This is a genomic window from Streptomyces sp. V1I1 (assembly GCF_030817355.1).
In the GTDB taxonomy this organism is placed as follows: domain Bacteria; phylum Actinomycetota; class Actinomycetes; order Streptomycetales; family Streptomycetaceae; genus Streptomyces.
In genome coordinates this window covers 7,034,915-7,091,145 of sequence record NZ_JAUSZH010000001.1, presented here as the reverse complement: position 1 = coordinate 7,091,145, position 56,231 = coordinate 7,034,915, and the positions used below count along the sequence as shown (strand labels likewise).

Genomic DNA, 56,231 nt, shown 5'->3' with positions numbered 1-56,231 from the left:
GCGCTCCACGCCCGCCGGCGTATGGCCCTGCACGGCGAATCCGCCGAGGACTTCGCGCTGGTCAAGGTGAAGAACGCGGCGGCCGGGGCGCTCAACCCCAACGCCCGCTACCGCAAGGCCGTCTCGGCCGAGGAGGTGGCCGCCTCCGCGGTGGTCGCCGATCCGCTGCGGCTGCTCGACATCTGTGCGACGTCCGACGGCGCGGCCGCGCTGGTGCTCTCCAGCATGGACTTCGCGCGCCGGCACGGGGCCGGCGAGCCGGTCCGTATCCGCGCGGTCTCCACCGTCTCGCCGACCTATCCGAAGGCCGTACTCGACCTCCCGGACATCGCGACCGACTCGGCCGCCGCCGTGGACCCGCTCCCGCAGTCGTTCCGGGCTTCGATCGCCGGGGCCGCGTACGAGGAGGCGGGCATCGGGCCCGAGGATCTCTCGCTCGCCGAGGTGTACGACCTCTCCACCGCCCTGGAGCTGGAGTGGTACGAGGACATCGGGCTGTGCGGGGCCGGCGAGGGCGCCAAGCTGGTGCGCGAGGGTGCAACCGCGCTCGGCGGGCGGATTCCCGTCAATGTCAGCGGCGGTCTCGCGTCATTCGGCGAGGCGGTGCCCGCTCAGGCCATCGCCCAGGTCTGCGAGCTGACCTGGCAGTTGCGCGGCACTGCCGGGGCGCGCCAGGTGCCGGGGGCGCGCACCGGGATCACCGCGAACCAGGGGCTGTTCGGCCATGGCTCGGCGGTCGTCGCCGTCCGCTGAGCCGACCCTGAAGGCGAACCTCCCGCCGCCTTACGTTCCCCGGTACCGTGTCAAACACACAAGCCGTGAACTGCGCTTGCTGTCAACGACCTTGACGCCCCATCACGGCCGGTGAACACTGCCTCTTCGTCGGCATCGCCGCACTTCGGCACGCTCACCACGCTCGTCACGGACGCCGGCGGGGTGCGGGAGACTCCCCTGCCTCCGGCTCCGTAGCCATGGAACGCCATGGAGCACGCATCCTGCACGGAGGACCGGGGCCCAGGCCCCGGCCGAGGGCATAGGAGCCGCCATGAGCAATGGAGACATATTCACCGGTGAGGTCATCGGCACCGCGATACTCATCCTCTTCGGCGCGGGCGTCTGCGCCGCCGTCACGCTCCACCACTCCAAGGCAAGGGCCTCGGGGTGGGTCGTCATCGCCTTCGGCTGGGGTTTCGGCGTGCTGGCGGGCGCGTACACAGCCGCGCCGCTGTCGGGTGGGCATCTCAATCCGGCCGTGACGCTGGGCGTCGCCGTCGACACCGGGGAGTGGAGCAAGGTGCCGCTCTACATCCTGGCGCAGATGGTCGGCGCGATCCTCGGCGCCGTACTCGCCTATCTCGTCTACTTCGCGCAGTTCCAGGCCAACGCGGACAAGAAGAACGCACAGCCCACGCTCGGAATCTTCTCCACCGGTCCGGAGATCCGCAATCCCGTCGCCAACGTGATGACCGAGATCATCGCGACGATCGGCCTGGTGCTGCCGATACTCGCCTTCGGCAAGAACGACGGCATCGGCATCGGGCAGATACCCGGGCAGGACGCCGGGATCTACGGCTCCGGCATCTCCATCCTGCTGGTGTCGCTGCTGGTCGTCGGCATCGGTCTCTCACTCGGCGGGCCGACCGGTTATGCCATCAACCCGGCGCGTGACCTCGGACCACGCATTACCCACGCACTGCTGCCGATCCCCAACAAGGGCACCTCCGACTGGGGTTACGCCTGGGTGCCGGTGGCCGGGCCCGTGATCGGCGGGCTGCTGGCCGGCCTCATATTCAACGCAGCCTTCTAGGCCTTCCGGCCACTTCGACAAGAGGACGTCATGACGGACAAATTCGTCGCCGCAATTGACCAGGGCACCACGTCCAGCCGCTGCATCATCTTCAACCAGGACGGCGCGATCGTCGCCGTCGACCAGCGCGAGCACCGTCAGATCTTCCCCAAGCCGGGCTGGGTGGAGCACGACGCCACCGAGATCTGGTCCAAGGTGCAGGCGGTGGTGGCGGGGGCCATCGCCAAGGCTGGCCTGCGGGCCGACCAGCTCAGTGCCCTCGGCATCACCAACCAGCGGGAGACGACGGTTCTTTGGGACCGGGCGACCGGCAAGCCCGTACACAACGCGATCGTCTGGCAGGACACGCGTACCTCCGCACTCTGCAACGAACTCGGCGGCACGGACGGGCAGGACCGTTTCCGCGACGCGACCGGACTGCCGCTCGCGAGCTACTTCTCCGGGCCCAAGGCGGCCTGGCTGCTGGACAATGTGCCCGGGCTGCGCGGCCGGGCCGAACGCGGTGAGATCGCCTTCGGGACCATCGACTCCTGGCTGATCTGGAACCTCACCGGCGGCACCGAGGGTGGTGTCCATGTCACCGATGTGACCAACGCGTCGCGCACGATGCTGATGAATCTGCAGACCCTGCAGTGGGATCCGGCGATCCTGGCGGCAATGAATGTGCCGCAGGCGGTGCTTCCGGAGATCAGATCGTCGGCGGAGGTGTACGGGACGGCCGTCGGCCAGCTCGCGGGTGTACCGGTGGCCTCGGCGCTCGGCGACCAGCAGGCCGCGATCTTCGGGCAGGCCTGCTACGACACGGGCACGGCCAAGAACACGTACGGCACCGGCAGCTTCCTGCTGCTCAACACCGGCAACCGGCCCGTGGCGTCGAAGAGCGGGCTGATCACCACGATGGGGTACAAGATCGGCGAAGAGGCGCCGGTGTACTGCCTGGAGGGGTCGATCGCGATCACCGGCGCGCTGGTGCAGTGGTTCCGGGACCAGCTGGGCATCATCCGCAGCGCCGACGAGATCGAGACGCTGGCGGCGAGCGTGGACGACAACGGCGGGGCGTACATCGTGCCGGCCTTCTCCGGGCTCTTCGCCCCGTACTGGCGCTCCGACGCACGCGGTGTCATCACCGGACTGACCCGGTACGTCACCAAGGCGCATCTGGCGCGGGCGGTGCTGGAGGCGACCAGCTGGCAGACCCGAGAAGTAGTCGACGCGATGTACCAGGACTCCGGGGTGCAGATCACCACACTCAAGGTGGACGGCGGCATGACCTCCAACAATCTGCTGATGCAGCATCAGGCGGATGTGCTGGGGGTGCCGGTGATCCGGCCGAAGGTCTCCGAGACGACGTGTCTGGGGGCCGCGTACGCGGCGGGGCTCGCGACCGGCGTCTGGTCGGACCTCGACGAGCTCAAGGCGCACTGGAAGCGCGATGTGGAGTGGTCGCCGCGGATGGAGGCGCAGACCCGCGAGCGCGAGTACCACAACTGGCGCAAGGCGGTGGAGCGTAGCTTCGGCTGGCACGAGGAAGGCGACGAGTGACCCCATGTTGACTCACGGCCCGTACCCCAGTCGGTGGGGGTACGGGCCGTGGCTCGCCTGTCGGTCGGCTGACGGCGTGCTCGCGCCGACGGCCGACGGGGCGGCCAGGCGTCGTGCTCGCGCTGCCTGTCGGCGCGGGTTTCAGGCGTCCGCGTGTTCGCGCTGCCTGTCGGCGCGGGCCAGCGCGTGCTCAACGACCGCCACCAGCACCTCCTTGGCCGACTCGCGCTGGCGCGCGTCGCACATCAGCAGCGGCACCTCGGGGTCGAGGTCGAGTGCGGCCCGTACGCTCTCGCCGGGAAAACGACCCGCCCCCTCGAAGCAGTTGACGGCGACGGTGAAGGGAATGGATCGGCGTTCGAAGTAGTCGATGGCCCCGAAGGAGTCCTCAAGGCGGCGGGTATCGGCGAGCACAACCGCACCCAGCGCCCCCTGCGCCAGCTCGTCCCAGAGGAACCAGAAGCGGTCCTGGCCCGGCGTGCCGAAGAGATAGAGCACCAGGTCCTGGCGGAGCGTGATACGCCCGAAGTCCATGGCGACAGTGGTGGTCGTCTTCTGCTCGACGCCAGCGGTGTCGTCGACGGGACGACCCGCCTCACTCAGCGTCTCCTCCGTACGCAGCGGTCTGATCTCGCTGACCGCGCCCACCAGAGTCGTCTTGCCCACGCCGAATCCGCCCGCGACCAGGATCTTCAGAGTCACCGGCTCGACGGGCGGCGTTCGGCGGCTAGAGCGCCCGAAGACCATTGATCACCTCGCGGAGAATGCTCACATCCGGCAGTTCGGCCGGCGGAACGGGACGGGTTACATGCACCAGTGCGTCCTCGACGAGATCGCCGACCAGGACCCGGACCACTCCGACAGGGAGGTCCAGGGTGGCAGCGAGTTCGGCGATCGACTGGGGGGTGTCGCCGCACCGCTCTACGATCTCAACATGCTCCGGCGAGAGCAACTGGTCGCGGCCGGGATCGTCGGCTGCGGCCTCCGGCACGACGAGGGCGATCAGATCGAGGCCGTGACGGGTGGCGCTGCTCGTCCGGCCGCGGGTCATCGCGTACGGACGGACGACCGGGCCGGCTTCGGCGTCGAAGAAGTGGTGCGGGTTCCGAGCGTACTGAGCGGAGTCACTCATGCCGGCCACTCACCCCCCGGGTTGGCCGGTCCGTGGAGCGGTGGCCAGGTGCGCTCCGACCCGCTTGACCATGAGCGTCATCTCGTACGCCACCAGCCCGACGTCGGAGTCCGCGTCGGCGAGGACGGCCAGACAGCTGCCGTCGCCCGCCGCCGTGACGAAGAGGAAGGCCTCGTCCAGTTCCACGACGGTCTGGCGGACCTTGCCCGCCTCGAAGTGGCGGCCGACGCCCTTGGCGAGGCTGTGGAAGCCGGAGGCGACGGCGGCGAGGTGCTCGCCGTCCTCGCGGGTCAGCTCCCGGGAGGTGCCGGTGGCGAGGCCGTCACCGGAGAGCACCAGTGCCTTGCGGATGCTGGCGACGCGGTCCACCAGTTCGTCAAGGAGCCAGTTGAGTTCGCCGGACCGCCTTGTGGTTGTGGTCAGGCCGTCGCCGGTGGCGTTGGGTGCTGCGGCGTGTGGTGCGGTCATCGACCGTCCCCCTCCGATGTCGTTCCTGGTGCGGTCTCGCCGGGGCCGGTGGCCTGGTCGGTGGCCTCTTCGTACTCGGCCTCTTCGGCATTCTGGCGGCGGCCGCGCTGCCAGCCTCGTTGCATGGAAGCCATCCGGTTGCGTACTTGTTCCGCATCGCGTTCGACGTCCTGCCCCGCGGCCGGGGCTGTGGTCAGTTCGGCGGCGGCGCCCTCCCTGAGCTGGGGGGCGAGGCTTGCCTGACGGACTCGGCGGGGCAGGCCGTCTACCGTGGCGGGTCGGGGTGCGGATGCCGGGTCGGGGTCGCGTTTGGGGGTGCGCGCGTTGTCCGGCGACGGGGCGGGCGATGCCGGGGCGGGCGCGGGCCAGGGCGCGCGGCGTGGCTCCGGGGCGGGTGCGGGTCCCGGCCAGGGCGCGGGGCGCGGCTCCGGCGCGGATGGAGACCATGGGCCGGTGCGCGGCTCCGGCGCGGGCGTGGGCTCTGCGGAACGCTCGGGCTCGGGTGCCGGGGCCGGGTGCGTGCGGCCACGATCGTCCACCCTGCGGCCGTGGTCGGCGACCAGGGTCGGCGGCTTGCGGCGGGGCAGCGGCACGGGCCCGGAGTTCCGCTCGGGCGTCTGGTCCAGCGCCTGGTGGTGCTGCTCGTCCGGGGTCGGGCGGCGGCGGTCGCGGGCCCGGGCGCGGAAGATCCCGCCGCGCTCGCTCTCCGTGTCCTCGATGTCGGCGCGGGAGTCGACCCCCCCGAGGCCCGGGCGCTCACCGCCGAGCCCGGGGCGGTCACCGCCGAGCCCGGACCGGTCACCGCCGAGCCCGGACCGGTCACCGCCGAGGCCGGACCGGTCCTCGAAGCCCAACGCGCCGACGGGTGCCTCCAGTTCGACGGGTCCGTCGAGCAGCGCCGCGCCGCCCAGCTGGGTGGGGACCTTGGAGAGCGCCGTGAGCTTGCCGTCGCTGCCGCGTCGCCCCGCCGCGCTCTCGCTCTTGCGGTCGAGGCGGAAGCCGGTGCCCTGGGTCTCCGGGGCTTCGGTGAGCAGGGCCGCGGGGATGAAGACGATCGCGGTGGTCCCGCCGTACGGCGAAGGCTGCAGCGAGACCCGGACGTTCTGCCGCTGGGCGAGCCGGCTGACGACGAACAGGCCGAGCCGGTCGGTGTCGGAGAGCTCGAACTCGGGGGTCTCCGCGAGCCGCAGATTGGCGTCGAGCAGCACTTCCGGTGCCATGCCGAGCCCGCGGTCGTGGATTTCGAGGGTGAAGCCGTTGGCGACCCGCTCGCCGTGCACCTGGACGCCGGTGTGCGGGGGCGAGAACACCGTGGCGTTCTCGAGAAGTTCGGCGATGAGGTGGGTGAGGTCGGCGACCGCGGGGCCGCCGACGCCGATGCGCGGCAGCCGGCGCACCTCGATGCGCTCGTAGTCCTCGACCTCGGCGACCGCGGCCCGTACGACGTCCATCAGCTGGATCGGCTTGCGCCACTGCCGGGAGGGCGCGGCGCCGGAGAGGATCACCAGGCCCTCGGCGTGCCGTCGCATACGGGTCGTGAGGTGGTCCAGGCGGAACAGGTCCGCGAGTTCCTCGGTGTCCTCGGTGCGGCGCTCCATGGTGTCGAGGAGCGTGAGCTGGCGGTGCAGCAGAACCTGGTTGCGGCGGGCGAGGTTGACGAAGACATCGGAGACTCCGCGGCGCATGTCGGCCTGCCGGACGGCGGCCTCGACAGCGGCCCGCTGAAGCGTGTTGAGCGCCTGGCCGGCCTGCCCGATCTCGTCCTTGTCGTAGTCGAGGCGCGGCGCTTCGGTCTCGATGTCCACATGCTCACCCGCGGCGAGCCGGCGCATCACGCTGGGCAGACGTACGCCGGAGACCTCGTGGGCCTCCTTGCGCAGCCGGGAGAGGTCGCGGACGAGGTCGCGCCCGATGCGTACGGACACGATGACCGAGACCAGCAGGGCGAGGAAGCCCAGTACGCCCGCGACTCCGGCCTTGACGAAGACGCTGTACGCGGCGGGCTCGACGCGGTCCTGGTAGCGGACGCCCGCCTCCTTGGCCTCGCGGGCGAGGTCGTCCAGGACGGGGGTGGCGACCGCCTTCCAGCGGACTCCCTCGGACGCGCCGGTGTTCTTGACGGGGCCCGCGGTGATGAGGCGTTCCTCGGCGTCGCGCAGGGGCGCGGTCTTGGGGCTGCGCCAGTACTGCTCGTAGACCTCGCGCTCCTTGGCGGGCAGGACTTCGAGGTTGGTCTCGTAGTACAGCTCGCGCTTCGCTACGAAGTCGGAGAGCGCGCGGATCTCATCTGCCGTGATTTTGCGGGTTGTCAGCGAGGAGGCGATGAGAGCGTCCTCGCGGGAGAGCATCTCCATGGCGCGGACGAGTCCGACGAGGGCGCGGCCCTGCCGCTCCATCTCTACGTCGTTGAAGGCGTGGAGTGTCAGCAGGAGGCTGTAGCAGGGGTCGACGACCCGGTTGTAGAAATCCAGGGCCTGGTTGCGGGAGACGGTCCCTGTCTCCACGGAGCGGCGCAGAGCGCCCAGTCCGTCGAGTGCTTCGAGGAGCGAGTCCAGTTTCTGCGCGGTGTCCGGCCGCATGTCGTCGAGGACTCCGGACTTCGCCATATTCGCCTTGATCTTGGCGACGGCCCCGTCGGTGGCCTCGCGCTGGCGGCGCAGGGTGGGCAGAGCCTCCGAAGCCCTGCGGTCCGCAAGGTAGATGAGCGTCTGGCGGCGTTCCTTCTGAATGACGTTGACGGCGTCCGCGACCGGATAGCCGACTTTCTCGACGACTGAGCTGACGTCCAGAAGCTGATCGGCCTCCCGACCGGTCAGTACGGTGGCGAAGCCCCAGAGGGCGGTGAGGGAGACGAGCGGCACCAGCAACAACGCCACGATCTTCCGGCGGATGGACTTCCCGCGAAAGCGCATGGCCTCCCCCTGATCAACCCCCGCCCGGTGCGGGTGGTGTTCCGTCAACAAACGGCGTGAGCCTACTACTGTCACACAGACAACTCGAAGGCACGTCCGGACGATTTTCGGCCGAGGACGGACGTCTTGATCACGGGTTGTCCTGGTATTCGGGGAGATGGCATTCCCCGCGGCGTGGGACCGCACCTGGCGGCACATCATTTTTCGGACCGCCGCAGATGGCTGGAATTTTTCGATCCGCGGGAATCATCCGGCCTGGTCAATCGTCATTCTGTGCGGGGGGCACGGGTGTTCGCACTACGCCGCGCGCATCGCTTCGGTTTCGGCTTCGGTTCGCTCGCTGCGGGTGCCGGAGTAAAGCAGCGGAACCGGGGCAGCCACCCTGATGTCGGACAGAGGTGGGGAGTGACAGGTCCATGGATACGGACGAGCGTCGCGGCACAGCGCGGGCGACGAGTTATGCGAATGTCCCGCGGGAACTCTGGGTGGAGGAACCGGCGGTGCGACGGCGCATGGCTGATCCGGTCCGTACTGCGGCGGTGCGCGCGGTGATCATAGCGTCGCTGACGATGATTCAGGGGATGATCGCGTTTCTGTGCACGCTTACCGGGTCCTGGCTGGCGTTTCCCATGGTGCTCAGCAGTGTGGGCAGCACGGTGGTGGCGACGTGGGCGGTGCTCGACGTGTGGGTGACCCGCCAGGTGTGGAACCAGCGCAATGGCGTGGTGTCCATGCCGAGCAGCACAGCGCGTCAGCTGCGCCGTGAACGCCGCCGGGCACGACGCACGGCGCGGGCGGCGGCGCGCGAGAGTGCACGGATACGGCGACGGGAACGGAGCCGGGGCGGCCGACTGTCGGAGGCGTGACGGGGGTGGAGGAGGTCTCGGGGCTCCTCAGAGGCCGGAAGGGCTGACATTCTCCGGTGGGACCGGGGTTCGCTTGAACATGCGGGTCGCCGTGATCTCGCCGTGCACCGTCTCGCCCGACGGGTCCTGCTGCGGCAGGCCGGGGCGCAGATGCTCCTCCACGCTGATGTACTTCAGGCCCGCACGCAGATCCGCGTCATTGCGCAGCCGGATGACCAACGGGAATTCGGCGAGTGCCGTGGTGTCGAAGAGCCCTGTCGTATAGAGCAGCTGAACGCCCAGCGCATCGGAGACGGCCCGCTGGAGCTCCAGCAGATACGTCGCGTTGGCCCGGCCGATCGGGTTGTCGAGGAACAGCGTGCCGGCATGCCGGTGCTTGTCCCGGCCGCGGTCGTTGCTGCGCAGAGCCGCCATCGTGCAGTACAGCGCGATGGCCGCGGTGAGCAGCTGGCCGCCGGAGAAGACGTCGCCCATCTGCCCGACCGGGACCCGCTCGGCGCGCAGCACCGCGTCGGGCTTGAGGATCTCCACGGCGATGCCCCTCGGCTGGAGTGCGGCCTGAACTCCGCGCAGCAGCAAGGACATTCCGTCCCGGCGGCCCTCCCCGTACGCCGCCGTGGAGTTCTTCTTCACGGCCGCGCGGGTCGCCTCGTCGATGACCTCGCCGAGCCGCTCGGCGAGCGTCGCCTGGTCCGGCTCATCGAAGCGGATCCGCAGGAACTCCTGCCCTGACCACTCGCCGAGCCCCTCCGGAAGACGGGAGAGCCGCTGCGCCGAACGGAGCGTCGTCAGCGCGGACTCCACCAGACCGCGCAGCCGGTCGACGATGGTGTCGCGGTTGCGCTCCAGCTGCTCGAGCTCGTCGGTCAGCACGCGCAGCCGGGGCGCGAAGGCCTCCGCCCACTTCGCGGCGTGCTCGGGCAGCGCGGCGGCGGGCAGCTCCCGGATCTGCTGGCGCGCGGGGGTGCGCACCTGCTCGTACCGGGTGGAGTTGGCGTGCCGTACGAGGATGTCGCCGGCTTCCCGCACTGCTGCCTCAGCCGCCGACAGGTCGGTGGCGCAGCCGCGCAGTGACCGGCGGGCCTCGGCGGCGGAGTGCCGCGCCTCCTCCAGGCTGCCGGGGTACGGCTCGGGCGCTTCCTGCCCGTCGTCCTCGTGGTGCTCCCGCAGCAGGTCGCGCAGGAGCGCGGCGGTGTCGTCGAAGCCGCCCGCCGCGTCCTCGGCTGCGCGATGCGCCTGGAGCAGGCCGGCGTGGGCGGCACGGGCCGTCTCCAACGCGTCGGTGCGCGCCGCCAGTTCGGCGGTGGCGGTACGCAGCAGGGCCTGGGCCTGTTCGGCGTCGGCTGGGACCAGCTCCTCGGGAAGGTCTGTGTGCGACTCGCCGTGGGGTCCCCCATGCCGAAGTCCGGGGGACGGAGCCAGCCGCTCGGCCTCGCCTCGGAGGCGGCCCAGCTTCTCGCTGGCCTCCGACGCGCGCGACTCCAGCATCTGTACGAGCGACTCGGCGCGGGCGGCCGCGGCCTGGCGGGAGGGACCGTCGGCGCCGTCCGTGCCCTCCAGGAGCTGGGCGGCGCGGGTGCGGACCTTGTTGGTGAGCCTGTCGAGCTCGGCGAGGGCGGCGCTCTCGTCGCTCTCGGCACGGGCCTGTTCGGCGCGCAGGTCGGCGCCGACGCCCACCTTCTCGTACAGCTGGGATGCGGCCCGGTACGCCTCACGCAGGGCGGGCAGCGCGGTGCGCGGAGTGTCCGTCTCCGCCTCCGGCAGGTTCTCCGGGGCACCGGCGATCTCGGCGCGCTCGGCGCGCAGCGCGCGTGCCGTACGACGGGCGTCGTCACCGGCACGCTGGGCGGCGCGGCGATCCTCGTCGGCGGCCTTCGCGCGCTCCAGGAAGGTCGTGGCGCGGGCCTCGGACTCGGCGGCGTCGTCCGCCAGTTCACGCAGTTTCACCTGCCAGCCGGCGCGCTCACGGAGCCGGAAGGCGAGCCCCGCGAGTGCGTCGGCGGCACGGCGGGCACGCTGGGCCGCGTCCTGGCGCTCGTCGCGCACCCGGGCTGCGTCGGCCGCGGCCTCGTCCGCCTCGGCGCGTACGGTACGGGCTTCGGCGAGCGCCTCCTGCGCCTCCTCGGCGGCTTCGCGTGCGCTCTGGGCGCCCTGCGCGAGCTCGGCGAGCATCCCGGGCGGGCAGTCCGCGCGCCACGAGCCGAGCCGCGCGGCGATCGAACGGTCTCCGGCCAGCCGGGCCGCGAGTGCACGGATCTCCTCGTCCCGCGCGGTCGCCCGGGCTCGCAGCGCCTGCCGCTCCTCGTCGGCCGCGTGTTCGTCGTGCATGGCCGGGTTCGGTGGTACGAGGAACACATCCCCGTCACCGGCGCCGCCCGGGCCGGGTCCTGGCACCGGCGCGAGCAGCGCGGCGGCCGTGCCGACGGCCACGGCGGACCGGGGCAACAGCGCGGCTGCGCCGAGCACTTCGCGCGCGCGGGCGTGCGAGGCGGGATCGGTGATCACCACGCCGTCGACGAGCTCGGGCCGAGCGGCCAGCACGGCGGCGTGGTCGGCCGGGTCGACGGCCTGCGCGAGGTAACGCCAGCCGGGCAGGGCGGGGATACCGTGCTCGCCGAGGTACTCGACGGTCGCGAGGACGTCGGGCCCGGGGGGCAGCAGCCCGCCGTCGCCGAGCGCACCGAGGATGCGGGCGTCGTCGGCGGCGGCGGTGCGCAGGTCGAAGAGCTGACGCTCGGCGGAGGCGATGCCCTGGTCGAGCAGCTCCCGCAGCTCGTCGGCGTATCGGTCCAACTCCTCGGCGGTGAGGGGCCCTTCGGCGGTGCGGAGGGCGGTGCCGATGCCGGGCGCGTTGTCGGCGTGGGGTTCCTGTCCGCTGCCGGGCATCGCGGTGGAGTCGGCACGGGAACCACCGTGGGCGGGGTCGGCCGCGTCGCCGGAGGCCGCCTCGGCAGCGGCGTCGCTTCTCGCCTGCGACGGGTCGGGCACATCGCCCGTACCACCGCCGGCAGCAGACCTCGCCGCGTCCCCCGCGCGCACTCCCCCGGGCTCCTGGCCGGCCGCGACCACCCTCCCCTGCCGCGGTGACGGCACCGCCGCATGCAGCGTCGGTGGCAGACTCAGCAGCTCCGCCAGGCGATCGTCACCGGCGATCGAGTCCGCCGCGCGGCGCTCCGCCTCGTATGCGTTGTCCGCGGCCACCGCCGCGTCCGATGCGCGGGCCGCCGCCAGTTCCGCGCGGGCCTCCGCCGCGGCCGCGTCGCGCGCGTGGTCCGCCGTCGTTCGGGCGGCCTCGCGGGCCGCGTCCCACGCCGCGACCGCCGTCTTCTCCGCGTCGCTCGCCGCCAGCGCCGCCCGCGCCGGGTCGGCGTCGGGCGCGGTGTCGTCGAGCCAGCCTGCCCGTACCGCCTCGGCCGTCTCCTGTTCGACCTCGGTCAGCCGCTGCCGCAGGTGACCGATCTCGCTACGGGCGCGCTGCGCCTCCGTGGCGGCGGCCGTCGCGTCGCGGTGGGCGGCCTCCCCCGCCTCCTGGAGCGCCGCGGAGCGCTCCTCCTCCTCGTTGGCCACCCGCTCGCCTGCCTCCGCTGCGGAGTGCAGTGCGCGGACGAGGTCGGCGGCGGCCTTGGCACGGGCTGCGAGCGCCGGGGCGGCGTCCCGTTCGGCCTCGCGGATCGCCGCGGCGACGCGTGCGGAGCGGTCGGCGGCGGCGCGGTGGCGCAGTACGGCTTCCGCGGCCTGCCAGGCGGAGTGCAGCGTACGCGCGTCGGCCAGCTCACGCCGCTGCGCCGCGGCGCCCTTCTCCGCGACGGCCAAGGCCAACGAGGCGTGCCGGTAGGCCAGTTCCGCGGCGATCAGCGAGCTGCGGCTGCGGGCCTGCTCGGCCTCGGTCACCGTGTGCGCGGCGGCGGTGACCTGCTGGGCGAGGTCTGCCGTACGGCCCCGTTCCTGAGCGGCGCGGGCGGAGAGCCGGCGGGCCAGCGTGCGTGTACGACGCTCGGCGCCCGCGTGGATGTCGCGGGCCCGGGTCCGGGCCTCGGCCGCCTCCACGATCCGGCCGAGCAGATCGACCGAGCCGGCCGTGAAGTCGCGTTCCTCGGTGAGTTCGGCGCGGCGGCCGAGCTTGTTGCCGAAGCTGCTGACGAGGTCGGCGAGACCGTCCGTGTCGCGGGTGTCGGTGACGGCCCGCAGCAGCAGATCGGTGAAGTCGGAGTCCTTCTTGACGGCGAAGAGCCCGGCCGCCTCGCCCTCGTCCGCGTTCATCTCCCGCTGGTAGCGGAACAGTTCGGGATCGAGACCCACATCGCCGAGGTGTTCGTTCCAGCGGTCGTGGATCTCCTCCCAGTACACCTCGAGGTGCGGATACGCCTTGCCCGCCTCGGTGATGGCGTCCCGGAAGCCCTTCATCGTGCGGCGGCGGCCCTGCGCGCCCGACGCGCCCTCGACGGTCGGACGGACAGCGGTCGACTCGGCCACCGGCAGCGAGTCGAGGCTGAGCCCCGGTCCCGGCCGGAAGGAGTACCAGGCTTCCGCGAACTTCCGCGGGTCGCCCGAGACCTGACGGCCCCGCCACTCGCTGACCTTGCCGACCACCACCAGCTCGCCGGTGAGCGTGTGCTGCCACTCCAGGGCGACATGTCCGCAGTCGTCGGCGAGCAGGAACTTGCGCAGTACGCCGGAGCTGGCGCCGCCGAGGGTGTTGCGGTGGCCGGGCAGCATCACAGAGAAGATCAGCTTCAGCAGTACGGACTTGCCGCCGCCGTTCTCCAGGAAGAGCACGCCGGCGGGCGCGGGGCGGCGCGGCGGGCCGACCGGATCCTCCTCGAAGAACTCCGCCTGTGTGGGGGCGGGGTGGGGCACGGGCTCGCCGACTCCGCGCAGGTCCAGCACGGTGTCGGCATAGCGCGCACCGGCAGGCCCGATGGAGTAGAGGCGGACCCGGGACAGCTCGTACATGGCGGCGGACTCTCGTAGTTGGCAGGGAGGTACGGGATCAGGCGTGGAAGGGCAGGCCGGCGTCGGCCGCCAGCTCCAGGTCGTCCGCGTCGGGCGGCGGCACGAGGGTGGCGGTGCCGTCGCTGACCGGTACGACGCCGAGCTCGATGAGCTCGGCCATGGCCGAGCTGCCCGCCATGTCTCGCACCTGCAGCTGGTAGCGGGCGGTGGTGCGGTACGCGCCTCCGGCGTCGTCACCGGTCCGCTGGAGGAAGCCGGAGTCGGTGAGGAAGGCGACCGCCTTGCCGACGATGCCGGTGGTGGATCCGGCGAGGCGTCGCGCGTCCTTGGTGGCGCCGGTGGCGCTGCGCCGTGCGTAGATCCGCCAGGCGGCTTCCAGGCCGGGGGCGTCGGTGGCGGGGTCGGTGTTCTCGCCCTGCGCGTCGGCGCGCTCCTCCAGGCGGCGGCAGGCCTGGCGGACGAATGCGTCGACGCCGTTGACCGTGATGCGGCCGATGTAGCCGTCGTCGGCGAGGTCCTCGGGGCGGGGGAACGCCATGGCGGCGACGGCGAGATGGGCCAGGCCGTGCAGGAAGCGGTCGGCGGAGTCGGCGGACGCGCGGCGGGCGTAGTCGCCCATGCGGACGGCGAAGACGGAGTCCTCACCGGCGGTGACGGCCATGCCGGCGCGGGGGGAGACTTCGAGCACGACGAGCCCTAGGCCGGTGGCGACGGCGTCGGCGAGCCGGGCGAAGGCGGTCTCTTCGCGGTAGCGGCGGAGCAGTTCGGCGTATTCGGCGTCGCGCGCGGGCAGCAGCTTGGGCTGCAGCCCGAAGGAGACGAGCCGCGCGGCGTCGGCGGCGTCGGCGGGCGTGACGGCGGCGGGGGTGGCGGCCGGGGTGGCTGGAGCCGACGCGTCATGGGCGTCGGCCTCACGCCAGGCGTGGTGGTCGGTCACGGATGCTCCTGCGGAAGGTCTGGGCTGAGGGGGTGGGGTTCGGGACGGGACGGGAGGCCTGCGGCGAGCCTCTCCCCCACCCCGCCCCTTCCCGTAACCGGGGGCAAGCCCCCAGACCCCCCGCACGCCCTTCTGGGGCCCCCACGCCCTCCGGACGTAGGGGGCAGTGTCCTCAATCTCTCCCAGACTTCGTCCGGGGGACCCCCAACGGGCTTGATTTCCGCTGGTCGGCCTGAATCTTCAGGCCGACCAGCGGAAAATTCAGCCCCGCCGGCGATCGAGGCGCGAGGTCCGGGGCGGAGCCCCGGCAGGATGCTCACGCCGCCTCCGTGCGGGCCGCCGCCATGCCCGCCGCGTCCAGCAGTGCCGTGCCCACGATCAGGTCCGCCCCGCCGAATTCCGGGTCGTCCAGTTCGGTGCCGTCGTCGACGGCGAACAGCAGCCGCTCCTCGCCCTGGCGGTAGGCCGTGCCGACCGGTGGGCTCGCCGCGTGGATGGCCAGCAGGGCGACCAGATACGGCAGTTCGGGATCGCGACGGCGGGCCTCGGCGAGCAGTCCCGAGAGGCGGCGCGGCGCGTCGTGCTCCAGGTCGAGCAGTTCCATCGCGCTCGCCAGCTGCCCTTCGCTGAAGCGGCTGTCGTCGGGCGTGGCGATCAGATCCGGCTCGGGCATCTCCGCGCCCAGATACTCGCGCTCCATCGGCGGGGTGAGCAGCATGTCGACCAGGTCGCCGACCCGTACGGACGACGGCGTACGCAAACCGGTCCCGCGGGCGAAGAACGCGTCCGTGACGCGGATCGCCGCCTTCACCGGGAGCGGCAGGATCGGGGCGACCAGCTGCCCGTACAGATCGAGCCCGGTCCGGGCGGTGGGGCGGGCAAAGGCCTGGCGGTCCTGTTCGGCGCGGAACAGCGGGCCGGCCTCGAGCAGCCGGGACTGGAGCTGGGTGTGGCGGCGGATGCAGTCCTTGACGATGTCGACGAGCTCGGCGGCGCGCCGCTTGTGCTCGGGGTCTTCGGCCTCGTCCCTGGCCTTGCGGATGTTCGTCAGGATCGCGTTCTCATGGCGGTAGCGGTCGGCGACATGGTCGAGCGCCTCGGCGATCATGTCAGGCACCGCGTTGAGCCAGTCGACGGCCCGCACATTGCGCCGGGTCGCCTCCAGCGTTCTGCGCAGGGTCCCGGCGTACTGCACGGTGCGGTATCTGGCCTGCTCGGCCGCGAGCTGGGCGTCGGCGAGGCGGCCCCTGCTGATCAGGACCTCCAGCTTCACCTCGGCCGCGATCTGCGCGCTGGTGACGTCCGTGTCGAGCGCACCGACCAGGACGTTGACCGCTTCGTCGGTCGTACGGAGATAGACGCTGCCGCCGTACCCCGGTACTTCCTCGATGAGCTTGAAGTCGTAGTCACGCCGCGTGTAGACGCCGTCGGGGCCGAAGGTGCCGTACACCGCGCGGAATCCGCGGTCCACGCTGCCGACGTTGATCAGGTTCTCCAGGACCCAGCGGGCGACGCGCTCGTGCTCGGCGACCGGGCGCCGCGGGGCCTGGGCGGCGACGCGCGGGAGCAGCCTCGCCACTATCTGGTCATGATCGGCGCCGGTGTCGAAGTCCATGTTCAGCGTGACGAGGTCGATCGCCGCGAGGGCGACCTCCGCCATCGCGTACACCGTGTACTCCCCCGCGAGATTCGCCTTGCGGGTGTCGAGGTCGTGCAGCGGCGCGGTGCACGCGAGCGCGCGCAGCCGCCGCGCGAGCCCTTCGTCGGCGGCCGGGCCCTGCGCGGGCCGCGGCCCCGCGCTGAGCTGGGGCGGAACGAAGTCCGTCGAGGCAGGCGAAGTCACGCTGCACAGATTAGGTCCTCGCACTGACAACGGCCGCAACGGCGCAGAAGCGACCGGCCCCGCTACGCTCCGTCCGCGTCCTCCTCCGCGACGAGATGCGCGTACGTCTCGACCAGTTGCAGGCGCGAGTCGTCGAGGTAGTCCGCCAGGAGCCGCTCAGCGCCCGACCGGTCCCCCGCTCTCAGGGATTCCAGAATCGCCCGGTTGCGTACGAGATAAGGCTGGTGCAGCCGCCGCGGGTCGTCCACCACATGGAACGCCAGCCGCAGCTCGGCCAGCACGCTGCGCATCAGCTCATCCGTGCGCGCGCTGCCTGCGAGGGCGACGAGTTCGCGATGGAAGTGGATGTTGGCCGTGGAGACGCCCTTCCAGTCGCGCTCACGCTCCGACCGCTCGCCGCCCGCCACGGCCGCGTCCAGCTGGTCCAGCGCGTACGGCGGCTCTCCGAGCCCGTGCACGACGGCGCACTCCACCAACTGCCGGGTGCGGTAGATGTCCACGACGTCCTGAACGGCGAGCATCCGCACGAACACCCCGCGGTTGAGCTCATGTGTCAGCAGCCGCTCGTGTGTCAGCAGCCGGAACGCCTCGCGCAGTGTGTTGCGCGAGATGCCGAGCGCCTTGCCGATGCTTTCCTCCGAAAGGCGTTCTCCAGGCGGGAAGTAGCCCTCCGCGATGCGGGTGCGCAGGATGTCCGCGACCCGTTCCGCCGTGCTGGTGCGGCCCAACAGCGGGCGGTCGTCCGCCAGTCCGCCGATCTCGGACTCCGTCGTCCCCACGACGCCCCCTCTCCCTCGCCGGCCGCTCTCGCCGACGCGCGAGCTCCATCGTAGAAGCGTAGAAGCAAGAACGAACCGACATAACCCTTGTCTGATCGTTCAACAATCCCCTACCTTGGCGTCACCGCACGGTCTCGGCAGCGCCCTCCTCCCCCTCTGCGAGGTGCAGATGAGTACGACCCAGTCACAGCCGAAGCAGGGCGAACTCCCCGAGGACACCGGCGCGTTCGCATGGCTGAAGGCGCTCGGTCCACGCGGCCGCCGCGCCTTCGGCGGTGCGTTCGGCGGCTACGCCCTCGACTCCTACGACTACTTCACGCTGCCGCTCAGCATGGTGGCGATCGCCGCGTACTTCAGTCTCGACAACGGACAGACCGGACTTCTCACCACCGTCACCCTGGTCGTCTCCGCCGTGGGCGGCGCCGGCGCCGGCATCCTCGCCGACCGGATCGGCCGGGTGAAGGCACTGATGCTCACGGTGATCACTTATGCGGTGTTCACCGTTCTGTGCGGTTTTGCCCCCAACTACGAGACGCTGCTTGTCTTCCGGGCCCTTCAGGGTCTCGGCTTCGGCGGCGAGTGGGCCGTCGGCGCGATCCTGGTCGCGGAGTACGCCGACGCCAAGCACCGCGGCCGCACCCTCGGCGCCGTGCAGAGCGCGTGGGCGGCCGGCTGGGCGCTCGCGGTCATCGTCTACACGCTGGTCTTCCAGTTCCTCGACGCCGACACCGCCTGGCGTGTGATGTTCTGGACGGGCGCGCTGCCCGCCCTGCTGGTGATCTACGTACGGCGGAATGTCAGCGACGCACCCGAGGCGGCCGCGCGTCGCACCGCCAGCGCCGAGCGCGGCTCCTTCTCCACGATCTTCAAGAAGGACCTGCTGCGGACGACGTTCTTCGCGACGCTGCTCTCCACCGGCGTCCAGGGCGGCTACTACACGCTGGCGACCTGGGTGCCGACGTACCTCAAGACCGAGCGGGGGCTCACCGTCGTCGGCACCGGCGGCTATCTGACCTTCCTGATATCCGGTGCCTTCATCGGCTATCTCACCGGCGGCTATCTCTCGGACCGGATCGGCCGGAAGAAGAACATCATCCTCTTCGCCGTGCTGTCCGCGATCGGGATCCTCGCCTACACCAACATCCCCTCGGGGGCGAACGGTCTGCTGCTCGTCCTCGGGTTCCCGCTCGGCTTCTGCATGTCCGCGATCTTCAGTGGCTTCGGATCGTTCCTCAGCGAGCTCTATCCGACCGCCGTACGCGGCACCGGCCAGGGCTTCACGTACAACTGCGGCCGCGGCGTGGGGGCGTTCCTGCCCACCCTCGTCGGTTTTCTCTCCGACAGCTGGGGAGTCGGCGGCGCGCTCGTCCTCGGCGCCGTCGGCTACGGGCTCGCGGTGGTGGCGCTGCTCGGCCTGCCCGAGACGCGTGGCAAGGAGCTGCTGTGAACGGGACGACTGACCGGGCCACGGACGGGACGAAGAACCGGCCCGGGGGCCCCGCCGTGGAGCGGGTCGGCGGGCACGCCTGGACGCCTGACGCGGCTCGCAAGCAGTTCCCGGTGTTCTGGGCGTGCGGGGTCACGCCGCAGGCGGCGGAGACGGCCTCGCGGCAGCCGTTCGCGGTCACGCACGCGCCGGGCCAGATGTTCATCATGGACGCCCGCGACGAGCAGTACCGCGTGGCCTGAGAAGAAGTGGGAAAGAGGAGCACATGACCTGGGCGTCCATCGATCTCAACGCCGACCTCGGCGAAGGCTTCGGCCGCTGGCGGCTGACCGACGACGAACAGCTGATGTCCGTCGTCACCAGCGCCAATGTCGCCTGCGGCTTCCACGCCGGGGACGCGGCCACCATGCGCCGGGTCTGCGAGCTGGCGGCGGACCGCTCGGTGCGGATCGGCGCCCAGGTCTCGTACCGCGATCTGGCCGGCTTCGGACGGCGCTCCATGGACGTCCCGCCCGACGAGCTGGCCGCCGAGATCGCCTATCAGATAGGGGCGTTGGAGATCTTCGCCCGGGCGGCCGGGTCACGTGTCTCGTACGTCAAACCGCACGGCGCTCTGTACAACCGCGTCGTCCACGACGACGAGCAGGCGGCGGCCGTCGTCGAAGGCGTACTGCTGTCGGGCGAGCGGCTGCCACTGCTCGGGCTGCCCGGATCGAAGCTGCACACCATGGCGGAGAAGGCCGGACTGCCCGTCGTCACCGAGGCGTTCGCGGACCGCGCGTACACCGCGGAGGGCACGCTGGTGCCGCGCGAGCAGGACGGCGCGGTGCTCAGCGACCCGGCCGCCGTCGTCGAACGGTCTGTCAGCATGGCGCGGTTCGGGGTGGTCACCTCGCGCTGCGGACGGTCGGTCGCGGTGCGTGCCCGCTCGCTCTGCCTGCACGGCGACACCCAGGGGGCCGTCACGCTCGCCCGCCGGGTGCGACGGGAGCTGGAAACCGTCGGCGTCCGTGTGGAAGCCTTCGTCTGAGGGCACTTCCGGTCGGCGACCGGGCCCTCCTCGTCGAGCTGGCCGACGGTGATGAGGCCGGTCCGCTCCATGCCGAACTGCTGCGCCGGCGCGCCGCGGGCGTTCTTCCCGCGATCCGGGAGATCGCCCCCGCCGCGCGGACGGTCCTCCTCGACGGGCTCGACGGGCCGGAGCACTTCGCTCGGAAGCTCGTTCACTGGGAGATTCCGGCGCTCCACGCGCACGTGGAGAACGCGATTGAGGTTCCAGTGCGTTACGACGGGCCCGATCTGGCGGATGTCGCAGAGCTGCGGCGGGTGCCGGAGGAGGAGGTCGTACGGATCCATTCGGCGGCCGAATTCCGGGTCGCCTTCTGTGGGTTCTCACCGGGCTTCGGCTATCTGACGGGGCTGCCGCAGCAGTACGCGGTTCCGCACAGGGCCACCCCGCGCACCTCCGTCCCGGCCCGGGCCGGGGCGCTGACCACCGTGCAGGACCTGGGGCGGCCCGGGCATGCCCATCTGGGGTGCCGCGCTCCGGGGCGCTCGACCCGCACTCGGCAGCTCTCGTCAACCGTCTCGTCGGCAACCCCACGGCGGCGGCGGTCCTGGAGACCACGCTCAACGGGGGCGTCTGCCCACCACGTCGGTGAAGGTGCCGCCACGGTCGATCCAGAACTCCCGGCGCCCGCTCATTCCCCCATTCCGGCAACGGGACCGTCCAGCGACACGGCGGCCAGAGCGGACGAGAGGGCATGCTCGGCGCTCAGGTCCAGGCGTGCGCTGGTGCCGCGCGCCCAGTGGCGTACCTCCGCGCCCGCCAGCCGCATCAGCTGCGGCAGCAGGTCGGTGCAGCGGCGCGCCACCCACGCGGTGCCGGCCGTGGCGAGCCACACCACGGAAGCGGACCGGCTCGGCGGCGGCTGCTCGGGCTCGCAGCCGGGCGCCGTCCCGTGGGCGAGCCCGCGTTCGACCAGCAGCTCGTGGAAGCGCCGGGCGATCATCCGGTGCCCACGCTCGCCCGGATGCAGCCGGTCGGCGCTCCACATGGACCGGTCGGCGACCCAGGCAGCGTCCGCGGTGTGCAGATGTACGGCGCCGTAGCGGTCGGACAGGGCGTGGACGACCGCGTTGACCGCCCGCTGACGCCTGGCCAGCGGGCGGGCCAGCGGCAGGGGCAGCCCGAGCATGCTGCCGGGGTCGGGCAGACAGGCGGTCAGCAGCACGGTGCCGCGGGCCACGAGCTGCTTGCACACGGCGTCGAGCTGCCGGGCCATGTCCTCGATGTCGAAGGTGCGGCGCAGGGTGTCGTTGACCCCGACGAGTACGGCGGCGATGTCGGGCTCGAACGCCAGCGCCTCGGGGGCCTGCCGCTCGACGACGTCCCGGGTGAGCGCCCCGCTGACTGCGAAGTTCCGGAACTCGGCGGGCGCGTCGCCACCCCCGATCCCTGAGGCGAGCAGAGCGGCCCACCCCCGCCAGTGGTCACCGACGCGATCGCCGACGCCTTCGGTGAGGGAGTCGCCGAGAGCGGCGAAACGGGGCGCGCGCGAGGGGCGTTGCGGGACGGGCCCGGCGCCGGGCGCGCGGTGGCTGACGGTCGGGGGTACGGCGGCGGCCTTGGCGGCATACGCGCCCACCGGGGCGCCGTCGCCGACCGCCGGGGCCAGGACGGCAGCCTGGGAGACGTACTCGCCCACGCGGGCGCCGTCCCCGACCGCCGGGGCCACGACGGCAGCCATGGAGACGCACGCGCCAACCGGGGCGCCGACCCCGACCGCCGGGGCGCTCCCGGTGGCGCGTTGACGTTCCGCGTCAAGCCCGTCGACGCGCACCATCGCCTCGTGCCGACAGGCCTCCGCGCCCCCTTCCGGGCCCTCCGAGCCCGGCTCGTCCACCAGCGTGGCGCCCCGCCCCGCCGTCACGCCGTCACCCCTTCTCCGTGTGCTCGCTCACGCACCGGCGGGGCCTCGTGTGCCGCCAGGAACGCATCTACCGACCGTTGCCAGTCGAAGAGTTCGGCCCGCGCCCTGGCCGCCTCGCGGCGGTCGTTCTCCGGGCGTGCGAGCAGCATCTGTACCGCGTCGGCGAAGTTCTCCGGAGTGTCGAGAGCGGCCGCTCCCGCATCGCCGACCACCTCCGGCAGCGCCGACGACGCGCTCGCCACGACCGGCGTGCCGCAGGCCAGCGCCTCCAGGGCCGAGAGCCCGAAGGTCTCCGCGGGGCCCGGCGCCAGGCAGAGGTCCGCCGCCGCCTGGAGGTCGGCCACCACCTCGCGGTCGCCGACATAGCCGAGGAAGACCGCGGGCAGCCGCTCCGCCCGGGCCCTGCGGGTCAGCGCGGCCCGCAGCGGGCCGTCGCCCGCGACCACCAGGGAGGCCCGCACACCGCGTTCTCGCAGCTCGGCGAGCGCGTCCAGAGCCATGCCCGGGCGCTTCTCGACCGAGAGGCGGGAGCAGAGCAGCAGAAGCACCTCGGCCCCGGCGGCGTACTTCGCGCGCAGGACCTTGCTGCGCCGTCCCGGCCTGCAGCCGACCAGATCGACGCCCAGGGGCGCGCGCACCACATTGCGCGCCCCGATGCGGACGAATTCCCGCTCCGCCCACTCCGTCGTGCACACGATCCGCGAATACGCCCACGCGGTATGGCGGTTGAGCCGGTCCGCGGTCCGGCCGGCGAGCGACTCCGAGAGCCCCCACGTCCTGAGCACCCCGTCGGCCGTCTCGTGCGAGACCATCACCGAGGGGATCCGGTGGCGCCGGGCCCACTCGCCCGTCCACCGCAGGGTGGTGCGGTCGGAGACTTCGATCCGGTCGGGTTCGATGCTCTCCAGGACGTCGCGCAGCCGCCGCCGGCCTGCCAGCACCCGGTAGCCGCCGGTGCCCGGCAGCTCGGGCCCGGGCAGGGTGATCACCCGTCCCTGCGGGGTGAGCTGGTCGCTCGCCAGGTCGCCGGGCACGATCAGCACCGGCTCGTGGCCCGCGGCCAGATAGCCCTTGCCGAGCTCGCGCAGCGCGGTTCGCAGGCCGCCGGAGGCCGGGGTGACGAAGTTCGCGAGCCGTACGATCCGCAGCGCGCTCACGCCGCCACCGCCGTACGCGCGCCCAGCACATCGGCGTAGTGGTCGAGGAGCAGGTCCCCGATCACGGCCCAGGTCCTGCCCTCGACGGCGGCCCGCCCGGCCAGCCCGTACGCGGCACGCAGCTCCGGGTCCCCCGCCAGCGTCGCGACCGCCGTCTGCACCGCGTCCACCTCCCGCGGCTCGACCAGCAGCCCGGTACGCCCGTGGTCGACCAGGTCGAGCGGTCCGCCCGCGGCCGGGGCGATGACCGGCACCCCGCTGGCCATGGCCTCCTGCACGGTCTGGCAGAAGGTCTCGTACGGACCGGTGTGCGCGAAGACGTCGAGCGAGGCGAAGATCCGGGCGAGGTCGTCGCCGGTCCTGCGGCCAAGGAAGACGGCTCCGGGCAGTGCGGTGCGCAGAGACGGCTCACTCGGCCCGTCGCCGACGACCACGACCCGTACGCCGGGCATCCCGCAGGCCCCGGCGAGGAGTTCGACATGCTTCTCGGGGGCGAGCCGACCGACATAGCCGACGATCAGCTCGCCGTTCGGGGCGAGCTCGCGGCGCAGTTTCTCGTCGCGCAGCTCCGGCCGAAAACGTGCGGTGTCCACGCCGCGCGGCCACAGCCGCACCCGCTCCACCCCGTGCTCCTCCAGATCGCGCAGGGCGGCGCTGGAGGGGGCGAGCGTGCGGTCCGCGGCGCTGTGCACGGTGCGGATGCGCCGCCACGCGGCCCCTTCGCCGGCGCCCACGTACGTACGGGCATAGCCGGCGAGGTCGGTCTGGTAGACGGCGACGGCCGGCAGGCCCAGCCGCGCCGCTGCCGCCATACCGCGCACGCCGAGTACGAACGGGCTGGCCAGATGGACGAGCTCGGCCCGGTGGGCGGAGATCGCGGCCGCCACCCGGCGGCTGGGGAGCGCCACCCGTACTTGCGGATATCCGGGCAGCGGCAGAGAGGGGACGCGCACCACGGGGCAGGGCGCGCTCCGGTCGGAGCTGTCGGCCCCGGCGACCGCCGGGGCTATGACGAGCGGGTCATGACCGCGCGCGGCGAGGTGCCGGGCGGTCTGCAGGGCGCAGTGCGCCACACCATTGACGTCTGGCGGAAAGGATTCGGTGACGATGACGACACGCATACCCGTGTTGTCGTCTGGCCCGGGGTGGCTGTGCCAACGTGGATCTTTCCGCTTGGCTAACGTCCCATGAGCGTTTGTGGCCGGGGCCGTTTCGCGTCCCTAATGTCACACGGCGGGCATGTCCGGGCCGATTCTGCTGCGTACGGCGGTTTGCACCTCTGCCTCCTCGGCCGGATCCGCGGCAAGTCGGCGCAATCGCTCGGCAACGCGCACATCACCGGTCTCGGCGTGCAGCGCGCCGACTTCTCTGGTGGTCTCCTCGCAGTCCCACAGGCATTCGACGGCGAATCCGGTGGCGAAGGAGGCGTCGGTGGCGGCGAGCGCGCGGGCCGCGCGGCCGCGCAGCTGCGAGGAGGCGGTCTCCCGGTACACATGGCGCAGTACGGGTGCGGCGCAGCCGATGCCGAGCCGTCCGGCCCCGTCGACGAGCCTCCACAGCAGGGGCGCGTCGGGCCCGTCGGCCCGTACGGTCTCGCGCAGCGCGCCGAGGACCAGCTTGTCGTCCTTGGCGGCGCCCCGGCAGGCGAGCACGCCCGCCGCGGACGCGCCGAGCGCGTCGGGCCGGTGCACCCAGCCGCGGGCCCGGTCGACGGCCTCGTCGCCGCACATCCGCTCGAACGCGGAGACGGCGGCGTCGGCGACGGTGCGGGAGCCGCCCGACACCGCGGCCTCGATCAGATCAAGGACGACGGGGTCGCGTGACTCGGCGAGATGGTGCAGGGCGGCGCAGCGCGCGCCGTCGGAACCTTCGCGTGCGGCCTTGACGATCGCTGGCCGGTCCTCGGGTCCCGCGACGGCCGACAGACAGCGGGCGGCGGGCACATGGAGGGCGCTGCCGCGCTCGACGCCCTGGTCGGCCCAGTCGAAGACGGCCTGGATGCTCCAGCCCGGCCGGGGTCCGGTGGGTCGCAGCTGGCGCTGCCAGCGGTCGAAGGAGCCGGCTTCCCGGGCCGCGCGCACGCGGGCGCCGATCGCCTCTCGCCGGTCCTCGGCCCACAGCCGCCACGGCCGCGGTTCGAAGGCGTCCCGTACGGCGACCGCCAGTTCGGCGTCGCCCTCCGGGGTCGCGGGGAAGCGGGCGAGGACCGGCGCGGCCAGCGCGCGCAGGCCGTTGTCGTCGTCGCGCAGGGCTAGCTCATCGAGGGCCCAGGCCCAGTTGGAGCCGCCGGCGGCGTACCGCCGCAGCAGCGCGAGGGCGTCGTCCCTGCCGTACGAGGCGAGGTGCCCGAGCACCGCGAGCGCGAGGCCGGTCCTGGCCTCGTCGGTGTCGAGGCAGTCGTCGGCGTCGCACAAATGCCGCTCGATCTCCTCGAGACCGCCATGGAGATCCAGGTAGAGGCGTGCGTAGTACAGGGAGCGGTTCTCGACCTGCCAGTCGTGGCGCGGATCGTTCAGTACGCAGTGGTTGAGAGCCGCGAGCGCTTCTGCTCGCGGCGCGGCGAGCGCATGCAGCGTGCCGTCACCGCGGCCTCTCTGCAGCAGGCCGAGGAGCGTGCCGCTCGGCGCTATGACTGGATCGAACATGGGAAAAGCCTCACATCAAGCTGTCGACGCAACCGGGGAGTGGAGATGCCTAGGCCGCGCAGCAACATGTAGGGCCGCCCGTTGTCTTCCGCTTGGTGTAGACCATCTTCCTCTGCCTCTCGTCGGTGGCCCCAGGGGAACTCCCGGATGAAGTCCGGGGTAGGGCCCGACGTCATGATGACCCACCCATTTCGCCACCGCGACCACATTTACGGCGCCCCTCTCAGCGGCCTCTCAGCAGCCTCTCCGGCGGCCCCTCATTGGCCGCCGAACAGCTCCAAGAGCTCTGTCTTCCCAAACATCCGCGCGGTATCCATCGCGGACGGCGTGCCCGCCGCAGGGTCGGCACCGCTGGCGAGGAGGACGCGGATGACGGCGTCCTCGCCCTTGAACACCGCGCCGGCGAGCGGCGTCTGGCCGCGGTCGTTGGCCCGGTCCGGCTCGGCGCCGCGGGCGAGGAGCGCTTCCACGGCCGGGGCGTGCCCGTGGTAGGCGGCGAGCATGACAAGGGTGTCGCCACGGTCGTTGGTGAGGTTGGCGGGGACGCCGGCGTCGACATACGCGGCGAGGGCCTCGGTCTCTCCCTGGCGCGCAAGGTCGAAGACCTTGGTCGCGAGTTCGATCACCTCGGGATCCGGGGCTTCACTCATCGGGCTGACCGCCTCTCACTGCGTTGACCTGGGGTGCACGGCATGAGCCGCCGTACGAGTGAATCGACAGGGTACTGCCCGCACACCGGCATGACGCGCCCCGGCCGCGGCGAGGAACAGCGCGGGGGAGGCACTGTGCCGTGCAACGGCGCAGTGTGCCCGCCGATCGGTGACGTGGCGTCCGCCAGTGCAGTGAAATCCTGAGAAATTCACCTATTTGGACCTTTTATCACATGGATACTTCCTGTGATCCTGGAAGAACTCATGGTGACTGTCCCCTCAACCAGGAGAACTCTCATGGTCCTCTCCATCTCAGGCGTCGTGCTGCTCGCAATCATCGTCTTCCTGTTCTTCAGGAAGGACGGGCTCAAGGCGTCCCACGCGGTCGTCTGCTCGCTCTTCGGCTTCTTCGTCGCGGGCACCGCCATCGCCCCCAGCATCAAGGCCGGCAGCGCGAGCCTCGCCAGCCTCCTGGGCGGGATCAAGTTCTGACGCCCGCAGCCCCACCCAGCTCGTTCAGCACCGTCAGCACCTTCAGGAGACCGATGTGGCCCGGCGACCACTTCCCCGCATTCTCAGCAGCGGCAGCGCACAGATCGCCCGGAGCCGCCAGATCGCGCGCACGGCCGCCGACAGCGCCACGGACGTCCTCCATCCGCTGATCGCGATCAGCCGTGGTCTGCGGCAGCTGGCCGCGATGGCCGGGCACAAGTGGGCCGCCACGCCCAAGGAACGGCGTGGTCCCACACTGTTCCTGATCGCGGCCTGCGTCCTGGTGGTCGCGCTCATCCCGTACGGGCCGCTGGTTGCCCTGATCACGGTGATGGCCGCGGCCGCCTGGAAGGGCCGGGCGCGTACGCCCGTGAAGACCGGGCCCGACGATGCGGAGGCCGGGCGGCTCCGGGCTCTGTACGAGGCCCTCGTGCCGTACTTCTCCGTCACAGAGGACCCGGCGCCGCTCTTCGCCCACGGCGGCGAATGGGGCAAGGCTTTCAGCGACTACGAGTTCGACGACAACGGGCGGCTCACCCAGCTCCGGGTGACCTACCCCGCGTACTTCACCGACGGTGAGGCCGAGCCCCGGGCCAGGATCGAGCAGCTGCTGCACGCCAAGTCCGGGCGCGGCCGCGAGTATCTCTTCACCTGGGACGAGGAGGGCAACCAGCTCCTGATGAGCGTGCTGCCCGCCCTGCGCACCTCCATCGCCGCCCAGCGATTCGTCACAGTGCCCGGCGAGACCGTGCTGGGTTTCACCGACGACGGCGCGGTGCAGCGCACCGTGCCGGTCACGGTGGGCGAGGAGACCCGGGACGCGCCGCCGGTCGTCTGGCGCACCGGGCCGCGCTCGACGGAACCGCATCTGCTGGCCGTCGGCGAGCCTGGCAGCGGCACGACGACCCTGCTTCGCTCGATCGCTCTCCAGGCCCTGCAGCACGGAGACGTACTGATCGTCGAGGGCAGCGGCACCGGAGAGTACGCGTGCCTGACGGGGCGCACCGGCGTGCTGGCCGTCGAATGCGGACTGGCCGGGGCGCTGGCGAGCCTGGAGTGGGCCGCGCACGAGACCGAGCGCCGGCTGATCGCCGCGAACCGCGCCCGGCAGGCCGGGCATCCCGCGCCCGACGACACCAAGCGGCCGTTGTGGATCCTGCTGGACCGGCCGAGCATCTTCGGCCACCTGGCGGCGGCCGACGGGCGCATCGATCCGCAGCAGCTGCTTCAGGTGCCGCTGCGGCACGGCAGGGCGGCGCAGGTGACGGTGGTCGTGGCCGAGCAGTTCGACAGCGTGGACTCGCTCACCGAGACCGTGCGGACGCACACCCGCAGCCGGGTGGTGCTGGGCCCCGCCACCTTCGGGCAGGTCGAGTCGGTGCTCGGGACGAAGCCTCACACCACGCCGACGCCCGACGTCCCGCCGGGCCGCGGATACGCGCGGCTCGGTACGGGCCCGGTGCTCAGGCTTCAGGTGCCGGCGACCCCGGACCCGTACGACGACGCCACCAGCGAGGCGCACCGGCAGGCCGTGCTGGAGCTGCTGCCGGAGCACCCCGATGGGGCCGAGCCGGCCGCGCCCGCTCCGTCGCCTGATGCCTCGCCCGCGCCTGATCCCGCGCCCGCGCCTGATGCCTCGCCCGGGCCCGCTCCCTCGCCCTCGCCGGCTCCCTCGCCTGGTCCCGTGCCCGCTCCCGTCCCGGCCGAGGGCTGACCTCCGCCGTCAGGCGACGAACGTCCGCGGCGCTTCCGTGCCGGTGGTCGCTCCGGTCTCGACGAGCCGCGCGGCGGCCGCCAGTCGTGTCGCCGCCTCCTCCGCGACCGGACCGCCGACCGTGAACGGCAGCCGTACATAGCCCTCGAAGGCGCCGTCGACCCCGAAGCGCGGCCCGGACGGCACCCGCACGCCCACCCGTTCGCCGACCTCCGCGAGCCGGGATCCGGACAGGCCTCCCGTGCGCACCCAGAGGGTGAGCCCGCCGCTCGGCACGTCGAACTCCCAGTCGGGCAGCTCCCGGCGCACCGCCGCGACCAGCGCATCGCGGTTCTCGCGCGCCTGAGCCCGGCGGATGGCGACGGCCTTCTCCCAACCCCCGGTTTGCATCAGCCAGTTGATGGCGAGCTGTTCCAGGACGGGCGTGCCGAGGTCGGCGTATGCGCGGGCCGCGACCAGCGAGCGGATCACGTCCGGCGCCGCGCGCACCCAGCCGATGCGCATGCCGGCCCAGAACGCCTTGCTGGCCGAGCCGACCGTGAGGACAGTGCTGCCCGCCGGGTCGAAGGCGCAGACCGGCCGCGGCATGTCGATGCCCTCGTCCAGGTGCAGCTCGGACATGGTCTCGTCGACGACGAGGACCGTGCCTGCGGAGCGTGCGGCGTCGACGAGGCGGCGGCGCTGACCCTCGTCGGCCAGCGCGCCGGTGGGGTTGTGGAAGTCGGCCACCACATACGCGAGCCGCGGCGCCGCGTCCCGCAGCACCTGCCGCCAGCGGTGCATGTCCCAGCCGGTCAGCCCTTCGGCCATGGCCACCGGCACCAGCCGGGCCCCGGCTTCACGCATCAGCTGAAGGATGTTGGCGTACGAGGGGGATTCGACGGCGATGCGCTCGCCGCGCCCGGCGAAGAGGTGGCAGATGGCGTCGATCGCGCCCATCGCCCCGGTGGTGACCATGATCTGCTCGGGCATGGTGGGGATGCCGCGCTCGGTGTAGCGGTCGGCGAGCATCTGGCGCAGGGCGGGCAGGCCGGCCGGGTAGTCGCCGTGGGTGTGCGCGTACGGCGGCAGTTCTTCGAGTGCGCCCTGGACGCTGCGCGTGAGCCAGGGTTCGGGCGCGGGCAGCGCGGCGCAGCCGAGGTCGATCATCGAGCCGAGCGACTCGGGCGGCAGAGGTTCGAGTCCGCGTGCGGGCAGCGGGTTCCCGGCGGGCACTGCTGTCCAGCTGCCCGCCCCCCTGCGTGATTCCAGGAAGCCTTCGGCGCGCAGCGCCTCGTAGGCCGCGGCGACGGTGGTCCGGCTGACGGACAGCGACAGGGCGAGCTCGCGTTCGGCAGGCAGCCGGGCGGCGACGGGGACGCGGCCTTCGAGGACGAGCAGCCGGATGCCGTCGGCGAGGGCGCGGTAGGCGGGGGGCTTGCGGGTGCCGGGCCCGGCCGGGCTTGGCTGCTGGGAGGTGAGCTGCCGGGCGAGCTGAGCCGCGCCCACCGCAGAGGTCCACTGCGTCATGGAAGTCAGTCCACCTTCCTCGAATTGGCCATGGTTGACGTTCGTTCCGTAGCCACAGAGTGTCATGCATCAGTCCACAACCACCATAGGGGGGCGTCACTGTGTCCACGGTGTCGAGGCATCTCACCCGCAGACTGCTGCAGCTGTACATCGGTCTGACGCTGTACGGAGTGAGCTCGGCGCTCCTTGTGCGCGGCGGGCTCGGCCTTGAGCCGTGGGGGGTGCTGCATCAGGGTCTGGCCGAGCTGACGGGGCTGACGATCGGCATCGTGTCGATCATCGTCGGCGCGGTTGTGCTGCTGCTGTGGATTCCGATGAAGCAGCGGCCGGGGCTCGGCACGGTCTCCAATGTCTTTGTGATCGGCGTGGCGATGGACGGCACGCTCGCGCTGGTTCCGGATGCGCGTGGGCTCGGGGTGCGGATCGGTGTGCTGATCGGGGGCATCGTGCTCAATGGCGTGGCGACGGGTCTGTATATCTCGGCGCGGTTCGGACCCGGTCCCCGTGATGGTCTGATGACGGGTCTGCACCGCGTCACGGGCCGTTCGATCCGGCTGGTCCGTACGGCCATCGAGGTGGCCGTCGTGGCGACCGGTTTCGTGCTGGGCGGTTCGGTGGGGGTCGGCACGGTCGCGTACGCCCTTGCCATCGGGCCGCTGGCGCAGCTGTTCCTGCGCGTCTTCGCCATCTCCGATCAGGACAGTGGCAGCACGGTCGTCGCCGGCGGGACACCGGGGCAGGCGATACTGCGAAAGTGACGCGCACACTCCACCCTTACCTGGATCACCCCTCCACTCTCGCCTTCGCCCACCGCGGCGGCGCGGCGGACGGGATCGAGAACACCGCGGCCGCGTTCCGGCGGGCCGCCGACATCGGTTACCGCTACTTCGAGACCGATGTGCACACCACCGCGGACGGCAAGCTGGTCGCCTTCCACGACACGACGCTGGACCGGGTGACGGACGCGAGCGGCAAGATCTCGGCGCTGCCCTGGAGCGAGGTCCAGCAGGCCAGGTTGGGGGGCAAGGAGCCGCCGGCGCTCTTCGAGGAGCTGCTGGAGGAGTTCCCGGAAGCCCGCTGGAATGTGGACATCAAGGCGGAGCCCGCGCTGGTCCCGCTGGTCGACCTGATCCGCCGCGCGAGCGCGTGGGACCGGGTGTGCATCGGCTCGTTCTCGGAGGGCCGGGTGGCGCGGGCGATGCGGCTCGCGGGCCCGCGGCTGGCGACCTCGTACGGAGTGCGGGGCGTGATGGGGCTGCGGCTGCGCTCGTACGGAATTCCGGCGGCGCTGCGGATGGGCGCGGTGTGTGCGCAGGTTCCGGTGTCGCAGAGCGGTATCCGGGTGGTCGACCGGCGTTTTGTGGCGGCCGCGCACGAACGGGGTCTGCAGGTCCATGTCTGGACGGTGAACGACGCTGATCGGATGGCAGCGCTCCTGGACCTCGGAGTGGATGGCATCATGACCGATCATCTGGAGACGTTGCGCACGGTACTGACCGACCGGGGAGTCTGGGTCTGAGCCCCGCGCGTCTGCACCACGGGGACGAGCAGGGGGCGCGGAGTGACGGCCGACACCGCGGACCGGACGACCGGGACGAGTGAGCGCAGGCGCGAGCAACGCGGCTGGTATTTCTACGATTTCGCGTGCTCGGTCTACTCGTCGAGTGTGCTGACAGTCTTCCTGGGCCCGTATCTGACGTCGGTGGCCAAGGCCGCCGCGGATGCCGACGGCTTTGTGCATCCTCTGGGCATTCCGGTACGGGCGGGATCGGTCTTCGCCTACGCCGTGTCCGTCTCGGTGGTGCTAGCGGTGCTGCTGATGCCGCTGGCCGGCGCGGTGGCCGACCGTACGGGACGCAAGAAACCGTTGCTTGCGGTGGCCGCCTATGTGGGGGCCGCCGCGACGACGGGGATGTTCTCCCTCGACGGTGAGCGGTATCTGCTGGGCGCGTTCCTCCTGATCGTCGCGAACGCGTCGCTTTCGGTGTCGATGGTGCTCTACAACGCCTATCTGCCGCAGATCGCGGAGCCGGACGAGCGCGATGCGGTGTCGTCGCGGGGCTGGGCCTTCGGCTATACGGCCGGCGCGCTGGTGCTGGTGCTGAATCTGGTCGTCTACTCGGGCCATGACTCGTTCGGCCTGTCGGAGTCGGCGGCGGTACGGATCTGTCTGGCGTCGGCCGGCCTGTGGTGGGGCGCTTTCACGCTCGTGCCACTGCGGCGGCTGCGGGACCGGCGGGCGGCGCCGAGCGGCGAGGGCGCGGTCGGGTCCGGATGGCGGCAGTTGACGGCCACACTGCGGGACATGCGCAGGCATCCGCTGACACTGTCGTTCCTGCTGGCCTATCTGATCTACAACGACGGGGTCCAGACGGTGATCTCGCAGGCGTCGGTCTACGGCTCCGAGGAGCTGGACCTCGACCAGACGACGTTGATCACCGCGGTGCTGCTGGTGCAGGTGCTCGCGGTGGCGGGTGCGCTGGGGATGGGACGGCTGGCCCGAACACATGGGGCCAAGCGCACGATCCTCGCCTCGCTCGCCGTATGGACGCTGATTCTGGCGGCGGGGTACTTCCTGCCGGCCGGGGAACCCGTCTGGTTCTTCGCGCTGGCGGGCGCGATCGGGCTGGTTCTGGGCGGCAGCCAGGCGCTGTCGAGGTCGTTGTTCTCACACTTGGTGCCGCGTGGCAAGGAGGCCGAATACTTCTCGGCGTACGAGATGAGCGACCGCGGCCTGAGCTGGCTGGGGCCGTTGGTGTTCGGCCTGGCGTACCAGCTGACCGGCAGTTATCGGGACGCGATCATCTCTCTGGTGGTCTTCTTCGCGCTCGGTTTCGTACTGCTGGCGCGGGTCCCGGTGCGGCGTGCGGTGGCGGCCGCCGGGAACCCCGTCCCGGAGCGGATTTAGACGTCGAAGTGAAAGGCCGGTAGTGTACGCCTTTGGCCTGCCAGGCGGACCGTTACTGCGTGCTGAAGAAGTGAATTCACTGGGTGACACTTTCTGTCAGATGTGACAAACCGGGCAATGGTGGGTACAACAAGGGGCGGCACGACGGGCGACGCATGACCCGGAACGGGAATCTTTACCGCCGACCGGACGTTGACCGGATGACGACGACAGCGACACCTGTCCTGTGGGCGACAAGCCCGGGAGGCACGATTCATGAGTGAGCGAGCTCTCCGCGGTACGCGCCTCGTGGTTACCAGCTACGAGACGGACCGCGGCATCGATCTGGCCCCGCGCCAGGCGGTGGAGTACGCATGCCAGAACGGACATCGTTTTGAGATGCCGTTCTCGGTAGAGGCGGAAATTCCGCCGGAGTGGGAGTGCAAGGCGTGCGGCGCCCAGGCACTCCTGGTGGACGGGGATGGCCCCGAGGAGAAGAAGGGCAAGCCGGCGCGAACGCACTGGGACATGCTCATGGAGCGGCGCACCCGCGAGGAACTGGAGGAGGTGCTGGCCGAGAGGCTGGCGGTCCTGCGTTCCGGCGCCATGAACATCGCTGTGCATCCGCGGGACAGCCGGAAGTCCGCCTGACCGCGTAACACCGCACCAACAGCGTCATAGAAACAAGAGCCGCGGGCCGTCTCACTTTCAGTGAGACGGCCCGCGGCTCTGTCCTGTGCGCGGATCCCGTCAGATCCCGTCAGGGGGTCAGCGGAGGTCGGGGGCCCTCGTCCTCGTAACTCCGCGGCGGCGTTCCGTCCTGCCGGATGACCTCACCCTGCACGACCTTCCCGTCCGGCCGGTGAATGCGGGCCTGCTGGAAGGCATCGCCGAGGCTGCCGGGCGCGGCAGCGCGCATACGGCTCTCCACGGACCGCTCCGCGTACCGCCCGAGCATCGAGCGGACGGGCGGCACCAGCAGCACCATGCCCGCCACGTCGGAAATCAGGCCGGGCAGCATGAGGAGCAGGCCGCCGAGCATCAGGAAGCCGTTGCCCTTGCTGCCGGTCCCGGTCCCGGGGCTGCCGACGCCGGCGGCCGGACCCTCGCCGGTCTGCTGTTGCTGCAGGGTCTCGGTGAGGCTGCGGAACGCGCGGCGGCCGGCCCGCTTGATCACCACGCCGCCGAGGACGGCGCCGCCGACGAGCAGGGCGAGCACCGTGAGTCCGCCGGCCACGTCGGCGACGAGGGTCAGCAGCCAGATCTCGAGCACCAGCCAGGCGGCGACGCAGAGTGGGACGAAAGTGCGGGCGTGCGAGCGCCTGGGGGCTGTCGGGGGCGGTGTGCCGGTCGTCATGCCCCCCAGTGTGCCTGCACGGCCGCCGGAGCGGCGTAAGCGGGTGATCAAGAAGATCGCGGATGGGCCCGGCGGCCGTCCGCGATCAGGACGACGTGCGACCTCAGGACGACGTGCGACCTCAGGACGACGTGCGACCTCAGGAGGGCTTGCGGCCGAGGAGACGGTTCGCCCGGCCTCCGATTCCCCACGCGGTGACCCGCCACAGCGCCTCGACGACGATGTCCCGGCTCATCTTGGAGTCGCCCAGTTCGCGCTCGACGAAGGTGATGGGGACCTCCACGACGTGGTAACCGGCGGCGACGGCTCGCCGGGCCAGGTCGACCTGGAAGCAGTAGCCCTGGGAGGCCACTTCGGTCAGCCCGAGCCCTTCGAGGGTCTCGGCGCGGAAGGCGCGGTAGCCGCCGGTGACGTCCCGGATGGGGACGCCGAGGAGGAGGCGTGAGTAGGTGCTGCCGCCCCGGGAGAGAAACTCGCGGGACTTGGGCCAGTTGACCACTCGGCCGCCGGGGACCCAGCGCGAGCCGAGGACCAGGTCCGCGCCCTTGAGGGCGGTCAGCAGCCGGGGCAGTTCCTCGGGCTGGTGGGAGCCGTCCGCGTCCATCTCGACGAGTACGCCGTAGCCGTGCTCGATTCCCCAGGTGAAGCCCGCGAGGTAGGCGGCGCCGAGCCCTTCCTTGCCCTTGCGGTGCAGAACATGCACCTGGTCGTCCTGGGCCGCGAGTTCATCGGCGAATTTGCCTGTGCCGTCGGGGCTGTTGTCGTCGGCGACGAGGACGTCCGCCCCGGGCACGGCCGCGCGCACCCGGGAGACGATCGGCTTGATGTTCTCGGCCTCGTTGTAGGTCGGGATGATCACCAAGACCCTGCCGAGCGGGCCGTACCGCCGCCCCTGGGCTTCGCCACGGGTAACCCCAGCGCCGTCGTTCACTGCTGCCCCTTAAAGTCCGTGCACAGAGCCCCACCATAGCGAGCGCTCGGCGCGCGGCTACGGCGGCACGGAGCTGGGGTGTCGTACGCCCGACGGTGGTGCGGACAAGGAGCTGCGGATCGGGGCCCGGCGTCCTTCGGGCCGACCTGGGACCCGCTGGCTGCGGGTCGACCGAGAGCCGTTGTCTACTGAACGCCGGGCCCCACCCGGGTCGCACCCGCCGGCCGGCTGGAACCTTCCCTCGCCCCCGAGGCGCGGGCGCTGAACCTGGCTCCCAGTGGCAGTGCGCCGGTGCGGCACGCTGCCCCATGACCCAGCGGCGTTCGACGACTGCGTGGAGGTTTGCCGGTCGGACGTCCTGTGGTGGACTCGGCCGAACCTACCCGCCGGTGGGCGCTCCATGTCAACAGTCGTCTGATCTGCGAGGTTTGCCCAAATCACCAGGTCAGCACGGAAGATCCGCAGGTCGCGGCCGAGCGTGGCGAGTATCCGTCGGCGGCACGAAATGTCCGCACGTCACTCGTACGGCCGCTCAAAGACGGTTTGTCCGAAGACCACGGTCCGCAGGCAGACGGGGAGTTCGGCGCCGGGGCTCAGATCGGGCAGGCCCGGGGTGCCGGAACGGGGGTCGGTGGACCAGCGAGCGACGCGGTCGTCGGGGGCCTGGACGACGAGTTCCTCGGTGCGCCACAGGGCGTAGTCGGCGGGCGCGCCGGGCACCAGGACACCGGCGTCGTCGCGGCCGACGGCGCGCCAGCCGCCGCGGGTGTGGGCGGTGAAGGCGGCGCGGGCGGAGATGCGGTGCTCGGGGGTGCGATGGAAGGCGGCGGCCCGGACGGCGCCCCAGGGGTCGAGCGGAGTCACGGGGCTGTCGGAGCCGAAGGCGAGGGGCACTCCGGCACGCAGCAGTGCCGCGTACGGGTTGAGGGTGCGGGCCCGTTCGACGCCGAGGCGCTGCGCGTACATGCCGCTGTCGCCGCCCCAGGCCGCGTCGAAGGCGGGCTGCACGGAGGCGGTGAGGCCGAACTCGGCGAAGGCGGCGATGGTTTCGGGGGTGAGCATCTCGGCGTGTTCGACGCGGTGGCGGGCGGCGCGGACGCGGGCAAGGCCGATCGTGTCTGCCGCGGCCCTGACGCCGTCGACGACCGTGGTGAGGGCGGCGTCGCCGATGGCGTGGAAACCGGCCTGGAGTCCGGCCTCGGTGCAGGCGGTGACATGGGCGGCGACGGCCGCGGTGTCGAGGTGGGCGGCGCCGGTGTGCGGAGCGTCGTCGTAGGGGGCGTGCAGGCAGGCGGTGTGCGAGCCGAGGGAGCCGTCGACGAAGAGGTCGCCGGCCGCGCCGATCGCGCCGAGTTCGCGGATCCGCCGGGCGTCCTTCGCATCTGCGACCTGCTCGGCCCAGTAGCCGACGACCCGCGGGCCCGGCTCCGCCCCGGCCAGTGCCAGCAGGGACGTGAAGTCGTCCTCGTCGGAGATGTCGGGGCCTGCGCACTCATGGACGGTGCCGATGCCGAGAGAGGCGGCCCGCGCCAGTGCGGCGCGCTGGGCGGCCGCGCGCTGGGCGGGGGTGATCGCGCCGTGGGCGGCGGAGCGTACAGCGTGGTGGGCCGCCGCGGTCAGCGGCGCATCCGGGTGGTAGCCGGTGAGGCCGCTGACGTCGGGGACGAGGTCAAGCAGGGCGGTGCTCACCACGGCCGAATGGACGTCGATGCGCGGCAGATAGAGCGGGCGGCCTTCGGCGGCCTCGTCGAGTTCGGCCCGGGACGGCGGGCGCTGCTCGGGCCAGCGCGAAGCGTCCCAGCCGTGCCCGAGGAGGACCTTGTCGCCGGGGTGTGCGGCGCTGTGCTTCCGTACGAGACCGAGGGCCTCGGCGAGCGTGCGCGCCGCGGACAGGTCGAGGCCGGTGAGCGCGAGGCCGGTCGCCGTGGTGTGCACGTGTGCGTCCGTGAATGCCGGGGTGACCAGGGCCCCTTCGAGGTCGATCACTTCGTCGACGCCGCCCGCGAAGGCGTCGGCGGCACCCTCTGAGCCCACCCAGGCGACATGTCCTCGCTCGACGACCATCGCGGTGGCGAAGGGGTCGGCGGGGCTGTGGACTTCTCCACCGCGCAGCAGCACGGTGCGGTGTTCGCTCTGGGGGGCGGCGCTCTCGCTCATGGGACCAGCCTAGATACGCGGCGGGCGTGCCTCGTACGGGGTGGAGAGCACGACCGTGGTACGGGTGGATACCCCGGACAGCGAGCGGATGCGGGTGAGCAGGTGCTCCAGCTCCAGCGGGGTCGAGACGCGCACCTTGAGGATGTAGTTCTCGTCGCCCGCGACGCTGTGGCAGGCCTCGATCTCGGGCACGTCGGCGAGACGCTCCGAAATGTCGTCCGGCGCACTCGGGTCGAAGGGTTTGACCGAGATGAACGCGGTGATCGGCAGCCCGACCGCCTCGGGGTCGACGACCGCGGCATAGCCGCGGATGACGCCACGCTGTTCCAGACGGCGGACGCGCTGATGCACCGCCGAGGTGGACAGGCCAGTGGCCTTGCCCAGGTCGGTGTAGCTCATCCGCCCGTCCTTGACGAGCAATTCCACGATCTGACGATCCAGCTCCTCCATGCGGATCAACCTATTGCCCCAGGTCGCTTCCGGCACAGTCGGCTGCGGCGTGCGGGGGCACCTGCGGCGGGCATGTGACGAATGCCACAGGTTTGTGGACCGGTCGGTCGTGACCCCGCGGTTACCTGCCGGGCGCGTGGGGAATTTCTTGCTGTGGTCGAGGCCGCAAGTGCCTGGTCGGCCCACCCGAGGGGGAGATTCTCCATGCAGAGTGTCAAGAACACCGGACGTACCGAACCGGAGCCTGTCGATTCGGCCGAACCGGCCGAGATCGACGAGCTCGACGCGTACGACACCTTTGAGATGTTCCGGGTCATCTGCCCGGACTGCGCGCAGCCGATCGCGCTGCTGGCGGACGAGGACGTCCTGCCGGAGCACGCGCTGTGCCCCACCCCGTGGAATCCGTTCGGGCTCACCGTGTGCGCCGGTACGGGCCGTCCCGCCTCGCAGGCGCGCCCCGCGGACGAGACCCTCGAGGTCCAGGAGCAGGACACCGCGTTGCTGCTGACGCTCCCCCAGGGGCTCGACTGGCGGACGCAGCCCTTCTCGCACGTCGGCGGTCCGGGCTCGCGTCCGCTGCGGGTGCCGCAGATGCGGCGCCACGCGGCCTAGGACATTCTCAAACCTGGGTCCAGTAGCTCCCCTGCACCATGGCGGCGAGACTGGCGTGGTGCAGGATCAGGGCGTCCGGGTCTTCGGGCACCTGCGTTTCACCGAAGTGGACCTGTCGGTAGGCCACTCGGAGCATGACGATTGCGTGCCGCAGCGCGGCGTAGAGGGTGTGGAACTCCATGTCGCGCGGGCGGTGTCCGGTGAGCCGGGCATAGCGGTCCTCGATGGCGTCGCGGCGCAGGAAGTCGGGCAGCCCGCGCTGACCGAAGGTCACCGTCAGGTCCTGGAAGAAGCGGTGCAGGTAGACGGTCCAGCCGAGGTCGACCTCGCGCGGGGCGTAGCCGGCCATCTCCCAGTCGAGTACGGCCGCGGGCTCGAAGCCGTCGTAGATGATGTTGCCGATGCGGGCGTCGCCCCAGTTGAGGACCGTCTCGCCCTCGTCGGCGGGCCAGTGCGCGTCGAGCCAGTCGAAGGCGGACTCGATGAGCGGTGAGCGCGGCAGCCTGTCCACCCCCCAGGCGTAGTACGCCCGTTGGGCCTCGACATGGCGGCGCAGCGCACTTCCTTTCGCGGGTTCGACCGGGTGCTGGTCGTGCAGGCGGGCGATCAGTGAGACCGTCGCTACTTCGAGCCGCGCGCGCTCGTCGTCGCTCGCGGCGTGCAGCCAATTGCCCTCGTACGTATAGGGCATGACGTCGGGCGGCACCCGCCCCTCGACGCGCTCCATCACGAAGAAGGGCGCTCCCAGCGCCCTGGGGTCCTCCTCCAGCCACAGCACGCGCGGGACGGGGAGGTCGGTGTGCTCGGCGACGCCCCGCATGGTGCGGTACTGCCGCGCCATGTCGTACACCGGGAAGACCGTGTAGGCGGCGGGGTCGGCGGCGAGCCGCAACGCGCAGGCTCTTACCGGTGGTTCAGGGTGCTCGATGTCGAAGAGCAGCGTCTCGCTCGACATCCCGTTGGACTCGGGAACCCGTACACCGCAGACCTTGGCGCCGGGCAGCCGGGCGTCCAGCCAGGCGGTGAGACGGCGGGCGAGCTCGTCTGGATCACGGGTGGTGGTGCGGGGGCGTGGTGCCGTTGCCATCTGCCAACTCCTCTCGGGAGGCGAGGGGGTCAGGAGGTCAGGTCGCGACCGATTCATAGCCGGTGAAGCCGCTCGGGTCGTGCCGGCCGAAGCTGCCGTGCTCGAAGATCCCGTGGCCGATCCGGCCGTCGAGGGTGAAGCGGGCCGAGTGGTCGGTGACGCCGAAGGCGGCCATGGGGTGGGCGGTGGGGTCGGACAGGTCGTAGACGCGCCGGTCCGTCCAGCCCCGGCCCTGCCAGGTTCCGTGCTGCCAGTCGGTAGCGGGCGGATAGCCCGCGCCGACGGCGAGCGGCGAGGAGGCGAGGATCTCCACGCCGAGTTCGAGGGGTTTGCGGGCCGGGTCGGTGAGGTGGACGACCGCGCGCTGGGGATGGCGGGTGCCGGGGCGATAACTGATGTCGGTCTGGGGCCAGCCGAGTTGGACGTCGTGGTGACCGTCGCGGACGAGGACGGCATCGTTCAGGGTGCGGTACCCGTCAGCGTCCTCCTGGGCGATCACCATCAGGAAGCGGTCCTCGAATCGGACGGGGATCCAGAGCCAGTGGAAGCCATCGGGCCGCAGCTCTTCGGCCGCGCGGCCGTCTTCCTCGCCGGGGATGGGCCGCACGCCCCAGCTGCGGTCCCGGGTGCCGGTCCACTCCCCCGCGCCGACGGATATCTCCTCGCCGGCGACACGGATGACGCCGGTGCAACTGCCCGCCTGGACGAAGCGGCGGCCTTCCAGCATCAGACGGTCGCCGCGGCGCTGGACGTGGTGCGGTTCCCAGACGGCGGGGAAGCCGGCGCTCCAGGTGATGGCGTACGAGAGGGAGCCGGGGTCGTCCGGGTCGGCGTCGCAGTGCAGTGTGAGGCGGCGCAGCGGCTCGTCGACGGTGATCCTCAGCGGTCCGACGGCGAGATTCATCCGGTCGTCGGTGAGTGCGTCGGACGCGCGCACGGCGTGCAGCCGGTCGCCGATGCGCAAGGTGGCGTAGGCGTCGATGACTCCGGTGTTGGGGTAGACGCCGAGGCCGACGATGAGCAGGGCGTGGCCCTGGTGGTCGAAGACCTGGAAGATGCACCGGTCGTAGGCGTTGCGGTCGCCGGTGACCAGGTACTTCATCGACAGGGGCGCCTGGTGGACGGGGTATTCGTCGAGGGCGATCGGGCGGTCGTCGGACACGGCTGACCTCCTGGTCGGCAGGCGAGTTGACGGTACGTCAGAAACTCTGCCGGAGACGGGGCCCGGGCGCCATACTCGTGTCACCCGAGCACCCGGGTTCGTGAGCCTGGGGGCGTTGGTGGTTGCTGTCCGGTGGGCGACTCAGCGGCAAGCCCCCCAGCGGCGGGTAGGTCGCGAACTTCCGCGCGATTTGCCCCAGCGGTAACCCGCCACCGGCGCGGTGCGTTCCCCAGACATGACCCTGCTGTACTCCACGACCAGTCACGGTCGGCGCCGACTGGCGACACCGCCACCCGAAGAATCGGTTCCGCACCCGGCCGATCCGCCCATCTACCGGGAGCTGCTCCAGCTGTGGGCGAGCAAGGGCAAGACCCTGCCGGGGCGCCGCGACCCGGAGTGGAGCAGGCTCACGGCGCCGCCGGCTTTCGGGGCGCCGCGGACTGTCTGGCGCTCGGCCGCGAAAACCACCCACCGGACGGCAATCACCAACACCCTCTGGCCCACGGCACCCACGAACCCGGGCGACTAGGCTCAGCGGCGAAAACCACCCACCGAACACCAACCGTCAACGCCCCTGGCCCACGGCACCCACGAACCCGGGCGACTAGGCTCAGCGGCGAAAACCACCCACCGAACACCAACCGTCAACGCCCCCTGGCCCACGGCACCCACGAACCCGGGCGACTAGGCTCAGCGGCGAAAACCACCCACCGAACACCAACCGTCAACGCCCCCTGGCCCACGGCACCCACGAACCCGGCTGCCTAGGTTCAGCGGCGAAAACCACCCACCGAACACCAACCGTCAACGCCCCCTGGCCCACGGCACCCACGAACCCGGCTGCTTAGGTTCAGCGAGTCTCAGGTCCGGCCAGGTGACGGGCGATGACCATGCGCTGGATCTGGTTGGTGCCCTCGACGATCTGGAGCACCTTGGCCTCGCGCATATAGCGTTCGACCGGGAAGTCCAGGGTGTAGCCGTAGCCGCCGAGCACCTGGACCGCGTCGGTGGTGACGCTCATCGCCGCGTCGGTGCAGAACAGCTTGGCCATGGCGGCCTGCCGGGAGAACGGCCGTCCCGCGTCGCGCAGCCGGGCGGCGGCGAGATAGAGCGCTCGCCCCGCCTCGATCCGGGTGGCCATGTCTGCGAGCATGAAGCGCAGCCCCTGGAAGTCGGCGATGGGCCGTCCGAACTGCCGGCGCCCGGTCGCGTACGAGACGGCCTCGTCCAGGGCCGCCTGCGCGACCCCGACCGCACAGGCGGCGATGCCGAGCCGGCCCGAGTCGAGCGCGGAGAGCGCGATCGCGAAGCCCTGGCCCTCCTCTCCGATCCGGCGGGAGTCAGGGACCCGTACGCCGTCGAAGTGGAGCTGGGCGGTGGGCGAGCCCTTCATCCCCATCTTCTTCTCGGGGGCGGCCGCGTTCAGGCCCTGTGTGTCGCCCGGGACCAGGAAGGCGGTGATGCCGCGGGCACCCTCCCCGCCGGTCCGGGCCATCACGGTGTAGAAGTCGGCGATCCCGCCGTGCGTGATCCACGACTTGGTGCCGGTGATCACCCAGCTGTCCTGGTCACGCACGGCCCTGGTCCGCAGCGATGCGGCGTCCGAGCCGGAGCCGGGCTCGGACAGGCAGTACGCGCCCAGCAGGCCGCCGCCGAGCATGGCGGGCAGATGCTCGGTCTGCTGCTCCTTGGTGCCGTAGCCGGCGAGTGCGTGGCAGGCGAGGGAGTGGACGCTGACGCCGAGGCCGACGGTGAGGCGGGCGGCGGCGAGCTCTTCGAGTACCTGGAGGTAGACCTCGTACGGCTGGTCTCCGCCGCCGTACTCGGAGTCGTACGGAAGGCCGAGCAGTCCGGACTCGGAGAGAAGCGAGAAGACTTCGCGCGGGAAGTGCCCGGAGTCCTCCTCCTCAGCCGCCCGGGGGGCGATCTCCCGCTGGATGATGTCGCGTACCAGGGCGATCAGATCCCTGGATTCCTCGGTGGGCAGTTGGCGTTCCACCGGCTGCGGGGCGCGGTCGGGCATTACGGCGCTCTCCTCCCTGTCGGGCGCTGCGGCGTCGCGCGCGAAGGGTGTGGGCGCGCCGCCGGACTTACTGCCAGGCCGATGCTGCCCTTCCGGATCACGAAAGCGGCTCGACGGCGGCTGTGGCGCGTTGAGTATGCCCGATCAGCGGACTTCCGTCACGGGTGGGAATTGTCAGCTCCGTTTTCCCGTGCGCCGCGGTCGGAATTGGTCCGAACCATTGACGCACTGGTCTAGTCCTTCTAGCGTTCCCCCCAGCGCATGGCCGCGTTCATGCCAAAGAAGTCAGACGGTCGACAGCGCATGCCCCCACTCACTCTCCCTCCCCCACGAGGAGACCTGATGCTCGGACCACACCGTCCCCGCGCCCGCCTGAGGGCGCTCATCGCCGCCGCGTGTACCGCCGCACTCGGCGCGACCCTGCTCACCGGCGCCCACCTCGCCTCCGCCGGCGAGTCCGCCCCGGCCAAGAAGACCGCTGCCGCCCCGGCGGCAGCCGGGAACAAGGTGATCGGCTACTTCACCGAATGGGGCGTCTACGACCGCAATTACCACGTCAAGAACATCCAGACCTCTGGCTCCGCGAACAAGCTCACCCACATCAACTACGCCTTCGGAAACGTCACCGGCGGCAAGTGCGCGATCGGTGACGCCTTCGCCGACTACGAGAAGACGTACACCGCCGCCCAGAGCGTGGACGGCGTCGCCGACACCTGGGACCAGCCGCTGCGGGGCAGCTTCAACCAGCTGCGCAAGCTGAAGAAGCTCCACCCGAACCTCAAGATCCTCTGGTCCTTCGGCGGCTGGACCTGGTCCGGCGGCTTCGGCCAGGCCGCCGCCAACCCGGCCGCCTTCGCCCAGTCCTGCTACAACCTCGTCGAAGACCCGCGCTGGAAGGATGTCTTCGACGGCATCGACATCGACTGGGAGTACCCCAACGCCTGCGGCCTGACCTGCGACACCAGCGGGCGCGAGTCCTTCAAGAACCTGATGTCCGCGCTGCGCTCGAAGTTCGGCAGCTCCAACCTGGTTACCGCTGCGATCACCGCGGACGGCTCGTCCGGCGGCAAGATCGAGAAGGCGAACTACGCGGGCGCTGCCCAGTACGTCGACTGGTACAACCCGATGACGTACGACTTCTTCGGCGCCTGGGCGGCGCAGGGCCCCACGGCCCCGCACTCGCCGCTCACCTCCTACACCGGCATTCCGCAGCAGGGCTTCAACTCCGACGCCGCGATCAAGAAGCTGAAGGGCCTCGGCATCCCCTCGTCGAAGCTGCTGCTCGGGATCGGTTTCTACGGACGGGGCTGGACGGGCGTGACGCAGAAGGCGCCGGGCGGGACGGCGACCGGGGCCGCGCCCGGCAAGTACGAGCAGGGCATCGACGACTACAAGGAGCTCAAGGGCAGGTGCCCGGCCAATGGGACCGTCGCCGGGACGGCGTACGCGCACTGCGGCACCCAGTGGTGGAGCTACGACACCCCCGCCACCATCGCGGGAAAGATGAACTACAAGAACCAGCAGGGCCTGGGCGGCACCTTCTTCTGGGAGCTCAGCGGTGACACCTCGAACGGAGAGCTGATCAAGGCCATCAACTAGCCTGCGGACACGATGAGGGCGGGCAGCCGGGTGCGGCTGCCCGCCCTCGCGTCATGCCTGGGCCGGCTCGGGCACGGCCTCGGCGAGCGCGGCCGGCAGGGACTCGGCCGGCGGTTCAGGGCACTCGGGCTCGAACTCCGCGATCGTGTGGAGCGTGCCGCGCAGCATCCGAATCAGTAGCGCGCACACGGTCTCGCGCGCCGGCTCCTGGTGGCCCAGCCAGTCGAGGGTGATCCCCTCGACGCCGCTGAGCCAGCCGAGCAGCGCCAGCCGGGCCAGCATGGGGATGTCACGGTTGCCGTAGGCGCCTTCGGCGATGGCCGCGATCAGCTCCTCGCGCACCGCGTCCCGTATCGACTGCACCTGGGTGTCGAAGCCGACGCCGCCCGTGACGATCGTGCGGAACGCCGCCTGATGGTCATGGGCGAAGCGCAGATAGCCGTCGACCGTGCGGTACACACGCTCGGCGCGCGGCAGCTCGGTGTCGCCCGCGGCGCGCGAGACGAGGTCGGCCATCGAGTCCTCGATGATGGCGAGGTAGTAGCCGCGCTTGCTTTTGAAGTAGTAGTAGACCAGGCCCTTGGCGACTCCGGCGTGTCTGGCGATGTCGTCCATCGACAGCGCGTCGTAGGAAGTGTCGGCGAACAACTTCCGTCCGGTTGCGATGAGTTCACCGCGGCGTATCTGGGATCGTCCGGTCGCGCCACACCGTTGACCATTATTCAAGTTCGACCCCAGTCTCCAACTGCCACAGAATCCGCGCAGTATGGCAGACCTCAGATCAGGCCGAGCTGGGTGACGAACATGGCGAGGACGACGACGAGCGTCCAGCCGAGAACGTGCTCGAGGACCCTGGAGCCGTCCTCGGGGCCGCCGGTGCGGGCGCGGGTCTCGGCGCGGGCGGCGGTGGCAGCGGTGGCAGCGGTCGAAGTCATGGTGCGTCTCGTTCAGTCGGCTGGCAGGTGCGTCCCCCCGGGTGACCCATCCACAGTGCCAGCGATACCGGCCCCGGGGTAGAGACGTACGTCACTACCCCGGGGGACACTCGGCACGTCAGCGGATGCCGAATGCCGCCAGAGCCCGGCGCTGGGCGGCCGTCGGGCCGGCGGGCCAGTACAGGTAGCAGACGCCGCCTGTGCCGGAGACCACTTTGCCGCTCGCGTTGTAGCGCTTGGTGCGGAGCCAGATCGTCTCCCACTCGGCGCGCTTGTAGACCCGGCGTACGGCCTCGTTACCGGCCGATGCCGGATCGTTGGCGATCACATCGCCGCCGGCCGTGAAGCCGATCACCGTCATCACATGCCCGGAGGTCCCGTAGCCCGCCCCGGTCAGCTCTCCCTTGAGAAAGGACTGGGACGTTATGGCCGGGATGCCGGCCCGGATCAAGGTCTCCAGGTCGCTGAGCGAGGACAGCCGGGTGACGACCGCGCTCATGTCCTGGTAGGTGGCCGCGTAGGCGGCGTTGAAGGGCCAGTTTCCGCACCCGTTGTACTGGTGGTCGAAGGTGAAGCGGGCCGCGTGGCAGACCTGCGGATCGGCGAAGGCCGGGTTCACCCAGGACAGGTCGGCCGGGGTGGGCTTCCGGCCCCAGTATTCGATGATCATCTGCGATGAGGTGGGGCTGCACCACGCCTCACCGCCGTTGTCGTACTCCGGATACTGGCCGATGTGCGTGTTCTGCGAATAGCGCGGCACGGGCAGCTCGCGCACGAGCCCCGGCGTAGACGCGGGCACGGTGAAGCGGTCGGGGATGTCGGAGGCCATCGCGCCGAGCCGCCAGACGGTGGGCGTCAGTTTCGTGCCGGGCCTGCGGTAGAGGGTCAGCCGTAGCTGGTACGAGTTCAGCCGCAGCCCGCTCGAAGCGTCATCGACGGAGAAGGTGTCGGTCCAGATGCTCGCCTTCCCGTCCGTCTGGTCGTCGAGGGAGGTACGCCGGATGTCGCCGTCACCCGCCGCCCAGCGGCCCATCACGAACCAGGGCGTCCGGGTGGCGTCGGAGTAGCTGCCGCGCAGCTCGACCTGGAGCCAGGTGCCGGCCGGGGTGCGCGCGTTCCAGGAGGCGATGACCTCCGTCGCGGGCACCCGGGAGAGGTGGACGGGCGAGGTCCAGGTGCCGTACTCCCAGGTGGTGGTCTGTCCGGTGTGCGGGTCGGTGTAGTCGGTGCGGCCAGTGGGGCCCTCGATGACCAGGCCGGGGCGGCTTCCCGCGACGGCCCGGGTGCCGGCCGCGGTGCCGAGGCGCCAGTCGGTGTACGAGGTCCAGAAGTGGTTGTCCACGGCCGGCGCGGGCGCGCGTCCCGCGGGCCCTGTGCCTCCCGCAGGCCCGGCGGACTCCGCGGGCCCGACGGATTCCGGCTCCGGGAGCGTCCCGCCCGGCGCGGCGGCGGCCGGCATCGCGGACGAGGACAGCGCACCCGCACCCGCCGCTGCCCCGATCGCGGCGCTCAGCACGGCTCGGCGCGAAGTAGCTCTGGTCATGGGACCCCCAAGTCAGGGTGCGCGACAGTGGGGCAACTATTGCGGGTCCGGGCGGACTTCTGCCAGCGCCCGGAGACGCGTCGCGCCACCAATATTGGTCTCGTCCACTGGGGGTCCCCCCGCAGGGGGAGTGACCTGCGGCGGGGCCCGCCGCCCTCATAGGCTTGCGGCATGGACGACCTCGACCGGCAGGCCCCGGCGCTGCGCACACTCCCGCCATCGTGCGGACCCGTGCGGCTGATCGGGATCGACGGCCACGCCGGATCGGGCAAGAGCACCTTCGCCGCCCGGCTCGCGGCGGCAGTCGGCGACGATGTGCCGGTGCTCCATCTGGACGATCTCGCCACCCACGAGGAGTTCTTCGCGTGGACGGACCGGATGCTGACCCAGGTGATCGATCCCCTCGCGCACGGCCGGACGGCGCACTACGACCCGTACGACTGGAATCTGCGCCGCTTCGGTCCGCCACGCGCGCTGGAGGCCGCTCCTGTCGTGCTGATCGAGGGCGTGGGAGCAGGGCGACGGGAGTTGCGCCCGTATCTGGCGTGGCTGCTGTGGATGGAGCGGGACGCAGAAGAGTCCTGGCAGCGGGGCCGCCGACGCGACGGAAGCGGACTTTCCGCCTTCTGGGACGGCTGGACAGTGGCGGAGACACGCCATTTCGCCGCGGACCCCTCACGTCTGTACGCCGATGCCCTGGTACGTGAGTGCCACGAGGGTTATGAGTGGCGCCCGGGACCTGCTGCGACAGCGCGTCCGAATCAAGTCATCACACAGGGTGACTGCTTTCCCCCGACATACTGAGCAGTCGGAATTCCGCCTCAAGAGTGCCTCAACTCTTCTTGACCGAGGAGGCGTACAGGTCTTACGTTCTCAATGTGCGGCTTTCCGGAGCCGCCGCAGACGCGAAGCCCCCGGTTGTTCCCCCGTGATCGGGGGCTTCGTTCTGCCCTCTCCCCCGCATCACCGGCGCGGCACCCCGCCCCCGCTTACCCAGGGTCACGGCCACCGGACAGCTTGCCGCGCCCTTCGTCGCAACCCCTTTGCGCAGGTACGATGCACCTCGGTGGGGTCAATTCCCGTCCACGGCAAGGTGGTTCAGTGCGTTGCCCGCCGGGCGTCCGCCCGGCACCGGAGGTCTGGCCCGCGGCGAAGCCGCTGTCGGGCGCCGTGCCCCCCGGGAGACACACGACAGGTGCACTTTTGTGGGGGACCTGATGGACATCGGCACGCAGGGCGTACCGGCCCCGGCCGACCTCGCCTGGGTGCGCGGCGTGGACGCCTGCACGATGGGTGCGTATCCGCAGGCGGAGGAGGAGTTCCGAACCGCCGTGCGGCTCGATCCCGGGATGGCCGACGGCTGGCTCGGGCTCCATGCCCTGCGCGTCGACACCACGACCGCGCTGCTGCGCATGTACAGCACCCGCGAACGCTTCGGCGACCAGCGCGCCCGCCACCGCCGCACCCTCAACTCCTGGTACTGGCTGGGCTGGTGGGTCCAGCCGGTGCTGGAGAGCCCGCGCGATCTGCTGCTCGCGCACGCCTCCCACTGGCTCGACGGCCGCCATGTGCCGGAGCTGGACCAGGCACTCGCCGGGCTGCCGCCGGTCGACGCGGACCCGCAGGTGCGCTTTCTGCACGCCTGCCGCGCGTATCTGGTCAAGGACTGGGAACAGCTCGTACGCCACACCGAGCCGCTGATCAACGATCCGTTACTGGGCATCGAGGCCGGGCTGTTCGGCGGCATGGCACGCGTACGCCTGGAGATGTACGGGCAGGCCGAGCCGCTGCTCTCCGCCGCCCTGATGCGCTGTCGCAGCGAGCAGCCGCAGCGCAAGGAGCTGCGCTACTGGCTGGCGCGTGCGCACGAAGGCACCGGCCGCAGCGCCGCCGCCCTGCCGCTGTACCGGGCGGTGCACAGGATCGACCCGGCCTTCATGGACACCTCCGCGCGACTCGCGGCGATCGCGGAGTACGACGGCATCGACGGGTACGACGAGTCGTCCGGGTACGCGGCCGTGTCGCTTGCGGGCTTCGGCCAGGACGCGGTGGACGGGCAGGCCGACGGCGAGGGGCCGGTCGCGGCCGAGGCACGGATGGCCGCCGATCCGCAGACCCAGCTCCCCGGCTCCGTGCCGAGCGTCCCGCCCGGGGGCGCACGGCACAGGGCGGTGGTGCCGGCCCAGCCGGCGCCCCCGGCGTTTCCGGCAGGCCCCACCGATCCGGTGCTGCTCGGCGAGGCACTCGCCGAGCTGGAGCGGATGGTCGGACTGGAGCCGGTCAAGCGGCAGGTCAAGGCCTTGTCGGCGCAGCTGAAGATGGCCAGGCTGCGCGCCGGCCAGGGCCTCCCGGTCCAGCCGCCGAAACGGCACTTTGTCTTCTCGGGCCCGTCCGGCACGGGCAAGACCACCGTCGCCCGCATTCTCGGCCGGGTCTTCTACGCGCTCGGGCTGCTCGGCGGCGACCATCTGGTGGAGGCCCAACGCTCCGACCTGGTGGGAGAGTTCCTGGGCCAGACGGCGGTGAAGGCCAATGAGCTGATCGACTCGGCGCTCGGCGGTGTGCTGTTCGTGGACGAGGCGTACAGCCTCTCCAACACCGGCTACTCCAAGGGCGACGCGTACGGCGACGAGGCCCTCCAGGTCCTCCTCAAGCGCGCCGAGGACAACCGCCACCACCTGGTGGTCATCCTGGCCGGCTACCCGGAGGGCATGGACCGGCTGCTCGCCTCCAACCCAGGGCTCTCCTCCCGCTTCACCACACGGGTCGACTTCCCCTCGTACCGCCCTCTCGAACTGACCGCGATCGGCGAAGTGCTGGCCGCCGAGAACGGCGATGTGTGGGACGACGAGGTCCGCGATGAGCTGCGCTCGATCAGCGGGCACGTGGTCGACCAGGGTTGGATCGACGAGCTCGGCAACGGCCGTTTTCTGCGCACCCTGTACGAGAAGAGCTGCGCCTACCGGGATCTGCGGCTGTCCGGATACCCGGGCACGCCCACCCGCGAGGACCTCTCCACACTGCGGCTGCCCGATCTGATGCAGGCGTACGGCGAGGTCCTGTCGGGCCGCGGTCCTGTCGACCGCGGCCCGCAGGATCCTCCGCAGGTCTGAACCTGGCGCCGAGGCTCAGCCGGTCAGCGCGGTGTCCAGTGCCGGCTGGGCCGCCTGGGGCACCCGGGGCACCGTCACCCGGTGGGACGGGTCACGGACCTCGCCGACCAGCATTTCCAGGACGTCCTCCAGTGCGACCAGTCCCAGCACCCGGCCGGACGCGTCGGCGACCTGGGCGAGGTGGGTGGCCGCGCGGCGCATCACGGTGAGAGCGTCGTCCAGGGGGAGTTCGGCCCGCAGGGTCGCCATGGGACGCCAGATGTGCTGGGGCACGGCCCGTTCACGGTCCTCCAGATCGAGTACGTCCTTGACGTGGAGGTAGCCCATATAGGGGCCCGTGCCCTCCGCGCAGACCGGAAAGCGGGAGTAGCCAGTGCGTACCGTCAGCTCCTCGATCTGGCGCGGGGTGACCGAGGGCGGGACCGTCACGAGTGTGGAGCGGGCGATCAGCACATCGGTCACCGGGCGGCTGCCCAGCTCCAGCGCGTCCTCGAGCCGCTCCTGTTCGGCCGGCTGAAGGAGACCCGCCTGGCCCGAGTCCTCGACGAGACGGTTCAGCTGCTCGCTTGTGAAGACCGCCTCCACCTCGTCCTTCGGCTCGACGCGGAAGGCCCGCAGCACCAGCCGGGCACAGGCGCCGAGTCCGACCGTGACCGGGCGGCACAGCCGGGCGAAGCCCACCAGGCCCGGGCTCAGCCAGAGCGAGGTCTTCTCGGGGGCGGCCATGGCGAGGTTCTTCGGGACCATCTCGCCGATGACGAGGTGCAGGAAGACGACCACAGCCAGGGCTATGACATAGCCCAGCGGATGGATCAGGCCCTCGGGCACATGGGCCGCGTGGAAGACCGGTTCCACCAGTTGCGCGACCGTCGGCTCGGCCACCGCGCCGAGTGTCAGCGAGCAGATGGTGATGCCGAACTGTGCGGCCGCCATCATCTGGGGCAGGTTCTCCAGGCCGTGCAGCACCTGCCGGGCCCGCGAGGAACCTGCTGCGGCAAGCGGTTCGATCTGGCTGCGGCGTACGGAGACGAGGGCGAACTCGGCGCCGACGAAGAATCCGTTCGCCAGCACCAGGAGCAGCGCGAACAGCAGTTGGAGGACGCTCATCGGGCGGCCTCCGTCACGGCCGGCACATCGGCGGTACGCACCAGGCGCACCCGTTCGGCGCGGTAGCGGTCCACCTGCCGCACCGAGAGCCGCCAGCCGGGCAGTTCGGCCCGGTCACCGGGGGCGGGGATGCGCCCCAGAAGATCGGCGACGAGACCCGCCACGGTCTCGTACGGGCCGTCGGGCACATCGAGGCCTATCCGGCGCAGCGTGAGGACCCGGCAGCTGCCGTCGGCCTCCCAGGCGGGGCTGCCTTCCTCAGCGGCCACCGGGGCGAGTTCGGGCCGCCCGTCGGCCTCGGCGTCGTGCTCGTCGCGGACCTCGCCGACGAGCTCCTCGATGATGTCCTCCAGGGTGACGACTCCGGCCGTGCCGCCGTACTCGTCGACCACCACCGCGATGGGCTGCTCGCTGCGCAGCCGCTCCAGGAGCTGCTGCACCGGGAGTGTCTCGGGCACCAGCAGCGGCGGTACGGCGACCCGGTCGACGCGGGTGCGCAGCCGCTCCTCGACCGGGACAGCGAGGGCGTCCTTGAGGTGCACCATCCCGACGATCTCGTCGATGCGCTCCCGGTAGACGGGGAAGCGCGAAAGGCCGGTGGCGCGGGTGAGGTTGAGGACGTCCGCCGCGGTGGCGTCGGACTGGAGAGCGCTCATCTTCACCCGCGGGGTCATCACATGCTGCGCGGTGAGGTGGCCGAGCGAAAGGGTCCGTACGAACAGATCCGCGGTGTCCTGCTCCAGCGCGCCGGCCCGTGCCGAGTGTCGGGCCAGCGAGACCAGCTCGCCGGGGGTGCGGGCGGATGCCAGCTCCTCGGCCGGTTCGACGCCGAACAGCCGTACGAGGCGGTTGGCGACCGCGTTGAGCAGGGTGATGACGGGGCGGAAGACGGTCGAGAAGAGATGCTGCGGTCCTGCGACGAACCGCGCGACCTGCAACGGCCGGGAGACCGCCCAGTTCTTGGGAACGAGCTCGCCGATCACCATCTGGACGGCGGAGGCGAACAGCATCCCGATCACCACCGCGACCCCGGAGACGGCCCCTTCGGGCAGCCCGGTCGCGGTCAGCGGCCCGTCGAGCAGCTGGGCCAGGGCGGGTTCGGCGAGCATACCGACGACGAGCGAGGTGATGGTGATGCCGAGCTGGGTGCCGGAGAGCTGGAAGGACAGCTCCCGCAGTGCCTTGACGACACGGCGGGCGCGGCGGTCGCCCTCGGCGGCGGCGCGCTCGGCATCGGGCCGCTCCACCGTGACGAGGCCGAACTCGGCCGCCACGAAGAAGCCGTTGGCGAGGATCAGGAGGAACGCTGCGGCAAGCAGCAACAGGGGGATGATCATGCCGCCGCCTCCTGGGAGGGGGCGGCGCAGGTACTACCGGACGATCCGTCCATTGCTGGAGGGAGTCACTCCTCGGGTCGCAGGTGCCCCGCGGGCCGCTGGCGGCCGGGTGATGCGGGGAGGGCGAGCTTGTCGCCACCGGCCACCAGAGTAATCGTTTTGAGCCGGGAGGCTCGGGGCGTGTCCCCCGGGAAGACACAGCCGGCGGGCGGCCGACGCGGCAGGGGTGTGGCCGCTCAGTCCTCGTCCGCGCGGATGCCCCGGCTCTCCACGAGCGCCCGCAGCGCGCGGGCGTCACTGATGGCCTGTGCCTTGGCGATGCCGGGCTGGATGCCGAGCACCGGCAGGCTGGTGCCGTCGCTGAGGTCGAGGAACACCCACGGGTCGCCGGGGCGCAGATTCACCCGCAGGATCTCCGCCCACTCCAGCCGACGGGTTCGGGTGAGGTTGACGACAGTGACGCCGTGCTCGTCGGCGACGACCTTGGGCCGGCTCAGCAGGGCAAGTACGCCGAAAAAGACCAGCGCGGTGAAGACGAAGCTGCTCCGCTCCCCCGCGCTCAGCTTCTCCAGCATCAGGGCGACCCCGGTGATCACGGCGAACATCGCCGCGCCCACGGTCAGCAGGACGATCCGGGTACGGGTCGGCCTGAACGTGACGGGGAGAGCGGGGACTTGGGGCGCGGCGGCGGGCATGGTCGCGGGCATCCGTCAGAGCCTGCAGGCGTGGATGGCCGTGGTGAGGATCGCCCGCGCACCGATGTCGTACAGATCGTCCATGATCCGCTGCGCCTCCTTGGCTGCGACCATGGAGCGGACGGCGACCCAGCCCTCGTGGTGCAGCGGGGAGATGGTCGGCGACTCGAGGCCCGGGGTGAGGGCGACGGCCTGCTCCAGGTGCTCGACCCGGCAGTCGTAGTCCATCATCACGTAGGTGCGGGCGACCAGGACGCCCTGGAGGCGGCGCAGGAACTGCTGCACCTTCGGGTCGTCGGCGGGCTCGCCGGTGCGCCGGATGACGACCGCCTCGGAGGTGAGGATCGGCTCGCCGATGACTTCCAGGCCGGCGTTGCGCAGGCTGGTGCCGGTCTCCACGACGTCGGCGATGACCTCGGCGACGCCGAGCTGGATCGCGGTCTCGACCGCGCCGTCGAGGTGCACGACGGAGGCGTCGATGCCGTTGTCGGCGAGGTGCTTGGCGACGATGCCCTCGTAGGAGGTGGCGATCGTCATTCCGCCGAAGCCGTCGACACCCTTGGCCGTGCCGGGCTTGGTGGCGTAGCGGAAGGTGGAGCGGGCGAAGCCGAGCTGGAGGATCTCCTCGGCGTTGGCGCCGGAGTCCAGCAGCAGATCGCGGCCGGTGATGCCGATGTCGAGCCTGCCCGAGCTGACGTAGATCGCGATGTCGCGCGGGCGCAGATAGAAGAACTCGACGTCGTTCTCGGGGTCGACGAGGACGAGCTCCTTGGACTCCTTGCGCTGCTGGTAGCCGGCCTCATGGAGCATCGCCGACGCAGGTCCGGACAGTGAACCCTTGTTGGGGACGGCGATGCGCAGCATGAGACGGGCTTCCTTCGTTCGTACGGACGTAGTGGGGGCTGTGCTCAGAGGTGGGCGTAGACGTCGTCGAGGGAGATCCCGCGCGCGACCATCATCACCTGGACGTGGTACAGCAACTGCGAGATCTCCTCGGCGGCGGCTTCCTTGCCCTCGTACTCGGCGGCCATCCAGACCTCGGCGGCCTCCTCGACGACCTTCTTGCCGATGGCATGCACTCCCTTGTCCACCAGCTCGGCGGTGCGGGAGGTGGCAGGGTCGCCGTTCTTCGCCTTGAGCTGCAGCTCGGCGAAGAGCTCTTCGAAGGTTTTGTTGGCCATGATGGTCCCAGCCTACGCGGAAGCGGCCTCTCCTCAGCGCCAGGGTTCAGATACTGAACGCAGGATGGCCGCGGTGGCGAGCGCCGCCGTGACCGCCTCGTGCCCCTTGTCCTCGTTCGAGCCCTCCAGACCGGCCCGGTCCAGTGCCTGCTCCTCGGTGTCGCAGGTCAGCACGCCGAAGCCGACCGGGACGCCGGTGTCGATGGAGACCTGGGTCAGGCCCTGGGTGACACCCTGGCACACGTACTCGAAGTGCGGGGTGCCGCCGCGGATGACGACGCCGAGCGCGACGATCGCGTCGTAACCGCGGCCCGCGAGCACCTTGGCGACCACCGGGAGCTCGAAGCTGCCGGGGACACGCAGCAGCGTCGGCTCGTCGATGCCCAGCTCGTGCAGTGCGCGCAGGGCACCGTCGACGAGGCCGTCCATGACCTTCTCGTGCCACTGGGCCGCGATCACCGCCACCCGCAGGTCGCCGCAGTTCCGTACGGACAGTTCGGGTGCACCCTTGCCGCTCATGTTTCTCCCTTGCCGCTTTCTGACTTACTGGTTGCCGCAGGCCGACACGCCGGTGGCGTCGAGCCAGGGCAGGTCGTGTCCCATCCGGTCCCGCTTGGTGCGCAGATACCGGAGATTGTGCTCGCCCGCCTGGACGGGCATCGGCTCGCGGCCGTGGACCGTGAGGCCGTGCCGGACGAGCGCGGTGATCTTCTCGGGGTTGTTGGTCATCAGCCGCAGGCTGCGTACGCCGAGGTCCTCGAGGATCTGCGCGCCTGCCGCGTAGTCGCGGGCGTCGGCGGGCAGGCCGAGTTCCAGGTTGGCGTCGAGGGTGTCGCGGCCGCGCTCCTGAAGTTCGTACGCGCGCAGCTTGGACAGCAGGCCGATGCCGCGGCCCTCGTGGCCGCGCAGATAGACCACCACGCCACGGCCGGCCTCGGTGATTTGCTCCATGGAGGCCTGCAACTGGGGGCCGCAGTCACAGCGCAGCGAGTGGAAGATGTCGCCGGTCAGGCACTCGGAGTGGACGCGTACGAGGACGTCCTCGCCGTCGCCGATCTCGCCGTGGAGGAGCGCGACATGCTCGATGCCGTCGACGGTGGAGCGGTAGCCGTAGGCGGTGAACTGCCCGAAGGCGGTGGGCAGATTGACCTCGGCCTCGCGCTTGACGGTCGGCTCGGAGGTGCGGCGGTATGCGATCAGGTCCTCTATGGAGATGATCGTCAGGCCGTGCTTGCGGGCGAACGGGATCAGCTCGGGCAGCCGCAGCATCACCCCGTCCTCGCCCGCGATCTCGACGATGGCGCCGGCCGGGCGCAGGCCCGCGAGCCGGGCGAGGTCCACCGCGGCCTCGGTGTGGCCGTTGCGCACCAGCACCCCGCCGGGCTTGGCGCGGAGCGGGAAGACATGACCGGGGCGTACGAAGTCGGAGGCCACTGCCTCGCCGCCCGCCAGGAGCTGGAGGGTGGTGGCACGGTCGGCCGCGGAGATGCCGGTGGTGACGCCGAACGCGGGCCCCGCGTCGACGGAGACGGTGAAGGCCGTGCGCATCGACTCGGTGTTGCGCTCGACCATCTGCGGCAGGTCGAGCCGCTCCAGCTCCTCGCCCTCCATCGGAGCGCAGATCAGGCCGCGGCACTCGCTCATCATGAAGGCGATGATCTCGGGCGTGGCCTTCTCGGCGGCGATGACGAGGTCGCCCTCGTTCTCGCGGTCCTCGTCGTCGACGACCACGACGGGTCGTCCCGTGGCGATGTCGCGGATGGCCTGCTCGACCGGGTCGAGGGAGAAGTCCTCGACGTTGTCGGTGGAGTACCAGGTGGGCAGTGCAGTCATGCCGCTGCTCCTTCCAGGGAGGGCTTGGCGCTCGTTCGCGAGCGCAGCCACCAGTCGCGCATGCCCCACAGGACGAGCGCGCCGTAGATGACGTAGACAAAACCGGAGAAGGCGAAGCCGTTGGCGAAGTTGAGCGGTACGCCGACGAGGTCGACGAGCAGCCACGCGAACCAGAACTCGACCATGCCCCGCGCCTGTGCGTACATGGCGACCAGAGTGCCGACGAAGATGTACGCGTCGGGCCACGGGTCCCAGGACAGCGACGGGTACAGGGTGAACAGCCCGCCGACGGCCAGGGTGCCGACGGCCGCACCGGCGGCGAGGACGCCACGCTCGCGCCAGGTGGCGAAGCGGACGGCGATCGAGCCGTCCTGGGCCTGCTGCCGGCCGCGGGTCCACTGCCACCAGCCCCACGACGCGACGGCCATGACCACTA

The 56,231-nt window shown here is 71.2% G+C and carries 49 protein-coding genes and 3 pseudogenes (2 of these 52 running past the window's edge); 20 read left to right on the top strand and 32 right to left on the bottom strand.

From position 1 onward, the window contains the following. The 3 genes from QFZ67_RS33235 to glpK all read left to right on the top strand — a co-directional run. Positions 1–753: the 3' portion of a lipid-transfer protein gene (locus QFZ67_RS33235; protein WP_307664734.1), read on the top strand. It extends 438 nt beyond the left edge of the window; 753 of the gene's 1,191 nt are visible here — the last part of the coding sequence; the start codon falls outside the window, past its left edge; the stop codon is at positions 751–753. A 292-nt stretch (positions 754–1,045) separates the two neighbouring features. Continuing rightward, the gene (locus tag QFZ67_RS33230) at positions 1,046–1,807 is read left to right on the top strand and encodes an MIP/aquaporin family protein (protein ID WP_307664733.1); all 762 of its coding nucleotides are present in this window, start codon (positions 1,046–1,048) and stop codon (positions 1,805–1,807) included. A gap of 30 nt (positions 1,808–1,837) precedes the next feature. Then, positions 1,838–3,349, top strand: a complete 1,512-nt coding sequence (gene glpK / locus QFZ67_RS33225; RefSeq protein WP_307664732.1) for a glycerol kinase GlpK — start codon at positions 1,838–1,840, stop codon at positions 3,347–3,349. A gap of 141 nt (positions 3,350–3,490) precedes the next feature. Here glpK and QFZ67_RS33220 read toward each other — a convergent pair whose 3' ends face one another. The 4 genes from QFZ67_RS33220 to QFZ67_RS33205 are packed head-to-tail and all read right to left on the bottom strand — an operon-like array spanning position 3,491 to position 7,861. Then, positions 3,491–4,096, bottom strand: a complete 606-nt coding sequence (locus QFZ67_RS33220; protein WP_307664731.1) for an ATP/GTP-binding protein — start codon at positions 4,094–4,096, stop codon at positions 3,491–3,493. Continuing rightward, positions 4,077–4,481, bottom strand: a complete 405-nt coding sequence (locus tag QFZ67_RS33215; RefSeq protein WP_307664730.1) for a DUF742 domain-containing protein — start codon at positions 4,479–4,481, stop codon at positions 4,077–4,079. Before QFZ67_RS33215 ends, QFZ67_RS33220 begins: the two co-directional genes overlap by 20 nt. Positions 4,482–4,490: 9 nt before the next feature. Continuing rightward, positions 4,491–4,949, bottom strand: coding sequence for a roadblock/LC7 domain-containing protein (locus tag QFZ67_RS33210; RefSeq protein WP_307664729.1), 459 nt, complete (start codon positions 4,947–4,949; stop codon positions 4,491–4,493). Further along, a complete protein-coding gene (locus QFZ67_RS33205; RefSeq protein ID WP_307664727.1) occupies positions 4,946–7,861 on the bottom strand; it encodes a nitrate- and nitrite sensing domain-containing protein in 2,916 nt (971 codons plus the stop codon). Before QFZ67_RS33205 ends, QFZ67_RS33210 begins: the two co-directional genes overlap by 4 nt. 416 nt (positions 7,862–8,277) lie before the next feature. Here QFZ67_RS33205 and QFZ67_RS33200 point away from each other — a divergent pair, with 416 nt between their 5' ends. Beyond that, the gene (locus tag QFZ67_RS33200; RefSeq protein ID WP_307664726.1) at positions 8,278–8,727 is read left to right on the top strand and encodes a hypothetical protein; all 450 of its coding nucleotides are present in this window, start codon (positions 8,278–8,280) and stop codon (positions 8,725–8,727) included. Between the two features lie 27 nt (positions 8,728–8,754). On the opposite strand, the gene QFZ67_RS33195 is transcribed toward QFZ67_RS33200, so the two are convergent. The 4 genes from QFZ67_RS33195 to QFZ67_RS33180 form a co-directional block, all read right to left on the bottom strand. Next, on the bottom strand, positions 8,755–13,680 hold the full coding sequence (locus tag QFZ67_RS33195; protein ID WP_307664725.1) for a hypothetical protein: 4,926 nt from the start codon (positions 13,678–13,680) through the stop codon (positions 8,755–8,757). A gap of 37 nt (positions 13,681–13,717) precedes the next feature. Beyond that, entirely contained in the window at positions 13,718–14,617 is a 900-nt protein-coding gene (locus QFZ67_RS33190) for a hypothetical protein (protein WP_307664724.1), read from the bottom strand. 316 nt (positions 14,618–14,933) lie between these two features. Further along, entirely contained in the window at positions 14,934–16,460 is a 1,527-nt protein-coding gene (locus QFZ67_RS33185; RefSeq protein WP_307664723.1) for a hypothetical protein, read from the bottom strand. Between the two features lie 62 nt (positions 16,461–16,522). Next, the gene (locus QFZ67_RS33180) at positions 16,523–17,239 is read right to left on the bottom strand and encodes a GntR family transcriptional regulator (protein ID WP_307664722.1); all 717 of its coding nucleotides are present in this window, start codon (positions 17,237–17,239) and stop codon (positions 16,523–16,525) included. Between the two features lie 169 nt (positions 17,240–17,408). On the opposite strand from QFZ67_RS33180, the gene QFZ67_RS33175 reads away from it, so the two are divergent. From QFZ67_RS33175 to QFZ67_RS33155, 5 genes and pseudogenes are all read left to right on the top strand, one after another. Next, on the top strand, positions 17,409–18,686 hold the full coding sequence (locus tag QFZ67_RS33175; protein ID WP_307664721.1) for an MFS transporter: 1,278 nt from the start codon (positions 17,409–17,411) through the stop codon (positions 18,684–18,686). A 107-nt stretch (positions 18,687–18,793) separates the two neighbouring features. Then, positions 18,794–18,928 (top strand): annotated as a pseudogene (locus tag QFZ67_RS39195) (D-glutamate cyclase family protein); the annotation flags it as partial. 23 nt (positions 18,929–18,951) lie between these two features. Continuing rightward, complete coding sequence (locus QFZ67_RS33165; RefSeq protein ID WP_307664719.1) at positions 18,952–19,716, top strand: LamB/YcsF family protein; 765 nt, start codon at positions 18,952–18,954, stop codon at positions 19,714–19,716. Then, a pseudogene (locus tag QFZ67_RS33160) lies at positions 19,713–20,207 on the top strand (carboxyltransferase domain-containing protein); the annotation flags it as partial. The gene QFZ67_RS33165 and the pseudogene QFZ67_RS33160, both read left to right, overlap by 4 nt. Then, positions 20,184–20,341 (top strand): annotated as a pseudogene (locus QFZ67_RS33155) (allophanate hydrolase subunit 2 family protein); the annotation flags it as partial. The pseudogenes QFZ67_RS33160 and QFZ67_RS33155, both read left to right, overlap by 24 nt. A gap of 45 nt (positions 20,342–20,386) precedes the next feature. On the opposite strand, the gene QFZ67_RS33150 reads toward QFZ67_RS33155, so the two are convergent. The 5 genes from QFZ67_RS33150 to QFZ67_RS33130 form a co-directional block, all read right to left on the bottom strand. Next, positions 20,387–21,364, bottom strand: a complete 978-nt coding sequence (locus tag QFZ67_RS33150) for an SGNH/GDSL hydrolase family protein (RefSeq protein WP_373430252.1) — start codon at positions 21,362–21,364, stop codon at positions 20,387–20,389. 251 nt (positions 21,365–21,615) lie between these two features. Then, complete coding sequence (locus QFZ67_RS33145) at positions 21,616–22,776, bottom strand: glycosyltransferase (RefSeq protein WP_307664718.1); 1,161 nt, start codon at positions 22,774–22,776, stop codon at positions 21,616–21,618. Beyond that, positions 22,773–23,897, bottom strand: coding sequence for a glycosyltransferase family 1 protein (locus QFZ67_RS33140; RefSeq protein ID WP_307664717.1), 1,125 nt, complete (start codon positions 23,895–23,897; stop codon positions 22,773–22,775). The genes QFZ67_RS33145 and QFZ67_RS33140 overlap by 4 nt, the downstream gene beginning before the upstream one ends. Before the next feature lie 105 nt (positions 23,898–24,002). After that, positions 24,003–25,421 (bottom strand): HEAT repeat domain-containing protein, encoded by a 1,419-nt coding sequence (locus QFZ67_RS33135; RefSeq protein WP_307664716.1) that lies wholly within the window; start codon positions 25,419–25,421, stop codon positions 24,003–24,005. Positions 25,422–25,678: 257 nt separating this feature from the next. Then, on the bottom strand, positions 25,679–26,071 hold the full coding sequence (locus tag QFZ67_RS33130) for an ankyrin repeat domain-containing protein (RefSeq protein WP_307664715.1): 393 nt from the start codon (positions 26,069–26,071) through the stop codon (positions 25,679–25,681). Positions 26,072–26,368: 297 nt separating this feature from the next. On the opposite strand from QFZ67_RS33130, the gene QFZ67_RS33125 reads away from it, so the two are divergent. Together QFZ67_RS33125 and QFZ67_RS33120 are read left to right on the top strand one after the other, a co-directional pair. Continuing rightward, the gene (locus tag QFZ67_RS33125; RefSeq protein ID WP_307664714.1) at positions 26,369–26,563 is read left to right on the top strand and encodes a hypothetical protein; all 195 of its coding nucleotides are present in this window, start codon (positions 26,369–26,371) and stop codon (positions 26,561–26,563) included. Between the two features lie 55 nt (positions 26,564–26,618). Continuing rightward, the gene (locus tag QFZ67_RS33120; RefSeq protein ID WP_307664713.1) at positions 26,619–28,277 is read left to right on the top strand and encodes a hypothetical protein; all 1,659 of its coding nucleotides are present in this window, start codon (positions 26,619–26,621) and stop codon (positions 28,275–28,277) included. A 9-nt stretch (positions 28,278–28,286) separates the two neighbouring features. Here the strand turns inward: QFZ67_RS33120 and QFZ67_RS33115 are convergent, their stop codons facing one another. Next, the gene (locus QFZ67_RS33115) at positions 28,287–29,786 is read right to left on the bottom strand and encodes a PLP-dependent aminotransferase family protein (protein WP_307664712.1); all 1,500 of its coding nucleotides are present in this window, start codon (positions 29,784–29,786) and stop codon (positions 28,287–28,289) included. Positions 29,787–29,896: 110 nt separating this feature from the next. Between QFZ67_RS33115 and QFZ67_RS33110 the strand changes: the two genes are divergently transcribed. The 4 genes from QFZ67_RS33110 to QFZ67_RS33095 all read left to right on the top strand — a co-directional run bounded on the left by QFZ67_RS33110 (position 29,897) and on the right by QFZ67_RS33095 (position 33,324). Next, on the top strand, positions 29,897–30,544 hold the full coding sequence (locus tag QFZ67_RS33110) for a YitT family protein (protein ID WP_307664711.1): 648 nt from the start codon (positions 29,897–29,899) through the stop codon (positions 30,542–30,544). After that, positions 30,541–31,305, top strand: coding sequence for a glycerophosphodiester phosphodiesterase (locus tag QFZ67_RS33105; protein ID WP_307664710.1), 765 nt, complete (start codon positions 30,541–30,543; stop codon positions 31,303–31,305). The genes QFZ67_RS33110 and QFZ67_RS33105 overlap by 4 nt, the downstream gene beginning before the upstream one ends. A 42-nt stretch (positions 31,306–31,347) precedes the next feature. Beyond that, entirely contained in the window at positions 31,348–32,694 is a 1,347-nt protein-coding gene (locus QFZ67_RS33100; protein WP_307664709.1) for an MFS transporter, read from the top strand. A 255-nt stretch (positions 32,695–32,949) separates the two neighbouring features. Further along, positions 32,950–33,324 carry an RNA polymerase-binding protein RbpA gene (locus QFZ67_RS33095; RefSeq protein WP_003959706.1) on the top strand — a complete coding sequence of 125 codons (375 nt, stop codon included), beginning with the start codon at positions 32,950–32,952 and terminating at the stop codon, positions 33,322–33,324. A 109-nt stretch (positions 33,325–33,433) separates the two neighbouring features. On the opposite strand, the gene fxsA is transcribed toward QFZ67_RS33095, so the two are convergent. From fxsA to QFZ67_RS33075, 4 genes are all read right to left on the bottom strand, one after another. Beyond that, the gene (fxsA, locus tag QFZ67_RS33090; RefSeq protein ID WP_307664708.1) at positions 33,434–34,030 is read right to left on the bottom strand and encodes an FxsA family membrane protein; all 597 of its coding nucleotides are present in this window, start codon (positions 34,028–34,030) and stop codon (positions 33,434–33,436) included. Between the two features lie 139 nt (positions 34,031–34,169). Then, on the bottom strand, positions 34,170–34,961 hold the full coding sequence (locus QFZ67_RS33085) for a polyprenol monophosphomannose synthase (RefSeq protein ID WP_307664707.1): 792 nt from the start codon (positions 34,959–34,961) through the stop codon (positions 34,170–34,172). Between the two features lie 516 nt (positions 34,962–35,477). After that, a complete protein-coding gene (locus tag QFZ67_RS33080) occupies positions 35,478–37,118 on the bottom strand; it encodes an amidohydrolase (RefSeq protein ID WP_307664706.1) in 1,641 nt (546 codons plus the stop codon). A 9-nt stretch (positions 37,119–37,127) separates the two neighbouring features. Next, the gene (locus tag QFZ67_RS33075; protein WP_307664705.1) at positions 37,128–37,568 is read right to left on the bottom strand and encodes an Lrp/AsnC family transcriptional regulator; all 441 of its coding nucleotides are present in this window, start codon (positions 37,566–37,568) and stop codon (positions 37,128–37,130) included. Positions 37,569–37,772: 204 nt separating this feature from the next. Here QFZ67_RS33075 and QFZ67_RS33070 point away from each other — a divergent pair, with 204 nt between their 5' ends. Then, positions 37,773–38,180 (top strand): hypothetical protein, encoded by a 408-nt coding sequence (locus QFZ67_RS33070; protein WP_307664704.1) that lies wholly within the window; start codon positions 37,773–37,775, stop codon positions 38,178–38,180. Between the two features lie 7 nt (positions 38,181–38,187). On the opposite strand, the gene QFZ67_RS33065 is transcribed toward QFZ67_RS33070, so the two are convergent. Together QFZ67_RS33065 and QFZ67_RS33060 are read right to left on the bottom strand one after the other, a co-directional pair. After that, positions 38,188–39,267, bottom strand: a complete 1,080-nt coding sequence (locus tag QFZ67_RS33065; RefSeq protein WP_307664703.1) for a phosphotransferase family protein — start codon at positions 39,265–39,267, stop codon at positions 38,188–38,190. Between the two features lie 37 nt (positions 39,268–39,304). Next, positions 39,305–40,429 (bottom strand): hypothetical protein, encoded by a 1,125-nt coding sequence (locus QFZ67_RS33060; RefSeq protein WP_307664702.1) that lies wholly within the window; start codon positions 40,427–40,429, stop codon positions 39,305–39,307. A 235-nt stretch (positions 40,430–40,664) separates the two neighbouring features. On the opposite strand from QFZ67_RS33060, the gene QFZ67_RS33055 reads away from it, so the two are divergent. Continuing rightward, the gene (locus tag QFZ67_RS33055) at positions 40,665–40,958 is read left to right on the top strand and encodes a hypothetical protein (RefSeq protein WP_307664701.1); all 294 of its coding nucleotides are present in this window, start codon (positions 40,665–40,667) and stop codon (positions 40,956–40,958) included. Positions 40,959–41,279: 321 nt separating this feature from the next. Here the strand turns inward: QFZ67_RS33055 and QFZ67_RS33050 are convergent, their stop codons facing one another. Continuing rightward, a complete protein-coding gene (locus QFZ67_RS33050; RefSeq protein ID WP_307664700.1) occupies positions 41,280–42,452 on the bottom strand; it encodes an acyl-CoA dehydrogenase family protein in 1,173 nt (390 codons plus the stop codon). 342 nt (positions 42,453–42,794) lie between these two features. On the opposite strand from QFZ67_RS33050, the gene QFZ67_RS33045 reads away from it, so the two are divergent. Beyond that, the gene (locus QFZ67_RS33045) at positions 42,795–44,051 is read left to right on the top strand and encodes a glycoside hydrolase family 18 protein (protein ID WP_307664699.1); all 1,257 of its coding nucleotides are present in this window, start codon (positions 42,795–42,797) and stop codon (positions 44,049–44,051) included. A 51-nt stretch (positions 44,052–44,102) separates the two neighbouring features. On the opposite strand, the gene QFZ67_RS33040 is transcribed toward QFZ67_RS33045, so the two are convergent. The 3 genes from QFZ67_RS33040 to QFZ67_RS33030 form a co-directional block, all read right to left on the bottom strand. Beyond that, the gene (locus QFZ67_RS33040) at positions 44,103–44,777 is read right to left on the bottom strand and encodes a TetR/AcrR family transcriptional regulator (protein ID WP_307664698.1); all 675 of its coding nucleotides are present in this window, start codon (positions 44,775–44,777) and stop codon (positions 44,103–44,105) included. 50 nt (positions 44,778–44,827) lie between these two features. After that, the gene (locus QFZ67_RS33035; RefSeq protein ID WP_307664697.1) at positions 44,828–44,986 is read right to left on the bottom strand and encodes an SCO1431 family membrane protein; all 159 of its coding nucleotides are present in this window, start codon (positions 44,984–44,986) and stop codon (positions 44,828–44,830) included. 118 nt (positions 44,987–45,104) lie between these two features. Further along, positions 45,105–46,529: a peptidase C39 family protein gene (locus tag QFZ67_RS33030; RefSeq protein WP_307664696.1), complete on the bottom strand. Its 1,425-nt coding sequence runs from the start codon at positions 46,527–46,529 to the stop codon at positions 45,105–45,107. Between the two features lie 171 nt (positions 46,530–46,700). On the opposite strand from QFZ67_RS33030, the gene QFZ67_RS33025 reads away from it, so the two are divergent. Then, on the top strand, positions 46,701–47,333 hold the full coding sequence (locus QFZ67_RS33025; protein WP_307664695.1) for a uridine kinase: 633 nt from the start codon (positions 46,701–46,703) through the stop codon (positions 47,331–47,333). A 413-nt stretch (positions 47,334–47,746) separates the two neighbouring features. Continuing rightward, positions 47,747–49,642: an AAA family ATPase gene (locus QFZ67_RS33020; RefSeq protein WP_307666061.1), complete on the top strand. Its 1,896-nt coding sequence runs from the start codon at positions 47,747–47,749 to the stop codon at positions 49,640–49,642. A 15-nt stretch (positions 49,643–49,657) separates the two neighbouring features. Here QFZ67_RS33020 and QFZ67_RS33015 read toward each other — a convergent pair whose 3' ends face one another. The 8 genes from QFZ67_RS33015 to QFZ67_RS32980 all read right to left on the bottom strand — a co-directional run. Beyond that, complete coding sequence (locus QFZ67_RS33015; RefSeq protein WP_307664694.1) at positions 49,658–50,749, bottom strand: hemolysin family protein; 1,092 nt, start codon at positions 50,747–50,749, stop codon at positions 49,658–49,660. After that, on the bottom strand, positions 50,746–52,086 hold the full coding sequence (locus tag QFZ67_RS33010; RefSeq protein WP_307664693.1) for a hemolysin family protein: 1,341 nt from the start codon (positions 52,084–52,086) through the stop codon (positions 50,746–50,748). Before QFZ67_RS33010 ends, QFZ67_RS33015 begins: the two co-directional genes overlap by 4 nt. Before the next feature lie 236 nt (positions 52,087–52,322). Then, positions 52,323–52,793 (bottom strand): PH domain-containing protein, encoded by a 471-nt coding sequence (locus QFZ67_RS33005; RefSeq protein ID WP_373430157.1) that lies wholly within the window; start codon positions 52,791–52,793, stop codon positions 52,323–52,325. A gap of 3 nt (positions 52,794–52,796) precedes the next feature. After that, complete coding sequence (gene hisG, locus QFZ67_RS33000) at positions 52,797–53,645, bottom strand: ATP phosphoribosyltransferase (protein ID WP_307664692.1); 849 nt, start codon at positions 53,643–53,645, stop codon at positions 52,797–52,799. A gap of 44 nt (positions 53,646–53,689) precedes the next feature. Continuing rightward, a complete protein-coding gene (locus QFZ67_RS32995) occupies positions 53,690–53,962 on the bottom strand; it encodes a phosphoribosyl-ATP diphosphatase (RefSeq protein ID WP_142215995.1) in 273 nt (90 codons plus the stop codon). 33 nt (positions 53,963–53,995) lie between these two features. Continuing rightward, positions 53,996–54,481 (bottom strand): 6,7-dimethyl-8-ribityllumazine synthase, encoded by a 486-nt coding sequence (gene ribH / locus QFZ67_RS32990; protein ID WP_307664691.1) that lies wholly within the window; start codon positions 54,479–54,481, stop codon positions 53,996–53,998. Between the two features lie 24 nt (positions 54,482–54,505). Beyond that, complete coding sequence (locus QFZ67_RS32985; RefSeq protein WP_307664690.1) at positions 54,506–55,795, bottom strand: bifunctional 3,4-dihydroxy-2-butanone-4-phosphate synthase/GTP cyclohydrolase II; 1,290 nt, start codon at positions 55,793–55,795, stop codon at positions 54,506–54,508. Then, positions 55,792–56,231, bottom strand: the 3' portion of a protein-coding gene (locus QFZ67_RS32980; RefSeq protein ID WP_307664689.1) for a nicotinamide mononucleotide transporter family protein. It continues 214 nt past the right edge of the window; only the last 440 of its 654 coding nucleotides appear in the window; its start codon lies off the right edge, out of view; it ends in the stop codon at positions 55,792–55,794. Before QFZ67_RS32980 ends, QFZ67_RS32985 begins: the two co-directional genes overlap by 4 nt.

Bases quoted from the DNA above. Each gene is read 5' to 3' on its own strand.
- QFZ67_RS33215 (WP_307664730.1), bottom strand. From the start codon at position 4,481: ATGAGTGACTCCGCTCAGTACGCTCGGAACCCGCACCACTTCTTCGAC.
- QFZ67_RS33205 (WP_307664727.1), bottom strand. From the start codon at position 7,861: ATGCGCTTTCGCGGGAAGTCCATCCGCCGGAAGATCGTGGCGTTGTTG.
- QFZ67_RS33230 (WP_307664733.1), top strand. From the start codon at position 1,046: ATGAGCAATGGAGACATATTCACCGGTGAGGTCATCGGCACCGCGATA.
- QFZ67_RS33070 (WP_307664704.1), top strand. From the start codon at position 37,773: ATGCAGAGTGTCAAGAACACCGGACGTACCGAACCGGAGCCTGTCGAT.
- QFZ67_RS33130 (WP_307664715.1), bottom strand. From the start codon at position 26,071: ATGAGTGAAGCCCCGGATCCCGAGGTGATCGAACTCGCGACCAAGGTC.
- QFZ67_RS33175 (WP_307664721.1), top strand. From the start codon at position 17,409: ATGAGTACGACCCAGTCACAGCCGAAGCAGGGCGAACTCCCCGAGGAC.
- QFZ67_RS33015 (WP_307664694.1), bottom strand. From the start codon at position 50,749: ATGAGCGTCCTCCAACTGCTGTTCGCGCTGCTCCTGGTGCTGGCGAAC.
- QFZ67_RS33030 (WP_307664696.1), bottom strand. From the start codon at position 46,529: ATGACCAGAGCTACTTCGCGCCGAGCCGTGCTGAGCGCCGCGATCGGG.
- QFZ67_RS33140 (WP_307664717.1), bottom strand. From the start codon at position 23,897: ATGCGTGTCGTCATCGTCACCGAATCCTTTCCGCCAGACGTCAATGGT.
- QFZ67_RS33055 (WP_307664701.1), top strand. From the start codon at position 40,665: ATGACCCTGCTGTACTCCACGACCAGTCACGGTCGGCGCCGACTGGCG.
- QFZ67_RS33080 (WP_307664706.1), bottom strand. From the start codon at position 37,118: ATGAGCGAGAGCGCCGCCCCCCAGAGCGAACACCGCACCGTGCTGCTG.
- QFZ67_RS33125 (WP_307664714.1), top strand. From the start codon at position 26,369: ATGGTCCTCTCCATCTCAGGCGTCGTGCTGCTCGCAATCATCGTCTTC.
- QFZ67_RS33210 (WP_307664729.1), bottom strand. From the start codon at position 4,949: ATGACCGCACCACACGCCGCAGCACCCAACGCCACCGGCGACGGCCTG.
- QFZ67_RS33045 (WP_307664699.1), top strand. From the start codon at position 42,795: ATGCTCGGACCACACCGTCCCCGCGCCCGCCTGAGGGCGCTCATCGCC.
- QFZ67_RS33065 (WP_307664703.1), bottom strand. From the start codon at position 39,267: ATGGCAACGGCACCACGCCCCCGCACCACCACCCGTGATCCAGACGAG.
- QFZ67_RS33195 (WP_307664725.1), bottom strand. From the start codon at position 13,680: ATGTACGAGCTGTCCCGGGTCCGCCTCTACTCCATCGGGCCTGCCGGT.
- QFZ67_RS33135 (WP_307664716.1), bottom strand. From the start codon at position 25,421: ATGTTCGATCCAGTCATAGCGCCGAGCGGCACGCTCCTCGGCCTGCTG.
- glpK (WP_307664732.1), top strand. From the start codon at position 1,838: ATGACGGACAAATTCGTCGCCGCAATTGACCAGGGCACCACGTCCAGC.
- hisG (WP_307664692.1), bottom strand. From the start codon at position 53,645: ATGCTGCGCATCGCCGTCCCCAACAAGGGTTCACTGTCCGGACCTGCG.
- QFZ67_RS33165 (WP_307664719.1), top strand. From the start codon at position 18,952: ATGACCTGGGCGTCCATCGATCTCAACGCCGACCTCGGCGAAGGCTTC.
- QFZ67_RS33010 (WP_307664693.1), bottom strand. From the start codon at position 52,086: ATGATCATCCCCCTGTTGCTGCTTGCCGCAGCGTTCCTCCTGATCCTC.
- QFZ67_RS33115 (WP_307664712.1), bottom strand. From the start codon at position 29,786: ATGACGCAGTGGACCTCTGCGGTGGGCGCGGCTCAGCTCGCCCGGCAG.
- QFZ67_RS33050 (WP_307664700.1), bottom strand. From the start codon at position 42,452: ATGCCCGACCGCGCCCCGCAGCCGGTGGAACGCCAACTGCCCACCGAG.
- QFZ67_RS33020 (WP_307666061.1), top strand. From the start codon at position 47,747: ATGGACATCGGCACGCAGGGCGTACCGGCCCCGGCCGACCTCGCCTGG.
- QFZ67_RS33220 (WP_307664731.1), bottom strand. From the start codon at position 4,096: ATGGTCTTCGGGCGCTCTAGCCGCCGAACGCCGCCCGTCGAGCCGGTG.
- QFZ67_RS33025 (WP_307664695.1), top strand. From the start codon at position 46,701: ATGGACGACCTCGACCGGCAGGCCCCGGCGCTGCGCACACTCCCGCCA.
- ribH (WP_307664691.1), bottom strand. From the start codon at position 54,481: ATGAGCGGCAAGGGTGCACCCGAACTGTCCGTACGGAACTGCGGCGAC.
- QFZ67_RS33005 (WP_373430157.1), bottom strand. From the start codon at position 52,793: ATGCCCGCGACCATGCCCGCCGCCGCGCCCCAAGTCCCCGCTCTCCCC.
- QFZ67_RS33095 (WP_003959706.1), top strand. From the start codon at position 32,950: ATGAGTGAGCGAGCTCTCCGCGGTACGCGCCTCGTGGTTACCAGCTAC.
- QFZ67_RS32985 (WP_307664690.1), bottom strand. From the start codon at position 55,795: ATGACTGCACTGCCCACCTGGTACTCCACCGACAACGTCGAGGACTTC.
- QFZ67_RS33200 (WP_307664726.1), top strand. From the start codon at position 8,278: ATGGATACGGACGAGCGTCGCGGCACAGCGCGGGCGACGAGTTATGCG.
- QFZ67_RS33075 (WP_307664705.1), bottom strand. From the start codon at position 37,568: ATGGAGGAGCTGGATCGTCAGATCGTGGAATTGCTCGTCAAGGACGGG.
- QFZ67_RS33035 (WP_307664697.1), bottom strand. From the start codon at position 44,986: ATGACTTCGACCGCTGCCACCGCTGCCACCGCCGCCCGCGCCGAGACC.
- QFZ67_RS32995 (WP_142215995.1), bottom strand. From the start codon at position 53,962: ATGGCCAACAAAACCTTCGAAGAGCTCTTCGCCGAGCTGCAGCTCAAG.
- fxsA (WP_307664708.1), bottom strand. From the start codon at position 34,030: ATGACGACCGGCACACCGCCCCCGACAGCCCCCAGGCGCTCGCACGCC.